The 57,671-nt window shown below is 39.7% G+C and carries 47 protein-coding genes (1 of these 47 running past the window's edge); 38 read left to right on the top strand and 9 right to left on the bottom strand.

From position 1 onward, the window contains the following. The 9 genes from R2S10_RS20595 to R2S10_RS20555 form a co-directional block, all read left to right on the top strand. Positions 1-1,413 carry the 3' portion of an alpha-L-fucosidase gene (locus tag R2S10_RS20595; protein WP_316842303.1) on the top strand. 27 nt of this gene lie to the left of the window's left edge, so the window shows 1,413 of its 1,440 coding nt (coding positions 28-1,440); its start codon lies off the left edge, out of view; its stop codon occupies positions 1,411-1,413. A 15-nt stretch (positions 1,414-1,428) separates the two neighbouring features. Next, on the top strand, positions 1,429-3,516 hold the full coding sequence (locus tag R2S10_RS20590; RefSeq protein WP_316842302.1) for a glycoside hydrolase family 2 protein: 2,088 nt from the start codon (positions 1,429-1,431) through the stop codon (positions 3,514-3,516). Between the two features lie 88 nt (positions 3,517-3,604). Then, positions 3,605-4,381 carry a DNA-formamidopyrimidine glycosylase family protein gene (locus R2S10_RS20585; RefSeq protein WP_316842301.1) on the top strand — a complete coding sequence of 259 codons (777 nt, stop codon included), beginning with the start codon at positions 3,605-3,607 and terminating at the stop codon, positions 4,379-4,381. 93 nt (positions 4,382-4,474) lie between these two features. Then, complete coding sequence (locus R2S10_RS20580) at positions 4,475-5,068, top strand: alpha-ketoglutarate-dependent dioxygenase AlkB family protein (protein ID WP_316842300.1); 594 nt, start codon at positions 4,475-4,477, stop codon at positions 5,066-5,068. 131 nt (positions 5,069-5,199) lie between these two features. After that, complete coding sequence (locus R2S10_RS20575) at positions 5,200-5,811, top strand: TetR/AcrR family transcriptional regulator (RefSeq protein ID WP_316842299.1); 612 nt, start codon at positions 5,200-5,202, stop codon at positions 5,809-5,811. A gap of 47 nt (positions 5,812-5,858) precedes the next feature. After that, positions 5,859-6,290 (top strand): DoxX family protein, encoded by a 432-nt coding sequence (locus tag R2S10_RS20570; RefSeq protein WP_316842298.1) that lies wholly within the window; start codon positions 5,859-5,861, stop codon positions 6,288-6,290. Positions 6,291-6,375: 85 nt separating this feature from the next. Beyond that, entirely contained in the window at positions 6,376-6,969 is a 594-nt protein-coding gene (locus R2S10_RS20565) for a hypothetical protein (RefSeq protein WP_316842297.1), read from the top strand. 95 nt (positions 6,970-7,064) lie between these two features. Beyond that, positions 7,065-9,497: a PIG-L family deacetylase gene (locus R2S10_RS20560; RefSeq protein ID WP_316842296.1), complete on the top strand. Its 2,433-nt coding sequence runs from the start codon at positions 7,065-7,067 to the stop codon at positions 9,495-9,497. A gap of 88 nt (positions 9,498-9,585) precedes the next feature. Then, a complete protein-coding gene (locus R2S10_RS20555) occupies positions 9,586-11,292 on the top strand; it encodes a sodium:solute symporter (protein ID WP_316842295.1) in 1,707 nt (568 codons plus the stop codon). A gap of 69 nt (positions 11,293-11,361) precedes the next feature. On the opposite strand, the gene R2S10_RS20550 is transcribed toward R2S10_RS20555, so the two are convergent. After that, positions 11,362-12,210: a DUF2911 domain-containing protein gene (locus tag R2S10_RS20550; protein ID WP_316842294.1), complete on the bottom strand. Its 849-nt coding sequence runs from the start codon at positions 12,208-12,210 to the stop codon at positions 11,362-11,364. Positions 12,211-12,395: 185 nt separating this feature from the next. Between R2S10_RS20550 and R2S10_RS20545 the strand changes: the two genes are divergently transcribed. Beyond that, positions 12,396-14,969 carry a M1 family aminopeptidase gene (locus R2S10_RS20545; protein WP_316842293.1) on the top strand — a complete coding sequence of 858 codons (2,574 nt, stop codon included), beginning with the start codon at positions 12,396-12,398 and terminating at the stop codon, positions 14,967-14,969. Here R2S10_RS20545 and R2S10_RS20540 read toward each other — a convergent pair whose 3' ends face one another. Beyond that, positions 14,970-15,797 (bottom strand): hypothetical protein, encoded by an 828-nt coding sequence (locus R2S10_RS20540; RefSeq protein ID WP_316842292.1) that lies wholly within the window; start codon positions 15,795-15,797, stop codon positions 14,970-14,972. 286 nt (positions 15,798-16,083) lie between these two features. Between R2S10_RS20540 and R2S10_RS20535 the strand changes: the two genes are divergently transcribed. Together R2S10_RS20535 and R2S10_RS20530 are read left to right on the top strand one after the other, a co-directional pair. Continuing rightward, positions 16,084-16,446 (top strand): BlaI/MecI/CopY family transcriptional regulator, encoded by a 363-nt coding sequence (locus R2S10_RS20535; protein ID WP_316842291.1) that lies wholly within the window; start codon positions 16,084-16,086, stop codon positions 16,444-16,446. Continuing rightward, positions 16,427-17,893: a M56 family metallopeptidase gene (locus R2S10_RS20530; protein ID WP_316842290.1), complete on the top strand. Its 1,467-nt coding sequence runs from the start codon at positions 16,427-16,429 to the stop codon at positions 17,891-17,893. Before R2S10_RS20535 ends, R2S10_RS20530 begins: the two co-directional genes overlap by 20 nt. Here R2S10_RS20530 and R2S10_RS20525 read toward each other — a convergent pair. Then, positions 17,890-20,565 (bottom strand): carboxypeptidase-like regulatory domain-containing protein, encoded by a 2,676-nt coding sequence (locus R2S10_RS20525; RefSeq protein ID WP_316842289.1) that lies wholly within the window; start codon positions 20,563-20,565, stop codon positions 17,890-17,892. The genes R2S10_RS20530 and R2S10_RS20525 overlap by 4 nt on opposite strands. Then, positions 20,562-21,497, bottom strand: a complete 936-nt coding sequence (locus R2S10_RS20520; RefSeq protein ID WP_316842288.1) for a GLPGLI family protein — start codon at positions 21,495-21,497, stop codon at positions 20,562-20,564. The genes R2S10_RS20525 and R2S10_RS20520 overlap by 4 nt, the downstream gene beginning before the upstream one ends. Positions 21,498-21,702: 205 nt before the next feature. On the opposite strand from R2S10_RS20520, the gene R2S10_RS20515 reads away from it, so the two are divergent. The 11 genes from R2S10_RS20515 to R2S10_RS20465 all read left to right on the top strand — a co-directional run bounded on the left by R2S10_RS20515 (position 21,703) and on the right by R2S10_RS20465 (position 39,063). Then, positions 21,703-23,031, top strand: a complete 1,329-nt coding sequence (locus R2S10_RS20515) for a cytochrome ubiquinol oxidase subunit I (protein ID WP_316842287.1) — start codon at positions 21,703-21,705, stop codon at positions 23,029-23,031. A gap of 4 nt (positions 23,032-23,035) precedes the next feature. Beyond that, positions 23,036-24,055: a cytochrome d ubiquinol oxidase subunit II gene (locus R2S10_RS20510; protein ID WP_316842286.1), complete on the top strand. Its 1,020-nt coding sequence runs from the start codon at positions 23,036-23,038 to the stop codon at positions 24,053-24,055. Positions 24,056-24,367: 312 nt separating this feature from the next. Beyond that, a complete protein-coding gene (locus tag R2S10_RS20505) occupies positions 24,368-24,772 on the top strand; it encodes a hypothetical protein (protein WP_316842285.1) in 405 nt (134 codons plus the stop codon). A 260-nt stretch (positions 24,773-25,032) separates the two neighbouring features. Further along, entirely contained in the window at positions 25,033-25,902 is an 870-nt protein-coding gene (locus R2S10_RS20500) for a hypothetical protein (RefSeq protein ID WP_316842284.1), read from the top strand. Positions 25,903-25,941: 39 nt separating this feature from the next. Then, positions 25,942-28,839 carry an outer membrane beta-barrel protein gene (locus R2S10_RS20495; RefSeq protein WP_316842283.1) on the top strand — a complete coding sequence of 966 codons (2,898 nt, stop codon included), beginning with the start codon at positions 25,942-25,944 and terminating at the stop codon, positions 28,837-28,839. A 373-nt stretch (positions 28,840-29,212) separates the two neighbouring features. Then, positions 29,213-29,788, top strand: a complete 576-nt coding sequence (locus tag R2S10_RS20490) for an RNA polymerase sigma-70 factor (RefSeq protein WP_316842282.1) — start codon at positions 29,213-29,215, stop codon at positions 29,786-29,788. Between the two features lie 118 nt (positions 29,789-29,906). Beyond that, the gene (locus R2S10_RS20485; protein ID WP_316842281.1) at positions 29,907-31,112 is read left to right on the top strand and encodes a FecR family protein; all 1,206 of its coding nucleotides are present in this window, start codon (positions 29,907-29,909) and stop codon (positions 31,110-31,112) included. A 245-nt stretch (positions 31,113-31,357) separates the two neighbouring features. Further along, positions 31,358-35,041 carry a SusC/RagA family TonB-linked outer membrane protein gene (locus R2S10_RS20480; RefSeq protein WP_316842280.1) on the top strand — a complete coding sequence of 1,228 codons (3,684 nt, stop codon included), beginning with the start codon at positions 31,358-31,360 and terminating at the stop codon, positions 35,039-35,041. An 18-nt stretch (positions 35,042-35,059) separates the two neighbouring features. Beyond that, positions 35,060-36,508, top strand: a complete 1,449-nt coding sequence (locus R2S10_RS20475) for a RagB/SusD family nutrient uptake outer membrane protein (RefSeq protein ID WP_316842279.1) — start codon at positions 35,060-35,062, stop codon at positions 36,506-36,508. A gap of 135 nt (positions 36,509-36,643) precedes the next feature. After that, on the top strand, positions 36,644-37,864 hold the full coding sequence (locus tag R2S10_RS20470; RefSeq protein WP_316842278.1) for a thioredoxin family protein: 1,221 nt from the start codon (positions 36,644-36,646) through the stop codon (positions 37,862-37,864). Between the two features lie 71 nt (positions 37,865-37,935). Beyond that, positions 37,936-39,063, top strand: coding sequence for a TlpA disulfide reductase family protein (locus tag R2S10_RS20465; RefSeq protein WP_316842277.1), 1,128 nt, complete (start codon positions 37,936-37,938; stop codon positions 39,061-39,063). Positions 39,064-39,469: 406 nt separating this feature from the next. Here the strand turns inward: R2S10_RS20465 and R2S10_RS20460 are convergent, their stop codons facing one another. Together R2S10_RS20460 and R2S10_RS20455 are read right to left on the bottom strand one after the other, a co-directional pair. Further along, the gene (locus R2S10_RS20460; protein WP_316823457.1) at positions 39,470-39,793 is read right to left on the bottom strand and encodes a DUF3276 family protein; all 324 of its coding nucleotides are present in this window, start codon (positions 39,791-39,793) and stop codon (positions 39,470-39,472) included. A 138-nt stretch (positions 39,794-39,931) separates the two neighbouring features. Continuing rightward, positions 39,932-41,731, bottom strand: coding sequence for an ABC transporter ATP-binding protein (locus R2S10_RS20455; RefSeq protein ID WP_316842276.1), 1,800 nt, complete (start codon positions 41,729-41,731; stop codon positions 39,932-39,934). A gap of 113 nt (positions 41,732-41,844) precedes the next feature. Here R2S10_RS20455 and R2S10_RS20450 point away from each other — a divergent pair, with 113 nt between their 5' ends. The 10 genes from R2S10_RS20450 to R2S10_RS20405 all read left to right on the top strand — a co-directional run bounded on the left by R2S10_RS20450 (position 41,845) and on the right by R2S10_RS20405 (position 49,374). Beyond that, positions 41,845-42,933, top strand: coding sequence for a Glu/Leu/Phe/Val dehydrogenase (locus tag R2S10_RS20450; RefSeq protein ID WP_316842275.1), 1,089 nt, complete (start codon positions 41,845-41,847; stop codon positions 42,931-42,933). 55 nt (positions 42,934-42,988) lie between these two features. Beyond that, on the top strand, positions 42,989-43,939 hold the full coding sequence (nusB, locus tag R2S10_RS20445; RefSeq protein ID WP_316842274.1) for a transcription antitermination factor NusB: 951 nt from the start codon (positions 42,989-42,991) through the stop codon (positions 43,937-43,939). Between the two features lie 5 nt (positions 43,940-43,944). Beyond that, entirely contained in the window at positions 43,945-44,397 is a 453-nt protein-coding gene (locus tag R2S10_RS20440) for a DUF1573 domain-containing protein (RefSeq protein WP_316842273.1), read from the top strand. Between the two features lie 28 nt (positions 44,398-44,425). Further along, positions 44,426-44,770 (top strand): preprotein translocase subunit YajC, encoded by a 345-nt coding sequence (gene yajC, locus R2S10_RS20435; RefSeq protein WP_316842272.1) that lies wholly within the window; start codon positions 44,426-44,428, stop codon positions 44,768-44,770. 81 nt (positions 44,771-44,851) lie between these two features. Further along, positions 44,852-45,799 (top strand): YbbR-like domain-containing protein, encoded by a 948-nt coding sequence (locus tag R2S10_RS20430; protein WP_316842271.1) that lies wholly within the window; start codon positions 44,852-44,854, stop codon positions 45,797-45,799. Continuing rightward, positions 45,799-46,395: a dephospho-CoA kinase gene (gene coaE / locus R2S10_RS20425; protein WP_316842270.1), complete on the top strand. Its 597-nt coding sequence runs from the start codon at positions 45,799-45,801 to the stop codon at positions 46,393-46,395. Before R2S10_RS20430 ends, coaE begins: the two co-directional genes overlap by 1 nt. Continuing rightward, a complete protein-coding gene (locus tag R2S10_RS20420) occupies positions 46,395-47,336 on the top strand; it encodes an MBL fold metallo-hydrolase RNA specificity domain-containing protein (RefSeq protein ID WP_316842269.1) in 942 nt (313 codons plus the stop codon). Before coaE ends, R2S10_RS20420 begins: the two co-directional genes overlap by 1 nt. 1 nt (position 47,337) lies before the next feature. Further along, positions 47,338-47,499, top strand: coding sequence for a DUF5522 domain-containing protein (locus R2S10_RS20415; RefSeq protein ID WP_316842268.1), 162 nt, complete (start codon positions 47,338-47,340; stop codon positions 47,497-47,499). Continuing rightward, positions 47,483-47,962 (top strand): MarR family winged helix-turn-helix transcriptional regulator, encoded by a 480-nt coding sequence (locus R2S10_RS20410; protein WP_316842267.1) that lies wholly within the window; start codon positions 47,483-47,485, stop codon positions 47,960-47,962. Before R2S10_RS20415 ends, R2S10_RS20410 begins: the two co-directional genes overlap by 17 nt. A 203-nt stretch (positions 47,963-48,165) precedes the next feature. Further along, entirely contained in the window at positions 48,166-49,374 is a 1,209-nt protein-coding gene (locus tag R2S10_RS20405) for an erythromycin esterase family protein (protein ID WP_316842266.1), read from the top strand. 121 nt (positions 49,375-49,495) lie between these two features. Here R2S10_RS20405 and R2S10_RS20400 read toward each other — a convergent pair whose 3' ends face one another. Genes R2S10_RS20400 through R2S10_RS20390 form a run of 3 tightly spaced genes read right to left on the bottom strand, consistent with a single transcriptional unit; the run spans position 49,496 to position 51,518 of the window. After that, complete coding sequence (locus tag R2S10_RS20400; RefSeq protein ID WP_316842265.1) at positions 49,496-50,227, bottom strand: ZIP family metal transporter; 732 nt, start codon at positions 50,225-50,227, stop codon at positions 49,496-49,498. After that, positions 50,227-50,790: a phosphatase PAP2 family protein gene (locus R2S10_RS20395; RefSeq protein ID WP_316842264.1), complete on the bottom strand. Its 564-nt coding sequence runs from the start codon at positions 50,788-50,790 to the stop codon at positions 50,227-50,229. The genes R2S10_RS20400 and R2S10_RS20395 overlap by 1 nt, the downstream gene beginning before the upstream one ends. Continuing rightward, complete coding sequence (locus R2S10_RS20390) at positions 50,784-51,518, bottom strand: class I SAM-dependent methyltransferase (protein ID WP_316842263.1); 735 nt, start codon at positions 51,516-51,518, stop codon at positions 50,784-50,786. Before R2S10_RS20390 ends, R2S10_RS20395 begins: the two co-directional genes overlap by 7 nt. A 176-nt stretch (positions 51,519-51,694) precedes the next feature. On the opposite strand from R2S10_RS20390, the gene glmM reads away from it, so the two are divergent. The 5 genes from glmM to R2S10_RS20365 all read left to right on the top strand — a co-directional run bounded on the left by glmM (position 51,695) and on the right by R2S10_RS20365 (position 57,620). Then, the gene (gene glmM / locus R2S10_RS20385; RefSeq protein ID WP_316842262.1) at positions 51,695-53,083 is read left to right on the top strand and encodes a phosphoglucosamine mutase; all 1,389 of its coding nucleotides are present in this window, start codon (positions 51,695-51,697) and stop codon (positions 53,081-53,083) included. After that, complete coding sequence (locus R2S10_RS20380; RefSeq protein WP_316842261.1) at positions 53,083-54,237, top strand: cysteine desulfurase family protein; 1,155 nt, start codon at positions 53,083-53,085, stop codon at positions 54,235-54,237. Before glmM ends, R2S10_RS20380 begins: the two co-directional genes overlap by 1 nt. An 11-nt stretch (positions 54,238-54,248) precedes the next feature. Next, positions 54,249-54,791: a GNAT family N-acetyltransferase gene (locus R2S10_RS20375; RefSeq protein WP_316842260.1), complete on the top strand. Its 543-nt coding sequence runs from the start codon at positions 54,249-54,251 to the stop codon at positions 54,789-54,791. Between the two features lie 87 nt (positions 54,792-54,878). Then, the gene (locus tag R2S10_RS20370; RefSeq protein WP_316842259.1) at positions 54,879-55,085 is read left to right on the top strand and encodes a hypothetical protein; all 207 of its coding nucleotides are present in this window, start codon (positions 54,879-54,881) and stop codon (positions 55,083-55,085) included. 240 nt (positions 55,086-55,325) lie between these two features. Further along, positions 55,326-57,620, top strand: a complete 2,295-nt coding sequence (locus tag R2S10_RS20365; protein WP_316842450.1) for a GH92 family glycosyl hydrolase — start codon at positions 55,326-55,328, stop codon at positions 57,618-57,620. Positions 57,621-57,671 lie beyond the last annotated feature (51 nt).

Raw genomic sequence — 57,671 nt, 5'->3', positions numbered from 1 at the left:
GGCCTTGCAGCACTGATGAGTTTACAGCCCCTAATGGCGCAACAAACGAGTCCGAAAGAGAAGATTAATTTAACCCATGGCGCTCATAGAGAAGGGAAACGTAGCGATGCAGCTATGGAGAAATGGCGTGGCTATGGCCTTGGGCAGTTTATCCATTGGGGTCTTTATGCCATACCTGGAGGAGAATGGAATGGGAAACAGTACAATGGTGCTGCGGAATGGATTCGTTCCTGGAATGGGATTCCAAATTCTACTTATGATTCCCTGATTTATAAGTTCAACCCTAAGTCTTTTGATGCAACCGCATGGGCGAAATCTGCAAAGCAAATGGGGGCGAAGTACGTCACTTTTACTACGAAACACCATGATGGTTTTTGTATGTGGCCGAGCAAGTTTAGTAAATATACTGTAGCGCAATCCCCTTATAAAAAGGATATCGTAAAAGCAGTGGTAGATGCTTATGATAAAGAGGGAATAGATGTGATTTTATATTTCTCAGTGATGGATTGGAGTAACCCAGATTGGCGATATGACCTGAAAACAAAGGGGGATAGCGTCGCTTTTGAACGTTTTAAAAAGTTTACCCGCAATCAGCTGATCGAATTGTTAACGAATTATCCAAAGGCCAAAGGCTTATGGTTTGATGGTACCTGGGATAAATCATGGGTAAAACAGGCTGCTTTTGCCGATGAACTGGAAACTGAAATGCGCAAACTCCGTCCGGGATTGATCATTGGAAGCCGATTCAGAGCGGATGAAAATGGGAGGCGTCATTTTGATTCTAATGGCGTATTAATGGGCGATTATGAGCAAGGTTGGGAGCGTAAAATCCCTAATAAAATTGAAGATGTACATGGCAACGATTGGGATTGCGTGATGACGGTTCCTGAAAACCAATGGGGATACAATAAAGCCTGGAACGGACACATCAAGACAACTAATGAACTCCTGGAGATGACAGCTAAATGCGTTTCTCTGGGTGGAAATTTTGTTCTCAATTTCGGTCCGCAGGGTGATGGTGCCATCCGCAAGGAAGAACTGGCATTGGCTACTCAAATCGGAGATTGGATGAAAGTGAATCAGGATGCGATTTACAATTGTGGTTATGCTGCTTACGACAAGCAGGATTGGGGTTATTTTACTAAAAAGACGGGTTCAGACCAGATTTATATGGTCGTTTTTAATCCACCGATTTCTGGGGCATTGAGGGTAAAAACACCAGCAAAAACAAGCATTAGCAAAGCTTATTTAATGGCAGATCCCGGGCAGACTTTCCTTCCTGAGGAGATCAGCAACAATGAATACTTTTTGCATCTGAAAAAGAAAGATCATCAACAACCTTTTGTAATTGTACTGGAGACGGTAAAAAAGCAAGATAACAACGGGACTAAATACGAGAAAGCTAAAATTTAATAACGAAATACGAATATGATGATAAAACCTGGGAGTGCGTTGTTGCTATTAACGGCATTGATGCTTTTGTTAAGCAGCGCAGTAAAGTCACAAAATAAGTCAGGAAGGCAGGTCATTTCCATCAATACGGATTGGCAGTTTAAGAAAGATGCAAACCGTAGAGATGCGGCATTAACGGAGCTGAAATGGAAAAAAGTAAGCGTTCCACATACCTGGAACGATCAGGACATACAGGCCGGGAAAGGTTTTTATGCTGGTGATGCGATCTATCAGAAGGAACTTACAGCGGCAGCCGACTGGAAAGGGAAACGTGTTTTTATACGCTTTGAAGGAGTAGGTTCGGTGGCTCGCCTCTATGTAAATGACCGCTATATTGGGGAGCATAAAGGCTCTTATTCGGCTTTTGCATTTGATATATCCTATGCATTAAAGTATGGAGAAAAGAATAAAATTGAAGTAAAAGTGAACAATGAAGAGCGGGAAGATGTGATTCCAATTAATAACCGCTTATTCCCAATTTATGGAGGGATCTATCGTCCGGTATCACTGATCATTACCAATAAACTGAATATTGCAGTCACAGATTTTGCTGCACCAGGGGTATACATCAGTCAGCAGGATGTATCGGCTAAATCAGCAGAAGTAAAAATAAAAGTCAAGCTGGAGAATAAGTCGGAAGCGGCGGCTCCAGTGACTCTTTCTACTTCTATCTATGATGCAACAGGAAAGCTGGTGAAACAGGCAGAAGAAAAGCTGCTGGTTTCCCGACAAGGGGAGCAGATTTTTCATCAACAGCTGAACCTGTTATCACCACATCTTTGGAATGGGATAAAAGATCCTTATTTGTATAAAACGGTGGTTCGTATCTCAAATGAAAATGGTTTGATAGATGAAGTTACCCAATCATTGGGCCTACGTAAATTTGAGATGAAGCCCGGTAAAGGTTTTTACCTGAACGACGAGCCTTATCGCTTGCTTGGTGTTTGCAGGCATCAGGATAAACAAGATGAAGGAAATGCCTTGTCTAATGCACAGCACCTTGCGGATTTGGAGGACATTAAGGAAATGGGCACTACTTCGATCCGCTTTGCGCATTACCAGCAGTCAGAATACCTTTATTCAAAATGCGACAGCATGGGCTTTGTGATTTGGGCAGAAATCCCTTTTGTAAATGCAGTATCTACAAAGGAAGCTGGAAACGCAAAATCTCAACTCAGAGAATTGATTCGTCAGAATTATAACCACCCTTCCATCTATGTATGGGGATTACACAACGAGGTTTATGGGAAAACACCGGATGATTATACCGCAGTGTTGACCAGAGATTTAGATGACATCTCAAAAACTGAGGATCCGGATCGTTATACGGTTAGTGTGAGCGGTTATGGAGAAATGGATCGTCCAACAAACTTAAATGCGGACATTCAAGGGATGAACCGTTATTACGGCTGGTATGAAGGTCGGATTGGCGATCTTGAACAATGGGTATCTGGATTGGAGCAAAAGTTTCCGGATTATAGAATGGTCTTGTCGGAATATGGGACGGAAGCAAATATCGCCCAGCAGGAAGAGCTGAGCAGGGATACCGGAAATCCATCAGGACAAGTTTGGCCAGAGGCTTATCAGCAGAAATTCCATGAGATCCAATGGGGAATTATAGAGAAACATCCTTATATCGCCGCTTCTTATGTGTGGAATATGTTTGATTTTGCGGTGCCTCCTGCAAATGGGGGGAGTGTTCCTGCCCGAAATATGAAAGGCCTGGTCACTTTTGATAGAAAGGTGAAAAAAGATGCTTTTTACTGGTACAAAGCAAACTGGAATCCAGAACCGATGGTGTATATCGCAGGCAGACGTTTCAATAAAAGAACAAATGGCAACACTACCGTAACCGTTTATTCTAATACCGGAACACCTACGCTTCTTGTCAATGGTAAGAAGATCAGCGGAGTGAAAACGGGGAATACTAAGGTTCATTACATTTTTGAAAATGTGAAACTTCAGAAAGGAAAAAACCAGGTAGAGGCCCTGGCTGGAAAAACAGCGTCTGAATTAAAAGACCATGTGGAATGGACGCTGACGACTACCGCAACCGGAAAATAATCCATGGGCGGTAACGAAAGCGAAAACTATAGCGATTTTCAATTGTTTTAATGCCGTAATTGTATTTTCATCATTTCAACCTTTAGTCATGCCAGAATTACCAGATTTAGAAGTATTCAGTGCAAACCTCAATGAGGCTTTTGCAGGGAAAAAGTTAAGTACTGTACAAGTGCCTAATGATAAAAAACTGAATGTTACTCCTGATGAGCTACGTGATGTGCTTAACGGACAGGTGTTGAAATCTGTGAGCCGTTCGGGTAAAGAACTTCGTTTTAATTTTGAAAAGGATGTGCTGGCATTGCACCTCATGTTACGCGGACAATTGCATTACTTTGAAGAGGATCATGACATTAAGTACCCGATTATAGAACTCTTTTTTGAAGGTGATGTTGGTCTGGTGATGTCGGATCCTCAAAAGATGGCCGCACCAACTTTGAATCCTGCCATGCCTGAAGCCCCGGATGCTTTAGATAAAAAGGTAACAGTTGACTTTCTACTAGACCATTTTAAAGGAAAAAAGGGAGCGATAAAGGGGATCCTTCTGGATCAAAACCAAATTCGGGGAATAGGGAATGCTTATGCGGATGAGATTTTATGGAAGGCCAGACTTTCTCCATTTTCTATTGCGGGGAAGATTCCTGAAGCAAAGGTTAAAGCGCTGCATGAGGCGATAAAAGAAGTGCTGACAGATGCGGTAAAAGAAATCAGAAAAGTTCATCCGGGAAGTATCACCGGAGAATTCAGGGACTTTCTAAAGGTACATACACAACAACATCCTACAAGCCCGACTGGTGCAGAGATCATCATTCAGAAAAGTGGCGCCAGAAAAACCTATTATACGGAAGAGCAAGAGCTTTTCAATTGATATAATATTCAAGTTGCCGGCTTAAACCCGGCAACTTTTCTCCATTGTTTTTATCTTTAACTATCTTTAGGTAAAATTATCTTATCAAAATCGATGTACGGAGATCATGTTAACCTTCTTCCCATTCCGGGAGAAGCACTATTCCTTCCTGATTTTTTTGGGGAAGAAGAAAGTAAAGTCTTTTTTGAAGAACTGACCGTTGGGGTGGCCTGGAAACAGGAACCTATTCAGATTTTTGGTAAAACGGTCTTACAGCCCAGGTTTACGGCTTTTCATGGAGATCCTGGTTTAAGTTACAGCTATTCAGGAATTACGATGAATGCTGTACCATGGACGCCTGCGCTACTCGAGATTAAAAATAGGATTGAGGAACGTTATAAGGTGAAATTTAATGTCTGCCTATTGAACCATTATCGGGATGGGAACGATAGTATGGGCTGGCATAGGGACAATGAAAAGAGCCTGGGCAGGTATCCTTTTATCGCTTCAGTAAGTTTTGGCGCCCATCGTATTTTTCAATTCAGAAGGTATAAAGAGAAGCTACCGATCATTTCCATAGACCTTAGTCCTGGTAGTGTGCTGATTATGAAAGGGGAGACGCAACACTATTGGGAGCATCAATTGCCCAAAACACTAAAGGTAACAGAGCCCCGGATCAATTTAACTTTCAGGCTGATCTTAACCTAAGCATTTTGCAGTATTGCTCCTTTATGCAAAATAAACTGATTGTTGTATTTAAGTCAGAATAGCGCAAAGAGTTTTAAAAGTATAATTTACCAGTTACTTTTGTTAACAGTGTTAATAAAAGTATATATGATATGGGAATTGCAGAGCGTAAAATAAGACAGAAGGAAGAATTCAGGACGAGTATTTTGGAAGCAGCATGGCAACAGGTCATTTCTGATGGTTGGCAATCTTTGTCGATCAGAAAAATTGCTGACGCGATAGAGTACAGTATTCCCGTCATTTACAATCACTTTGAAAATAAAGAAGCCATTCTCTTAGAATTTACAAAAGAAGGTTTTCAGAAATTAGCAGATACTTTACAATTGGTTAAAGATCAGTATGCTATTCCGGCAGAACAGCTGGAGGCAATGGCGCATGCTTACTGGGATTTTGCATTTGACCATAAAGAATATTATCAATTGATGTTTGGTCTGGGAATTCCTGCATGTGATCGAGTAAACGAAATCGAGGAATTAAAAAATGCAACCAGCATCATGATTTCTAGTATTAAAGCAGCAATAGAACAGAGCAATCAACCGGAAACAGATTACTTCCTGAAATACCATACCTATTTGTCCATTCTTCATGGTTTGGTCTCTATTCAAATGATTCAGAAAGAAGGAAAACCAGATTCGGCGAAGAAAATGATCCTTCAAGATGCAATTTCTGGTTTTATCATCTCCATAAACAGGATTAATGCTTAATTTTAAATACATCATTTTTTAATCTATAAAAAACCAGACCTACATCAATGAAAAAACTATTCAACACCAATTTTAATCAGGAAGGCCTACACTTTATGTTGTTGGTTCTTCGTGTGGCCATCGCAGCTTTCATGCTGGTTCATGGTTATCAGAAATTACAATACCTTACTTCAGGGGCTCCGATCGAATTCATGGACTTTTTAGGAATGGGTACAACCGCTTCATTGGCATTGGCCGTTTTTGCGGAATTTTTCTGTTCTATACTAATTTTGATTGGATTGGGAACCAGGCTTGCCGTTGTTCCTTTGATCGTAACGATGTTGATTGCCATATTTATGGTACATGCAGCAGATGCTTTTGAGAAAAAAGAATTGGCTTGTCATTACTTGGTGGTTTACCTGTTTTTATTCGTTACTGGAAGTGGAAAGTATAGCATTGACCACATCATTAGTCGTAACCTCAGCAAAAGAAGACACTAAGGGCATTATTATTGCTTTGTAGCAGCTTTATATCAATTGGCAGAATAATCCGTTATAGCTAGGTCACACACAAAAACAGAATACCATGAAAAAGATCATCATCCTTTGCCTAACGGCGATTATTATCCAAAGCTGTAGCGTCAGCAAACAACAAATAAAAGCGCTGGAGAAATGCACCTATAAAGTAGTTTCTGCGGATCAGATTTCACTTGGAGGGACGGATGTGAAGAGACTAGTGAGCGGTCAGGACCTTAACTTAGGAAGTTTACCTGGTCTAGCATTGGGTTTACTGAGAAAGGATGTTCCTTTAAAAGCACGCTTAAATCTTGAAATTACCAATCCAACTTCCAATACTGCTGCGATTAATGAGTTTGAATATAAAATCCTTATCAACAGAGCAGAAATAGCTTCAGGTTTTGTAAATCAGGAAGTAAAAGTTGAAGGAGGAAAGTCAACTGTGGTGCCTGTAGATATGGTAGCTAATATTTATCCTTTTGTAACCAATAGTAAAGTGATGAACGAAATCACCGAATTTATTAAAGGAAACAAGGGTGGTGGAGAGAAAAAAGGAATCCTTACTTTAAAAATCAGACCGAGCTTTAAGGTAGCTGGTGCATTAGTGAAGTACCCTGGATTTATCACAATTGATAAAGAAGTGAGTAGCAAAATTCTGCTATAAAGCGCTTTTTGTTTTACAACTATATTACAAATATTGACGAAATTAAGTTTCAGATTGAGGATGTTTTATTTACATTCGGATATTAAGATCTGTTTATGAACCTTCGTCAATATTTGTTTTTAATACCATTTGTTCTTCCATTTTCTTTAAAAGCGCAACTTGCTGTGCAGCCCAATGCTGCGGAGATAAAGCAAGGCTTGGAAGGATTAAATGTAACTGGTAGTGTTTTGTACATTGCGGCCCATCCGGATGATGAAAATACACGTTTATTGGCTTATTTAGCCAAAGAAAAGAAAGTAAGAGCAGGATATCTTTCCCTGACCAGAGGGGACGGCGGACAAAATCTGATTGGCAATGAGCAGGGCGAACTACTTGGTTTGATTCGTACGCAAGAGTTGCTGGCAGCCAGAAGAATGGATGGCGCTGAACAATTCTTTACCAGAGCCAATGATTTTGGCTTTTCTAAAACCCCGGAAGAGAGTTTCAAAATCTGGGATAAATCAAAGATTCTAGGAGATGTGGTATGGGTGATTCGGAAGTTTCAACCTGATGTGATCATTACGCGCTTTCCAGAAGATGGACGCGCTGGACATGGGCATCATTCCGGTTCCGCAATCCTCGCACGTGAAGCATTTGTTGCAGCGGCAGACCCTAAACAATTTCCAGAGCAACTGAAGGATGTGAAACCATGGCAAGCGAAAAGAATTGTGTGGAATACCTATAATTTTGGAGGAATGAATACCACTGCTGACGATCAATTGAAAATTGATGTCGGCGTTTATAATGCCTTGTTGGGCAAAAGTTATGGAGAGATTGCTGCGGATAGCAGATCTAATCATAGAAGTCAGGGTTTTGGCTCCGCAAAACAACGGGGATCAGCCCTGGAATATTTTAGCCCGATTGCGGGAGATCCTGCAAAATCTGATCTTTTCGAAGGCCTCGATTTTACCCTCAACAGGTACCCTGGGAGCAAAGATATTCAAACGCTGGTTTCAGCGCTAAATAATGGATATCAAGCCTCTAATCCTGCGGCCTCCCTACCGCAATTGCTGAAGTTAAGGCAAATGGTAAAGGGAAAAGACTTTAAGCATGAGTTGCTGGATAACCTGATTCTTGCTTGTTCTGGAATCTGGCTGGAAGTGGCTGCATTGAGTCCATCTTATGCACTGAATGACTCCATTCCGGTGAAAGTACAGGCCATTGCCAGAGTTGCTACTCCTTATTCTATTTCAGTGCTGGAGGAAAATACCGGTGCCAGTATGGAACTTAGTCCAAATAAAATGGTCGCTCTTGACCGTAAGGTGTTTGGGAGCGGATCCAGGATCACTCAACCTTATTGGCTGGAAAAGAAACATGATCAGGGGAGTTACCAGGTCGATGATTTGTCATTAATCGGACTTCCGGAAAATCAACCTTTTGTAAATGCGGTATTCCGTATTAAAATCGCTGATCAATTGATCGAGAAAAAGATGCCTGTTGTCTATAAATATACCGATCCTGTGAGAGGAGAGTTATATCAACCCTTGGTCATTGCGCCTCCGGTTACGGCTACCTTCCAGGAAAATGCGTTTCTTTTTAATGGGAATGAAAGTAAAATGATTACTGTGTCTTTGAAAAGTTTTAAGGATCAGGTTTCAGGAACATTGACGGCAACCTTGCCTTCAGGCTGGAATATGAATCCCCAGCAACTGGATTTTAAGCTCGGTAAGAAAGGAGATCAGGAGATGATCAGCTTTAAATTAAGTCCTACTGCCGATGCCAGGGCTGGCGAAATGGTTTTGAACCTCAATGTAAATGGTAAAACCTTTCATCAAGGCTTAAGGATATTGAATTATGATCATATTCCACCTCAAACCCTATTCCCGCTAGCTGCTGCAAAGATCGACAGAACAGACCTGAAGTTTGCGGGTAAGAAAATTGCTTACATTCCAGGGGCAGGCGACCTGATTCCGGAATCCTTGAAACAGATTGGTTTTGAAGTTACTCAGCTTTCGGAACAACAGGTGCTAAACATGGACCTCTCTGGATTTGATGCCATCGTAACAGGTGTTCGTTTGTATAATATCAACAATCAGATCAATGCGATGCAGCCCAGATTAATGAGATTTGTAGAAAATGGTGGCATTTTATTGCTGCAATACAATGTGAATTCGCCATTAAAGCTGACGAATATCGGACCTTATCCTTTTCGTTTAACCACAGATAGGGTAACTGAAGAAGATGCCGCTGTTCATCTGCTGGCACCAAATCACCCTGCATTAAACTATCCAAATAAGATCAGTCAGAAAGACTTTGAGGGTTGGGTACAGGAGAGAGGATTGTATTTCGCTCAGGATATTGACCCTAAGTATACGCCGATATTAGGTATGCACGATACCGGAGAGACCGAAAAAAATGGCTCTTTGTTGATTGCTAATTATGGTGAAGGAAAATTTGTGTATACTTCCTTGTCCTTTTTCAGGCAATTACCTGCAGGAGTTACTGGGGCATACAGACTGTTTATCAATTTGCTTTCAAACAAAAAATAATGGACAACTACCGGGTGTTTTATAGATTTTTAATCGGCTGGCTCATCTTCTTAATCCTAATATTTTATGCGTTTACTAAATATTTCCAATGAGTAATATAGATTGGGCTGTACTGATCATCACCTTGGTGGCGATTGTAGTTTATGGGATTTATAAAAGTCGTGGGGCTAAGAATATTCAGGGATTCCTGCTAGGTAACCAAACAGCACCATGGTATCAGGTTTGTCTTTCGGTGATGGCCACACAAGCCAGTGCCATTACATTTTTGTCTGCGCCAGGTTTAGCTTATTCCTCAGGAATGAGCTTCGTACAGTTTTACTTCGGTTTGCCATTGGCGATGATCGTATTGTGTATCACCTTTGTGCCGATTTATCATAGGTTAAAGGTATATACTGCCTATGAATTTCTGGAACAACGCTTTGACTTAAATACACGGGCATTAACGGCCTTTCTATTTCTGATTCAGCGGGGTTTATCTACGGGGATTACTATTTATGCGCCTTCCATTATCCTATCGACTATTTTGGACATCAATACCACTTATACGACCCTGTTTATTGGAAGTCTGGTGGTGTTTTATACCGTTTATGGGGGGACTAAAGCAGTGTCTTATACCCAGATGTTGCAAATGAGCATTATATTTTGCGGGTTATTTGCCGCTGGTATTATGGTGGTGCATTTGCTGCCTGGCGATATTGGTTTCGGGAAAGCATTGAGTATTGCTGGTAAAATGGGAAGAACCAACGCGATTGATTTTACCTTTGACCTCAACAATCCTTATACCGTTTGGTCTGGATTGATCGGAGGATTCTTTTTGCAACTTTCCTATTTTGGTACGGATCAAAGTCAGGTGGGACGATATTTGTCAGGAGCTTCTGTTAACCAAAGCCGACTGGGCTTGTTAATGAATGGCCTGGTTAAAATCCCAATGCAATTTCTAATCCTTTTAATTGGCGTACTTGTATTTACCTTTTACCAATACAACCGGCCACCTATCTTTTTCAACAGTTTTGAACTGAATAAACTGGAAAAAAGCCAGTATCAACCCGAGTTAAATAAATTGAAAACGGATTATGATCAGGCATTTGTAGAGAAGCAAAATGTTGTAGATCAGATGAATCAGGCTTTGGATCAAGGTAATAAAGAAAAAATTGACCTTTATAGGACTGCTTTACAGCTTGCTGACGAAAAAGGGAAATCAATCAGAAAAGAAGTGACGACATTGATGACTAAGAATGATGAGCGTGCTGACATCAATGATAACAACTATATTTTCCTGAGTTTCGTTACCCAATACCTGCCCAAGGGCTTAATTGGCTTGTTGATTGCCATTATCTTTTTAGCTTCTATGGGTTCTACAGCAAGTGCATTGAACTCTTTAGCTTCTACCACCGTAATCGATATTTATAAAAGATTAATTCGTAAAAATGGATCTGATCATGAGTACTTGCAGGCCTCCAGATGGGCAACTGTGTTTTGGGGTGTAATCTGTATCATTATGGCTTTGTATGCAAGTAAGATTGGGAACCTACTGGAAGCGGTTAATATTCTGGGTTCTTATATTTATGGAACCATTTTAGGCGTGTTTCTTGTCGCCTTTTATATCAAACAAGTCAATGGAAAAGCGGTGTTTCTGGCTGCTATCCTGGCTGAAATTGCAGTAGTATTAATTGGAAAACAAGACTGGGTGGCTTATTTGTGGCTCAATGTAATCGGTTGTATATTGGTGGTAGTGCTATCGATAATTATTCAGCAATTTACGAAAGAGAACAAGTTACAGGAAAAGACGGTTTAGTGGATAACAAAAAGGCTTCATCATGATCACATGATGAAGCCTTTTTGATTTGCCCTTATAAATTGAAGGTTATTTTTTTGCTTCAGCTAATAATTCGCTGTTTAATCTTACGTACTCATCAATCTTCGCTTCAGTAGCTAGTTTGATTCCTGCTTCTGCAGAAGCAATTGCTCCGGCTTTATCACCTTTTTTCAATTGAATACGGCCTTTCCATAACCTTACCCATGGTGCTTTAGGATCTGCAAGTTCAGCAGCGTTTACCCATTCTAATGCTTTGTTAAGGTCTTTTTCATTTTCGTAGTAGTATTGTGCAGCTGCGAAATATGGTTTTTTCTCTCCTTTCATGGCTTCTTCAATACTAGCCATTACCTGAGCATCAACTTCAGTAGTCAAATCAATGTTTAATCCTGTGTTTTCCCATGATAATTGCAGTTGAGCAGTAGTTGGATATACATTGGCAAACTGAATGGTGAAGGTTTCAACTTTATCTTTTAGTTTAATCGCTTTCACTTTGATACGCAACACATCATCGCTCTCTTTATATTCGTAAGCACCCCATTGTTTCGAATCTTTATTGAAAATTACAGTCCACTCTTCTTTACCTGGAATGGTAAATAAACCATAAGTACCTGCTGCTAGTTCTTTTCCAGCAACTTTTACAGGATCACTAAATGTAACTGAGGTCGCTGAATTTGCTCCTGTACGCCATACTTTATCGAATGGTTCCATTACTCCAAAAACTTTGCGGCCTTTCAGGTTTGGACGGGAATACGAAACGCTGACTTTACCTAATCCAAAAGTTTGAGTAATGGTTTGAGCAGAACTCGCTTGTGGTATTTTTATACCTTGCGCCTGAAGTTCTGTGTTTAATGATACTGCAAGTGCAAGAATCATCAAGGTCTTTAATGTTGTCTTCATTTTGTTAAGTTTTTTTGTTACTAATTTACACTAAAGAATCATATTTTTTATAAATCAAACTCAAGCTTGGAGATATGATGAAATATATGACGAACAAATTAGAGAATCATTCCTAAATTAGCCAAATGCTTAATGTACGTTATCTTTTTCCGCTAGTCCTATCCGTTTTTGTGTCCTGCACAACCATGAAGTCAGTTCCTGATCCAGGTGTTGAAACCGGGGTTTCCCGGAGTCTGGCTAATTATAGAAAGGCAAATATTTCAGGAATTCATTACCTGATGGAATTAGATATTCCTGCGGAAAGAGAAAAGAAAATTGGGGCAGTAGCAGATATTTCTTTCGAACTTAAATCTACGAAGTACCCTTTACAATTGGATTTTAAGGAAGACCAAGGTCGGATTCAGAAACTTTCCGTAAATGGTGTACCAGTTGAAATTAAACTGCAAAAGGAGCATTTATTGATCGCACAGCAGTATTTGAAGCCAGGAAAAAATGTTGTTCATTTGGAATTTTGGGCTGGTGATGGTGCCCTGAACCGCAATGCAGATTATTTATATACGCTGTTTGTACCTGATCGTGCGAGAACAGTGTTCCCTTGCTTCGATCAACCTGATCTGAAAGCTGTTTATACATTGACTCTTAAATTGCCACTGGATTGGAAAGCAATTGCAAATGCAGCGCTAAAGGATTCCAGTATCACGAATACTGCTAAGATCTATCGTTTTAAACCTTCTGATACAATTAGTACCTACCTTTTCTCTTTTTCAGCGGGAAAGTTTAATAAGATGAATGCCCCAATGGATCATTTAAGTGGTAGTTTTCTATACCGTGAAACAGATACAGCGAAGCTAAAACATAGTTTGAATGAAATATTTAAGATTCATGGCAACTCTTTAAAATTCATGGAAAATTGGACAGGTATTCCTTATCCATTCCAGAAGTTTGATTTTGTAGCGATCCCTGATTTTCAGTTCGGAGGAATGGAACATGTAGGGGCAATTCAATATAAAGAATCTTCTTTGTTTTTGGATGGTGGTGCTACGAAAGACCAGTTGAATTCCAGAAACAATTTAATTGCACATGAGACTGCGCATATGTGGTTTGGAGACCTGGTGACCATGAATTGGTTTACCGATGTATGGATGAAAGAAGTGTTTGCGAATTTTATGGCAGATAAAAGTACTGAGGAGATCACAGGCAAGGCAGATTTTGACCTGAAGTTTTTAGTAGATCATTTTCCAGCAGCTTATGGTGTAGATCGAAGTATTGGAGCCAATCCAATTCGTCAGGATCTTGACAATTTAAAAGATGCGGGCACACTTTATGGTAACATCATTTACCATAAAGCACCAATCATGATGCGCCAGCTGGAACGGATGATGGGAAAAGAGAAGTTTCAACAAGGGGTTCGTGAATACCTGAATAAGTTTGCTAATGACAATGCATCCTGGCCCGATTTAATTGCCATTCTGGATAAATATGCAGCGGCAGATTTACAAAAATGGAATAAAGTATGGGTAAATGATAGTGGCCGTCCTTTGGTAGATTATCAATTGGAAAAGAAAGATGGCAAAATTACCAGTTTCAGGATAACGCAAAAACCAGAGTACGGAGTTAACAACAGCGTTGGAATTGATAGCAGAACTGGAATTGAAAGTGGAAACAGGAAAGCAAATGAAAAGATCTGGCCTCAGCTTTTTGAGCTTACTTTATACTATCCGGGCAGTGTTAAAGAACTGACCGTAAATTTGAATGCAAAATCAGTGGAAGTGAAAGAGGCAATAGGAATGGAGGCTCCTTTATTTGTTCAATTTAATTCCTCCGGACAAGGTTATGGAGTATGGCCGGTAGATCCTGTGATGTTCTCCGCAATTGATCGGATGGAACAACCATTGAACCGTGCTGCAGCCTATATTGCACTTTATGAAAATATGCTGAACGGCAGATCTATTCAACCAACAGCTTTATTGGATTTGTTGATGAGTAGAGTAGGGTTGGAAAAAGAAGAACTGAACCTGAAATTGATCACTGGATATATCGGTGCTATTTTCTGGGAATTTACAAGTCCTCAGCAAAGGCTGGCCATCCACAGTAAACTGGAAAAAACCTTATGGAATGCGATGGTAAATCAAGCACTTCCAAATCATAAAAAAATGCTTTTCAAAGCCTATCAGGATATATTCCTTTCAAAGTCTGCAACTGATCAGTTGTTCCTCATCTGGAAAAATCAACAAGCACCGCAAGGGCTGATCCTTTCCGAAGACGATTATACAGCACTTACTTTTGCCTTGGCACTTAGAATGGACAATAACGCGAGTCTACTCCAGTCGCAGTTAGACAGGATCCGTAATGCAGACCGTAGAAAGCGTTTTGAATTTATTAAACCTGCGGTGTCTTCTGATCTTTCCGATCGGAATGCCTTTTTTAAACGTTTGGAATTGAAGGTGAACAGGGAAAAAGAAGCCAATGTTGGTGTTGCATTGTATTACCTGCATCACCCACTTAGACAGGCTACATCTATTGCATACCTGCCTAAGAGTCTGGAAATGCTTTCTGAAATTCAAACTACGGGTGATATCTTTTTTCCTCAAAATTGGTTGCAATCTACTTTTAGCTATTACCAGTCTGAGGAGGCTGCAAAAATGGTCACAGATTTCCTGAAAGCAAATCCGGATTACAGTCCTAAGCTTAAAGCGAAAATCCTACAGGCTACAGATTATTTGTACCGTGCCTCGGCTTTAAGGAACGCTAAGGATTAATTACTTCGGCTTAATAGCCTTATAAGTTAGTTTCGTCGTTTCTGTAATGGTTCCCTGCTTCCTTTTAAAGGAAGTAGGATAATTGTCGCTATTGTATTCGTAGGTATAAATACTTCCTGTGCTGCCAGGGGATGAATAATCAATGCCTAGCGGATTGCTTTTGGAAAAACTAATTCTGGCCTGGTCCTGGTTGAATAATAGTAATTGTACATAAGGGATGTTCCGGTAAATACTTAATTTATCATCATAAATACCGGTCATTTTAGTCGTTTTACTGGTATTGACTATACTGATACTTACCGCATTTCCTAAATGGTCATAACTAATGGTTTCTTCTTCTTGAAGTAGGTTATTGGGGCCATGTTTTTTTAGCGCTGAAATCCTTTTTTCATCATCATAACTAATCGCATAGTATCCTATTGGAGCAGATTTGCTATCAAATAGATAAATCTTGTAAATCTGTCCTGCTTTATCAATAAGATAATTGATTTCCTGCTGAAGTTTTTTGTCCTTGTAATGTTCCTGTTTTAAAGGAAGTCCATCTGGACGATAAAAGAATTTGGTCAGCTTTCCATCGGATTGGCTGATTTCCATTAGCCGGTTTGTCTCCCCTTCATAGTTGAATTCGATGCGGAGAAGCTCCGAATTAATACTGGAGGGAACCTGTACTGCTACAGTTCCTGGACCTGGTTTTTCCTTGTCTTTTGTTGGATCGACTGAATGCTGTTCGCTTTTTTTACAAGCATAAGTCAGCATAATAAAGCAAAACGCAATTAAGTAAACCGATTGCAAGCGTGTTCTAATGGATAACATGATCTTTCTGTTCATAAAAATTGGGATTGATGAGGTACGAACATATGTTTAATTATCTTATGGTGGTTGAAAATATAATTAATAATTAATTTAAGTGTGATTATTTTTGTTTTTAGCTTTTTTACGTACATTTTTATGAATGTGTTTTAACTATAAGGTTAATTTTGGTGTTGTTCACTAAATGAGGATTATGATGTGGAGGAATGTAGCAGAACAAGAGGATTAAAGGACTAACTGCTGCTTTAACAATTAGTTGTACTATAAACGTTTAATTCGTATATTTACGAAAAGATCGTAATACATGGAAAAGTTAACCGTACAAGAAGAAGACGCTATGCAGGCAGTTTGGCAATTTGGTGCTGGCTTTATTAAGGATTTTATGGAGTTATTGCCCGAACCTAAACCACCTTATACTACGTTAGCTTCCACCATTAAAAACCTGGAACGTAAGGGATTTTTAAAGAGTGAGAAGTTTGCAAATGCCAACCGATATAGTGCAAAGGTGAAAGAAGCGGAGTACAAGAAGCGCTTTATGAGTGGTTTTGTAAGCGATTATTTTCAGAATTCTTATAAAGAACTCGTGTCTTTCTTTGTAAAAGACAATAAGATTAGTGCAGCGGAGCTGAAAGAAATAATCAATCTCATTGAAAACCCTAAAAACTGATGCGATGCCTGAATTCTTTATTTTCCTGCTGAAAGTTAATGTGGCCCTGACCTTATTTTGTCTGGCCTATTACCTCATCCTGCGTAAACTGACTTTTTATACATTGAATCGTTTTTTCTTACTGTCAGGGATTGTATTTTCTTCTTTGTGCCCATTTATAGAACCGAAGACCATCTTTGGCTCAAATGAGGTATTGGTACAGCCAATTACCGCAGCATTGCCGGTCATTTATTTAAATATGGAAGCCTCTACCGGATTTGATTACTGGCTATTGGCCAAACTGGTCTTTTGGATGGGGGTCGCTTTTTTGATCTGCAGGATGATCCTGCGTTTTACAGCACTTTATAAGGTGCATCAGCAATCTACGCCAGGCACCTTAAAAGACTACCCTGTGCGGTTCCTAAAGGGAGATATGAATACCTTTTCTTTTTGGAAAAACATTTACTTGAATACAGAACTGCATCAGCCGAAAGAATTAGAGGCTATAGTGGAACATGAGCAGGTGCATGTGAAACAATGGCATACTATTGATATCCTCCTTGCCGAATTAACTACCATCTTTTATTGGTTCAATCCAGGTGTATGGTACATGAAGAAGGCAATTCAGGAAAACGTAGAATTTATCACTGATCAGAAGATTTTGCAAAACGGAATTGATCGGAAAGCATACCAATACAGTATGGTACATACCTTAACAACAGGGAGACCTACTGCATTAATGAACAATTTTAACATTACAGGAATTAAAAAACGAATTATCATGATGAACTCCAAAAGATCCTCTTCTTTTCAACTGATCCGATATGTATTTATATTACCGGTATTGTTGATTCTAACCAGTGCTTTTACCTTGTATAAGGGAGAGAAGTTGTTGGCTTCTACAGAAACTTTGCTAAAAAAGGTGACTATTCCTACAGAATGGATAAATAATGAGCCGAAGCAGGAGCAAATTATTGCAGAGCGCCAACCAGTTGAGCTGAATCAGGATTTGAAGCAGGAGAAACCGGTAAAAGCAAAGAAAAAGCAACAGCAGCCGACGAAACAAGCCCCAGCAAAAGAGAAGGCGACATTCCAAATTAAAGCATACCGCAATGATCAGGTACAGGATACTGCCAGGAAAGAAAAGTTTAAGGGACGTGTGTTAATGTTGTCTGACGGTGTTCTTACTGATGTCAGTAATACAAAGGAGGAAAAGGATCAAAGAACGATGACGGTGATCAGGAAAGATGGTAGTAATAGCTCGGTGGTTATCCGTCCAATTGATAGCAAAACCAAAACACCAATAAACTATTTCCTGAATGAAGAGTTTGCCGTCTCATCGGATATCAGTTTACTGGATCCAAACACCATTGAAAGTATAGAAATCTATAAAGACAATAAAGGTCCAAAATTAAATGGTGTTTGGATTTATACTAAAGGTTTTAAAAAGTCTTCAAAAAAGCTTTAAAAAGTCAAGGTTACATTAAGCATTGCTACTCTGCCGGGGATTTTATAAGTTCCGGCAGTAAAAGCATTGTCTGACACATAAATAGCTTTATAGCTTTTGATATTGGCGACATTGCTAAGAATAAACTCAAAGTCGGTATGGATACTGTTGACTTTGTATCTCGCAGTCACATCAGAAAACAGGTAGCTTAATTTCTTCTGACCGGATTGTTTAGTATAAAGGTGTTCGGCAGAAAAGGTTACAAATACATCATTAAGCGGCATAAAAGACAGCTCTGCCTGTTGATTCAATTGTCTGTAACTAATAGCAGATGCTGCAACAGCAACAGATTTGCTCTCATTCTGATTTAAATTTGCCGTGTAATTTAAGTTCATGCTATTGCTGATCTTACTCTGAAAACCAAGCTTTATTCCATTACTAGTATTGCGATAAGGCAGTAATATGCCATTTTGAAACTGATTACTTTTGTTTTGCGACCAGCTGAGTCCCATACTTAGGGTTGTTCTCCAATCAAATAGGTATTTGCTGGCATTTCCACTTAAGCGGAATGAATTGCGACTGTTTTCATAAGGTAGGGCGATGTGTTGCTGCAGGTTATCAGTGATGATACTGGAAGATATGGTATTCATATCTAGTCTGCTGTAAGAGGCCTGCAGGTTAAAAAACAACATCGTAATCGCTTTTTTAAAGTTGAAAGTCAATGCCGCTGTATTGCTTCTTTGTTCAGAAAGTGGTGCATTATTGGCAAAGAGACTTCGGTAGTTCTTTAGAATAGCTCCTCTGTAAATGTCATCCATCGTACCCAATTCGTTCCTTAATGCGTAATTAAATTGAAGGTCTTGCTCGATTCCGGTCTTATATTTAAGGCTCAATGCCGGGCTTAAATAAAGGCGGTTCATGTTGCTGTCTAAGGCAAGACCGCGATCCTGATAAGTAATATGCTGATAACTTAGGGGAAGGGTTAATCTCGCAGTAAAGCGGTCTTCTTTTAGCCCATATTCATATACACCTTCAGTATATGCCTTTGATCGGTTCCATTCCAGTTGGTTTCGGGAGTTTATAGTACTGGGCTGCAACTGTTGGTTATGCTGAATACTGAATAGGTCTGAATTTAATTCCTGTGCCTGGATACTGAAACCTACTTTATAAGTCTGGACGATTCCTGAGGACACCCGTTTAAAGGAAAGGTAATTGTTGTTGAACAAAGAAGGTGTTTTTGTTTTTTGCAATAAACCGGTATAGGGTTGTCCCTGATTGAAAATCTCGGGATCCAATCCGGCATTGACCTGCAATTCTTCCGGTTGATGGCTGTAATTTAAATAGGAGTAGAGGTTATAAATATTCCCGTTTTTTAGGGTATTTAAGTAATTGAATTCATTGGAAATATCGAGTGTTTGTTGCTGCAATACTTGTCCGAAGTGTAGCGTATTGCTATTCAAATCGACATGATATTTGTTCGTTTTATAATCAGTAATGAATGTATTCTGTAAAAAAGAATGCGCTCTATTCGCATTGATGCTTGCTTGTGCGCGAAATTGATGAGGTTTGGAAATGTTGTGTTGCTGTTCTGTAAAGCTGACGTTGCCTGTAGGCAATTCGTAAGAGGTGAATTTATCATAATCCAATCGTTGACGATCGGCCAGATAATATAAATTAGTCTTTACTTGTACTTCCTTTTTCAGGTTCAGTAAATTGTTGACATTGAGTAGTGCTGCACGGTTAAAAAGATACCTGTTTTGTGGCAGGTCAGGAACTCCGGCGGCACCTGTAGATAAAAGTGTGGGTAGTTTTTGGTTGTCCAGGGCTTTCTTATAATCGGCAATATTATGAGAAGTGAGTTCTTTGGCGGGGTCAATTCCGAGATTATTCCCTTTAAGGTAATTGATGCCTTTATATTTTTTATTGAACATCATGGCATTTATGTTTCCATTAAAACGTTCCGGAAAACCAGCTCCAAGTTCAGCCTGCCCCATGACTTTAAGTTTTGCTTCGTCTTTAATAGTGATGTTTAGCGCAACATCATCACTATTCACTTTGTTCCTCAGCATTTTTATGGGCTGATCATTTTGAATCACCTGTACTTTATCTACTGCATCTTTGGGGATGCTTTTTGTGGCGATATTGTATTTGTCGTCTAACAGGTTGTCTCCGTCTATGTAAAAATTGGAAATGGCCTGGCCATTGTAGGATATTTTGCCGTTTTTGTCGACTTCAATACCGGGCATTTTCTTAAGAACATCTCCTAACACCCGGTCTTGTTTATTGCTAAAATCAGCAAGTCTATAATTCAATGTGTCTCCATCAAGCTTTAAACGTGGTCTATGGTTTACTACTACCGTAGGTAAATCGATGCTGGCTTCTAAAAGGATAAAATCATAGCTTTTTTTGAGATCGCTAAGCAAGGCCAGTTCCCGTTTATAGCCCAGGCTGCTCACTTCTATGCTGGAAACTTTAGGGCTTCCTACAGCTATTTGAACCTGGTAACTGCCTTTTTCATTACTTCTGGAGAAAGCAACAATTTTCCCCTCTGCACTTTTTACGGTGACAGTTGCAGAGGGGATTGCTTTTCCTTTTGCATTTTTAATGGAACCATGGATTTCATTTTGTGCATTCGCTTGTTGCCGGCCTAATATCAAGACCAGCATACTGCTGAGGAACAGGGCTATTCTCATTTTACTGCGGTAATTTCTATAGGATTATTGATGACTGCTGGGTTTACTGTGCTTTTGTTGGCCGTGGTCCTTTTGAACGATGTTCCTGGTAGGCTGGAACTTATGAAACCCTCAGGATCTTTCCTCATTGCTTCAGCAAGTTTTTGGTATTCCTGCTCAGTGGTTTTGATCGCTCCTTTTGGTAGGTAAAGAACTGGAGAGTTGAGTAGGTCTGCACTGCTCATTTTACTGATATTTAGTTTTCCGCTTACGCTAACGTCGCCGATCTCGGAGGCTTCTTCTGATTTTACTGCAGATGCCTTGGTATGTTTGATGTTTTCAAAGCCCAGGAAATCAAAAACAACTTCTTTTTTAGCATCATGCGCAGCTACAATTAATCCTGGCAAACCATTTAGTTTCCATGGTCCGCTTTGGAAAGGTAAATCTGGACAGAACCATGCCGTATATGTTCTACCCATAAAACTGGTGTTTGCTTTCTGACACTTCAGACCGGATATGGTAGCGGTATCTGTGGTAATGGTCCAGTTCATTTCCGGTAGTTTTTCTTCGATCAGGTAATTATTGACCAGTCTCTTTTTGGTAATCAGTTTTTTCTGCTCGGTGTACATATAGAGTTCTTCCTGGCTCAGTTTTTTTGGGCTGGACTTCATGTTGAGACTAATTTTACCTGGAATAGAATTCTTGATTTGTTCTTCAATGTCTTTCTGACGCTGCAGGTCAAAATTGATTTTGTCCAGACTCAAGTAGGCACTTGATTGGCTACCAAGTAGCAAAACCATCTCTTGTGTAAATGGCTTATCCCGGTTCAGTGTGTCGGTAATATGGCTGAAACCATAAGTCGCTTTAGCACGAATTGTATCTGCTTTTTGTGCTTTAACGGAGCTGAAGAGGAGGGCAGTGATGCCGAATAAAAGTAGGCTTTGTTTTTTCATGTGTTTCCTGGTTGGTTGAATATTCATGTGAATTACGATATTTCGGTAAGTATACGAAATTATCGTAATGTTATGATGATTTCGTAGAATAGTTTTTTACTTAATTATGTTTAATTAATCTCTGAAAAGTATGTTCTGCAATCATTAAGCATTAACTTAGCAAGCAAAGATTTCTTTTATCCATTACCGTTTATTATCAAATTATATGGACGATTTTTTAGCTGCCCGCCTTCAGATGGCCTTCTCCTTAGGCTTTCATATTGTTTTCGCTTGTATTGGAATGGTAATGCCATTTTTCATGTCTTTAGCACATTTTTACTGGCTCAAAACCAAGAAAACGGTTTACCGGGATGTCACAAAAGCATGGAGTGCAGGAGTAGCGATTTTCTTTGCTACAGGCGCGGTTTCTGGAACCGTACTTTCATTTGAACTTGGCTTACTCTGGCCAAAATTTATGGAGCATGCAGGGCCAATATTTGGTATGCCTTTTTCTTTAGAGGGGACGGCATTTTTTATTGAGGCAATTGCCCTGGGTTTTTATCTGTACGGCTGGAATAAGCTCAATCCATGGTTCCATTGGGCCACAGGAGTGGTGGTTGGGATTAGCGGGTTGTTATCCGGAATCCTGGTGGTTGCCGCTAATGCCTGGATGAATAGTCCGGCCGGATTTGATTATATAGACGGTCAATACCTGAACATAGATCCAATCAAAGCGATGTTTAACGACGCCTGGTTCTCTCAGGCGCTGCACATGACCGTTGCTGCCTTTGTGTCGACTGGTTTTGCTGTGGCCGGAGTGCATGCACTCATGATCCTGAAAGGGAAAAATGTAGCTTTCCACAGCACCGCCTTTAAAATTGCCGCCATCTTTGGAACTGTTGCAGCTTGTCTGCAGCCTTTAAGTGGTGATATTTCAGCTAAAGATGTAGCCAAACGTCAGCCAGCAAAACTGGCAGCGATGGAGGCCCATTTTCATACCGAAAGAAATGCCCCATTGATTATTGGAGGAATCCCTGATACCGCCAGAAAAACAGTTGACTATGCCATCAGGATCCCAGGTTTACTCAGCTTTATGACCACTGGTGATTTTAATGGAGAAGTAAAAGGACTGGATAGCATTCCTAAGGAAGATCAACCTCCGGTAGCTGTAACACATTACGCTTTTCAGATTATGGTAGGATTGGGGATGGCCATGGTAGGTCTTGCCCTCTTGTATTTCCTTGCTTTGTGGAAGAAGAAAAACTGGCTTAAAAGTAATTGGCTACTAAAGCTATTCGTGCTGGCAACCCCAATGGGATTCATTGCCCTGGAAGCCGGATGGACAGTCACGGAGGTTGGCCGACAACCATGGATCATACATGGCGTAATGCGCACTGCTGATGCAGTTACACCAATGCCTGGAATTGCTTACTCTTTTTACTTGTTTACCGGAGTCTACATTTCGCTGGCAGTCATCGTTACCTTATTGTTATTCCGTCAGATTACGATGGTGGGTAAAATTTACGATTCTTCAACTAAAGTTCCTAAAAGCTAATATTATGATATACGTTGTGATCACTTTTCTCTGGACCGCTATTTTACTTTACATCTTATTAGGCGGGGCCGATTTTGGAGCTGGTATTATTGAGTTGTTTACCTCCGAAAAAAATAAAGACAGAACGCGGAAAACTATGTATGAAGCAATTGGCCCTATTTGGGAAGCCAACCACATGTGGTTGATCATTGCGGTGGTGATACTTTTCGTAGGTTTTCCTAAGATATATACCACGGTATCTATATACCTTCATATTCCATTGGTAGGCATGCTTCTGGGGATCATTGCCAGGGGAACTGCTTTTGTATTCCGAAACTATGATGCCGTTGAAGATGATATGCAAAAGGTGTATACACCAATATTTGTGTATTCGAGCTTAATTACGCCTTTCTTTCTTGGGATTATTGCAGCAAGCGCAGTGTCTGGAAGGATTGATCCACAGGCAAATGATTTCTTGTCCGCTTACGTATTTAGCTGGTTGAATTGGTTTTCTGTGGCCGTTGGTATTTTTACGGTCAGCATTTGCGGCTTTCTTGCCACCATCTTTATCATTGGACAAACCACTGTAGAAAGCGATCGCCTTCATTTCATTAGAAAAGCAAGAAGAATCATTTTTATCGTCATGTTTTGTGGGGCATTGGTATTCCTAGCGGCTTATTTTGAGCAGATTCCATTATTCAGCTGGATTTTTGGGGATACGCCAGGATTAATAGCGATCATCGCGGCCAGTATTTCTTTAGTGCTGATGTTCTTTGTATTGGGAAGAGATAAGCCGATTCTATTAAGGATACTGGCAGGATTTCAGGTGACCATGATCTTGTTTGCCGCCACTTATAGCCATTTTCCGGATATCATTTTATTAAAAGATGGTGCCAATCTTTCTTTGTTGACGCATCAGGGACAGGCTAAAACTATTGATTCATTAGGTTATGCCTTGTTGATCGGTAGCTTATTTATTTTGCCAGCTTTGGTATACCTGATTTATATCTTCCAGAAGAAAAAAGACCTGGATTCAGTTCATTAATCTGCTGTAGAATTGGGGAACTCAGCTCATTAATCCTAAAGGAAAGACCTTAGGATTAATGCTGTTGGAAAGAGAATTCTGCTTAGCCTTTTGGCTTAACGATAAATGCCCTGATAATTAAAAAGACGATGATAAGTCCCATCAGCATAATCATGATTTCCGACATTCCTACTCTTACTCCTTGTATATTCATGGTTTGATTTTTTTTTAAGGTATAAAATAAAACCAAAAAATCTGCTGTTTTTAGTTTTCATCAAACAATTCTGTCCTTTATTAGCTTTTAAATAGAGATGATTTTTTAATATAGAAATTATGGATAGATTGATTATGGAATCCGTTTTATCAGATGTAAGCGGATTTAACTTAACAAAAGATAGCACTGAAGGGTATGTTGGGGCATTGGTGATGGGCTTTTCTGAGGACCGTGTTGCACAGGTCAGCCATGTTTTTTCTGAGTTAAAAAATATGGTTCAGGGGGATGGGATTCAGTTATTGATTTGTAAGACCATGCTGGATGGTATCTATGATCTGGAAATCTGTACAGCTGTATTGGATGAACCGGTTCGGATTAGTAATAAAGCTATCCCAAAAGAAATGATTCATGTGATAGAAAGTCATGCGGCCAATGATCCTAAAATATTGCTTGGCGCAGCTGGCTTGTCTCAGGAACACTGGTTGGGCGTATCCAGTCTTGAAATTAAAAGCTGCGATCGATAGCTTTGAGAAAGAGTTTTGAATGTAACAAATTAGGGTAGGTATTCTATCCAGGGTATATTTTATGTTTAATTCGCGTTGAGTTTTGTGCCAGGGAATCTGGCGTTGCCAAAAAACTGGGTAGTAAACCTGGGGTATAAAACAACAGAACCTAATACACAGAAAAATGTTACACAGGGAAATTTTATTAAAGATTAAACCTATATCATTTTCTAAAGTCCTAAACACACAACTGAATATACTTTCCTTTAATTTGAACCATTATGAAAATGAAACTCTCTAAACTCAGCCTTTCTTCCTTATTGCTCCTTGCCTTCAGTTCTGTTGGTTATGCTCAGAAACTACCGGATGTACAATCTACTGGCATATATGCACCTACTGGAATAAGAGCTGATGGAAAAAGTACAGAATGGAATGATAGTTTTCAGGCCCTGAATAAAAGAACGAATATTTATTATACAATTGCCAACGACGACAACAATCTGTATGTCGCAATTAAATCTACAGACCCTGCCAATAACACGAAAATAATGGCTGGGGGAATTACACTTTCCATCAACCCTGATGGTAAAAAGAAAGAAAAAGAAAGCATCACACTTACCTATCCGTTGGTCAACAGAGCTGCGATGAGACCAGGTGGAGGTCAGGGTGGAGGCCGTAGAGTGATGATGGGTACCATGATGAGTTCATCTACCGGTGGGTCGCAAATGAACAAACTGCAAAGGGATTCTATGATGGCCGAAATGCAGAAAAAGCAATTGGCACAAGTGAAAGAAATTAAGATCAGTGGTTTTAAAAACACTACCGATACCTTGATATCTATATATAATGAATACGGAGTTAAGGCAGTAGCAAGTATTGCTAAAGACAATGCCTTTTTCTATGAAATTTCCATTCCATTAGCTGCACTGGGACTGACCAAAGACAGCAGTACAGAGTTCGCCTATAACATTAAGCTGAATGGTTTACAAATGCAAGGATTTGATGGCGGCGGTGGCGGCATGGGTCAAAGAGGCGGCGGCGGTGGCGGCGGTAACTTCGGTCCTCGCAGTGGAGGAGGTGGTAACTTCGACTTTCAGGCATTGATCAGTCCGACTGATTTTTGGGGTAAATATACCTTGGTAAAAAAATAAAAAGGAACACACACACACAAACCAACCACATACAAACTCATGACTTATTTCTACACGGTTACAGCCCTTCGGTTGCAGCAAACTCATCGCGTCCGATATTCTGGAGCGTTGAAAAGAACATTACTATTATTCGGTTTCCTTTTTTGTTCGGTATATGGCTTTGCTCAAAACCAGGGTAAAGACCAGAATATTCCAGCGCCACTGCCTACAAGAGAGATCAGTGGGATTGTAAAAGATTCTACGGATCTGGGGGTAATTGGCGCTACAGTGACGCTGACTTCAGCTAAAGATACTTTGAAAACCAGTACAAATTCGGACGGTATTTTTGTCTTCAAAAATGTAAAGTCTGCAACCTACACCTTGATGGTTCAAAGTATAGGGTATATGGCTACAAAACCTGTTCGTTATAAACAGAACGACGCGATTCCTAGAATTGTGATGGATCCAATTACACTAAAGGAAGAGAAAAACCAACTGAATGAGGTCGTGATCAATGGGACTCCATCAATTACTTATAAAACCGATACCGTAGAGTATAAAGCCAGTGATTATATAGTCAGGAAAAACGCAACAGTAGATGAGTTGTTGAAGAAAATGGAGGGCATGGAAGTGGGGACTGATGGAACATTAATCCACCAGGGACAAGCGGTAACCAAGGCGAAACTGAACGGTAAAGAATACCTTGGAGGTGATTTGGCCAATGCAATTAAGAACTTACCTGCAGAGATCGTTGATAAAATACAGGTAGTAGATGATTATGGGGATCAGGCGGCAAGAACCGGCGTAAAAGACGGCGATGCGGAAAAGATATTGAACATCACCACCCGTACGGATAAGTCGGTGGGGAATATGGTGAATGCCAACGTAGCTGCCGGAAGTAACAAAAGGTTTGAAAGCGGAGTTTTCGGTACGAGAATCAACGGAAATCAAATTATTGGTTTAAACGGAAGTTTTAACAATACCATCAATGGTGTTGCTTCCAGCGGAGATAACGGTGGAACAAGCGGTGGTGGCGGCCGTGGGGGTAATAACAATACTGGTAATGCAGGCAGCTCTGGCGGAAGCGGCGGAACAACTCAGGTGGGTAATGGCTCTTTAAGCTACCGGGATAAGCTGAGTAAAAAAGTTGCTGTGAATCTTAACTATGGTTTCAATTCCAATGATGTGAATTCCCTTACGGAAAGCTCAGCGGATATGTATTTGGCAAACAAATTAACCCATCAGGAGTCGAAAAGAATGTCGGATAACCTGACGCAAGGTCATAATCTTAGATTGGAACTGGAAGCCGAGCTTGATAGTAGCAATTTCTTAAGAATCATACCAACGATTCGTACCAACTCCAGCACAAGCAATCGCTTAGATTCTGTGACGCAAAGAGGAGATATCAATAGAGATGAATTTGTTCGGAATTTGAGTAAAAATACCAGACCTCAGTTAGGTGCATCAGTATTTTATCAGCACATTTTCAAAAAGCCGAGAAGAAATATTTCTATGCAGGTAGACCTGAACAGCAATAATCAGGAGACAGAGCAGGTTCAAGATGGCAAGTATCTTTTTTACGATTCTTTAGGTCGACGTTCAGGTCCAGATTCATTAGTGAACAGAATCATTGCCCGTAAGAATTTACAAAGTAATTATAGAGGGAGCATGACCTATGTGGAACCTTTAACTTTAAATACACAACTGGAATTTAATGCCCAGCTGAATTATAATGGCTATGACAATGTTGCTACGACAAGGAATATAGGTGATAATGGAGCCCTTTCAGTGATCGATTCCCTAAGCAATATTTACGATTATTCCTTTACTCAAGGACGTATTGCAATGAACTATCGCTATGGCCTGGATAGAATGTCTAAAGTGAGGTTCTCGGTCGGCTTAACAGCAGTTCCAGCCGTTTTATCGGGTACGAAACAGAGTCTTGGGACCAGTACCCATAGGAATAGCTTTAACCTGATTCCAATTGCACGTTTTGAATATATGTGGTCTAGACAACATAAAATTCAGGTCAACTATGCAGGAAGTGCAGTAGAGCCATCATTTGATCAGATTCAGCCGGTTAGAGATGTGACTAATCCGCAAAATCCAGTGATTGGTAATCCAGATCTTCTGGCTTCTTTTACCCATTCAATAAATGCCAGTTACAACAATTATATCGCCAACTCCAGGCTGAATTACTCTTTGAATATGAACGCCTCTACAACGGAGAATGCCGTAATTAGAGACATACAAAGGGTTACCGTTTTACTTCCTTCTGGCGTGGAAAATAAGATTAATGAAACCAGGTTTTTAAATACAAATGGCGTATATCGTTTAAACGCGAATTATTCTATCAATAAACAATTGAATGACCGGAAATATAACCTCGCTTTGAGTGGTTCTGTGAGTTATGATCACCGGATCTCTATGACTAATGGAGTGAAAAATAATACAAATGTGTTGGTAATGATGGAACGCTTTGGTCCGAGGATAAACCCTACAGAATGGTTCGAGATCAATCCTAATGTTTCTTATACCAATACACGTTCTACAAATAGTACGATGACAGCTGCCAACAGCGAGTATAATACGCTGGCACTAAACGTAGATGGAAGGGTATATTTATGGGAAACTTATTTGTTTGGTTACAATGCAAGTAAGAACTTCGTAAGAGGACTTAGTACGAATGTAACTGCAAACCCTTTTGTAGTGAACATGTATGTAGAGAAGGAATTGTTTGACCGTAGAGGGAAGGTTACGATCCAGGCTTTTGATGTGCTAAACCAGAATAATTTTGTCAATAGAGAGGTGACAGATACTGGGATCATTGATACGAAAAGTAATGCTTTGAGCAGGTATTTTATGGTGAGGTTGACGATGAGATTGCAGAAATGGACTGGTGCGCAAGGAAAAGGTGGAAGAGGAATAATGAGAAGAGGGGATGGTAGTTTCATGTAAGACAAAATCATTGATCTGTTTGAAGGCTGGAAAATTTGCCTGAAGGGGCAAACCTTCCTAGGCCTTTACACAGATCAATGATTTTGCTGGGAGTTCAAGTTAACGACCGGGAGAATAGTATAAAGACTGGACGTATAATTTAACAACTGGGTATTTAGGTTAGCAGCTGGCTGAATAGGTTAACAGTTAGGTAGATAGATTAGCAGCTGGTAGTAGATCTAGTAATACGCATAATAAAGGGCCCTGTAGCAGGTTGGAGTTAAATCCGGTTTGTAACAGGGCCTTTTCTTTTTAGCAGCTTGAAGCGCTGATTAGGACTAAGGGGGAAGTATTTAAGTGATAATTCTTATATTCGCCCGGGGGATACAATGAAATGCTGAATTATGAAACAATACCGGACAACGAACTTGCCGGGTTGTTGAGGTCTGGGGATAGGGGAGCATTCACAGAAATTTACAACAGGTATAAATGGTTATTGCATAGCCATGCGTACAAATGGATACAGGATCGGGAGGAAGCCAAGGATATCATTCATGAGCTTTTTGTTGCTTTATGGACGAAAAGAGAAAGCCTTTCTTTTCCGGATAACTTGTCTGCCTATCTTTATACTGCGGTTCGTAACCGCATCTTCAATGTCATTTCCCAACAAAAAACCGCTTCCAAATATTTAAATTCTCTGCAAGCTTTCATCGATGAGGAACAGCGTGCTACAGATCACCTGGTTCGTGAAAAGCAGTTGACCTTATTGATAGAAAAAGAAATTGCTGCTTTACCGGCTAAAATGAGAGCGGTTTTCGAACTCAGCAGAAAAGAACAATTGAGTCATAAGGAAATTGCGGAGCAGCTTAGCCTTTCCGAACAGACAGTTAGAAAACATGTACAGCATGCACTAAAGATCCTAAGGGTTAAATTGGGAATTATGGCATTTTTGTTCCTGATCTCTCATTGATTTTAGGGAGGTTCCCTGTCATTAAAAAATAATTCAATATTTCTTCATTTTTATTTACCCCCTATGGACAAGCTCTCTGTCTGTTCTTTTGATAGGGATAAACATATTCCTTCATACTATGACTAAACTAGACGCAAAACAGTTATTGATCAAACATCTTTCCGGCGAATGTACGGAAGAAGAGCAGGCGCTATTGGCGCAATGGCACTTGAACAGTACCGCAGATAGGGATGCTGAAATCGCTGGTTTTGATTTAAGTGAACAGGAACGTCAGGATGATCTTGATGAGATCTGGGCTAGACTGGAACCGGAAGAGGAGAAAGTACAGCTGGTAGAAGAGCAAATACAACAGGTAGAGGAGAAAAGAGCTCCACGTATTTTATGGCCTGTTATTGGCGTTGCCGCCGGTATCGCAATTGCATTAACCGCAGGATTGTTATTCTATAATTCTAAATCTGATAAGGATCCAAATCTGTTGGCAAATGCCGCTGGTCAGGAGCAAATACCTGCAGGAGGAAACAATGCTGTCCTTACGCTTGATGATGGAAGACAGATCTCTTTGTCGGACGCCAAAAAAGGAACGCTGGCAACCGAGTCAGGAATCAGCATCTCCAAAACTAAAGAAGGGCAACTGGTTTACCACCTTGCTAATGTAAACAAGCCCAATACCTACAATACGATTAGTACCCCTAATGGTGGACAATATCAGGTAGTGCTGCCAGATGGCACCAAAGTATGGCTGAACGCAGCTTCGTCTTTGAGGTTTCCCTTAACTTTTAATCAGCTGAGCCAACGCAAGGTGGAACTGAAAGGGGAAGCTTATTTTGAAGTAGCCAAACAATTGAATAAAGGCGAGAGAGTACCTTTTGTGGTGCAGACAGATCAGCAACAGGTAGAAGTATTAGGTACTCATTTTAATATCAATGCTTACAAAGATGAGCCGAGCTTGAAAACGACACTGATGGAGGGAAGCGTAAAAGTAACCAACCAGAAAAATGCAGTTGTCCTTAAACCAGGAGAGCAGGCTACTGGCACAAATCATCAATTGTTATTGGCAAAAGTAGACGCAGAAGAGGTGATCAGCTGGAAAAACGGCTTTTTCCGTTTCAACAATACCGATTTAAAAACAATCATGCGTCAGGCTTCGCGCTGGTACAATGTCGATGTCGTCTATGAAGGCAATATTCCTCCGCTATTAATTACGGGAGAAGTGAGCCGACAAGTCGATGCATCTGCATTTCTCGAGATGCTGAGGTACCTGAATGTTAAATTTAAAATAGAAAAGCAAACCAATGCCAGGAGTAAAATCCTCGTATCGCTTTAATCAACGAATCATAAACCATAAACTAAAAAAAGATGAAGAAACATTTACTAGCCCAAGAATAGGAACAGAAGATATTAACCCACAAATAACCGGGAAAGTGTTGAAGCACTTCCCCGGTAGAAGATCCTGATTGGTACTCGGGATCAATGTCCGGTTAATCATTTTTCTCTGTTGTCCTGATGGTAATCAGGACGAAAAAAACGGAACAATAGACCCAACTATTTTTAACCTAACCTTACAAATGTATGTATTTATTTAATACTTCAAAAGGTATGGACAAGGCTTGCCTTGCCCCATATTTTAAACCATTTCAGGCTATTTATGCAAGGCTTCTCAGCATAAATACCTTAACCAGAAGACAAATTATGATGCGGATTAATTTGATCACCATAATGATCACTATGACATTGGTACAAGCTGCTGCGAGTACCTTTGCTCAGAGAGTTACACTGCGAGAAAAAAATGCCAGTTTGCAGCAAGTACTCTTGTCTATTAAAAAACAAACGAATTACACCTTCCTTTACAACAGCGATCTTGTTAAATCGGCAAAGAAAGTAAGCGTAAACCTGGAGAATGTGAAATTGGAACAGGCACTGGATGCTTGTTTTCAAGATCAGGACCTGAGCTTCAAGATCATTGAAAATACCGTGGTGATTAAGAAAAAGGATTTCACGGTATTGGATCAGATCAAAAGCACTTTCAAGTTTGTGGAAGTAAAAGGTAAGGTGCTGGATGAATCAGGACTGCCTTTACCAGGAGCTACTGTTCAGGTGAAAGATACCAAGAAAACTGTAGTTACTGATGGCAATGGTGCATTCCAGATCCCTGCAGTAGACGAAAAAGCAATTCTGGTAGTCTCTTTTATTGGCTATAAAGTAAAAGAAGTGCCGGTAAGTCAGGGCAACCCTATAACGATTAAATTAGAAGTTAATCCTGGGCAGCTATCGGAGATATCGATTGTCTCTACTGGCTACCAGGACATCCCTAAAGAACGTGCGGCAGGATCCATTGTCTCTATCAATGCAGATAAAGACCTGAAAGGGAAGATGCAAACCAACATCCTGGATAGAATTGAAGGGATGGCTGCTGGTTTTACAAGTTATAGTAAAGAGGGAAAGACGCAATTTCAGATCCGTGGTGTTTCTTCTCTGAATGCAGAGGTGAAGCCACTTATCGTAGTAGATGGAGCTCCTTTTGAAGGTGATATTCAGGCAATCAATCCATCCGATGTAGAATCAGTGAACATATTGAAGGATGCGACTGCAGCTTCTATCTATGGCGCGCGTTCTGCGAATGGCGTAATTGTCATTACACTGAGAAAAGGAAAAAAAGGACCGGCAAAAATCGCATACAATGCAACCGCCAAATTTACTCCGCTTCCTAATCCGGATTATGCAAATAAAATGAGCAGCGCTGAGCTGGTTGATTTCCAGAGAGAAATGTTCGGCTACAGATCGAATTCTTATGAATCAATCGATCCGCGTAAGTCGATGAATGATGTTTACAGATTGTTGTACGATGCCAGACAAAAAGAAAAGGTGACTGGTAAATGGGATGCGACAGATGAAGCACAATTACAGACTGCTTTAGATTTCTACAGAAATAACGATAGATATGACCAGGTGGTAGACGAGTTTATGCGTAAAACTGCCATGGTACAACAACATAATTTGTCGCTTTCCGGAGGTTCAGATTTCTATACTTATAACCTGAGTGGAAATTACATGAACAACAATCCTTACGAGCGCGAACAAAGCAACAGCCGTGTAGGTTTTAACCTGAACAATACTTTCAATTTCACAAAATGGCTGAAAGTAAACGTAGGGGTATTGAGCAGTTCCCTGAAGGAAGATTACGACAATGGTACCATCGGTTTTAACATCCTGAACAATGGTAAAGCCTCTTACTACATGTTAAGAGACAACAACGGAAATCCGGTAAACTGGTACAACACCAAGTCTCAATTTGAAATTGACCGTTTAAATGCCCTGGGTTTACAGGATGAAAACTTTGCGCCTGTGAATGAGATGGGCAGTAAGCATTATAATAACAACAGCAATTACCTGAATCTGAATTTTAATGCAAATATTCAATTGGCAAAGGGACTGTCTTTGAATTTGCTTTATCAGAAGGAAAGAACAGACAACTATACCAAGCAATACCTGAACAAAAATGCTTATGAGGTGAAGACAATGATTAATGATGCTACGAGAATAAATTCGAATGGTAGCAGAGAATTTCTGATCCCTATGGGTGGACAGGTGGATGAAACCAGAGGAGATATCAATTCACATACTTTACGTGCGCAACTAAATTATAATAAAGAGTTTGGAGAGAAACATCGCATTGATTTTATTGCAGGTGCTGAACAACGTAGTACGCTTGCCACCAGCACAAGAGCATACCGTTATGGATACAACGACAACAGTCTTTCTTATGGTGTACTGGATGAAGTTTCCATAGGTAAGCCTCAGGTGGGTACAGAATCATTAGGCAATAGCTTCTATTATGCAAGAAACAAATATGAGGGAATCTTCAATAAAGAAGACCGATTTGTTTCTTTTTACGGTAACGGTTCTTATACTTTTGATCGTAAACTTACGGCCACTGCCAGTATCCGCATGGACCAATCAAATTTATTTGGTACTGATCCTAAGTATCAATATAAGCCATTATGGTCTACCGGATTATTGTATGTCCTTTCAGAAAATGACAATGATTGGTTAGATCGTCTGGCCATACGTGCTACTTATGGTATCAATGGGAATATCTCAAAAAAAGGAGGCCCATACCTGATCATGAAAGATTATGCGAGTCCAAATCCGATGAGCAATGAAGCACACGCTTATGTTGATAGTCCGCCGAATTCCGGATTACGCTGGGAAAAAACCAAAGTGACCAATCTAGGCCTGGACTTTAGCTTATTAAAAGCTAAGTTTTCTGGAAGTATAGATCTTTATAATAAGAATACGAGTGATTTATTAGGCGAGAGGAACCTGGATCCAACGCTTGGATGGGATAAGATGTTTATGAATTATGGTAGTATGCGCAACCGTGGGATAGATGTTTCCTTAACCAGCAAGAACATGTCTACACCTGATTTCAACTGGAGTACAACCATGAACTTCAATTACAATCAAAATGTGGTTACCAACATTGAAAATTCCGGCAATGCGATTTATGATTATGTAGAAGAGCCAAATACGAATATGAGGGTGGGTAAACCAATGGGCGCGATCTATAGCATCCGTTACAAAGGACTGGATGCTTCAGGAAGACCAATTGCCCTGACTAAAGATGGTAGAGAAGTGAGTAAAACAAACGACCTGACCGTAGATGATCTGATTTATCAAGGGACAGTTACACCACCTTTCTCGGCTTCATTAATGAACACTTTAAGCTATAAGAATTTTGACTTGTTTTTCATGTTCATTTACTATGGTGGAAATAAAATGCGTGATGTGATCAGCCCATATCTGACCAAATTGCCGGAACTGAACTATACCTCTAATATGGATAGATTAGCATTAAATTATTGGAAAAAACCTGGCGATGAAAATATCCCTGGAATAGCTCCTGGTTTTTACTCAAATGCTACGGCTGCTGTTACACAACTCTGGACGGCAGCAGATCAGAATGTTCAAAAGGCAGACTACATCAAATTAAGAGATGTCACGATCAGCTATTCCCTGGCTAATGCATTTTTGAAAAAGAATTTTATCCAAAAATTACGTTTGAGTTTCCAGGTACAAAACGCCTGGAGATGGTCGGCAAATAAGCAAAACTTGGATCCTGAGGTTTGGGGTGGTATGAGTACCATTCCCGTAAATAGTACTAGTGAAGTCGCAAAACCTGCGATTAAGCCACCTCCATCAAGAGGAGCTTTTATTCCGGCAACCTATACATTCGGATTGTCAGTTAATTTTTAATCCATAACCTATATACAAATGAAAAAGATATTTATTGCTTTATTACTTGCTGCAGCAGTCTTTACCGGATGTAAAGATTATCTGGATATTAAGCCTAAAGGATACACCATTCCTGAGGTTTTTGAGGACTATAAAAAGTTACTAAATAATAGGGACTTAAATTATAGCGCTTCTGCTTATCCAAATTTCCTGACGGATGATGCACAAACAGGAACATTAAAAGATGTAAATAGTAATACCGATTTTACCTTACGCTCATTATTAAAACGCAACTTGTATAGTTTTGAACACGGCGCGACTTTAGAATCGGGCAGTATGGATACCTTTTATGAGTCCGCTTATTCCAGGATTTTTACCTATAATGTGGTGATTAACAACATAGAAAATGTTCCAGATGGTGTACCTGCTCAAAAAAAACAGTTAAAAGCAGAGGCGCTTGTTGGAAGGGCTTTTGAATACTTTAATTTGGTAAATGGCTATTCCGTTCAATATGATGCGGCAACGGCAGCTACAGACCTGGGGGTTCCATTGGTGTTGTCGGAAGATGTGACCCTTAAATACATAAGAAATACAGTTGCAGAAGTGTATGCTCAGATTTTGAAGGATCTGTTGGAGGCACAACCCAACCTTGGTACCGTTGCAGATCATAAATTCCGTCCTACCAAAGCTGCTTGTTATGCACTTTTAAGTAAGACTTACCTGGTAATGGGCAAGTACACCGAGGCATTGCAAAATGCCAATGAAGCTTTGAAGGTGAATAAGAATTTAATCAGCTACCAGGATTATACCACTAAATTGGGAGTTACGTTTGGTAGAGTCATTACTATTGCGAAGCCAGAACTGTTCTTTCCTCCTGTAGAAAATAGCGTAGAGACTGTATGGGCTCGTAGAACAGCCCAAAGTGATGGCCATGTAATGGGTGAGTTATATGCAAGTAAAGATTTGCTGGATATTTATGCTAAAGATTTGCCTGGCGGTGGAATTGATAAACGTTTGAATCTTTTCTTTTGCACAGACTCTGCACAATTTGGTAGTAACCTGACCAGGTTTCCGGGAAGATCGATCTGGGCGCCTTATGTTGAATTCAACATGGCTTTCAGTACCGGAGAACTGATGTTAATTGCTGCCGAAGCAGAAGCCAGGATCGGTGATAAAGATATCGCTTTGCAACATTTATACACCCTGAGAAACAAACGTATTGTTGGCAATAAACCATTGATAGCAGCTACGAACGATGATGCCTTAGTTCTTGTGCTGGAAGAAAGAAGAAGAGAAATGCCTTTTCAGGGAATTACGCGTTTGATTGATTTGAAGCGTTTGAATAAAGACCCTCGTTTCGCCAAAACAGTAACCCATACTTTCGGAACACAGACCTTTACCTTACCGGCAAATGATCTGCGATATGTATTGCCTATCCCTCCAAAAGTATTGGCGCTAAATCCTTCCATTCCAGTGTTGGATCGCTAAGATAAATGACCTGGTTTTGTAGAGGCTTTGCTCATTTTGTTTGCAAAGCGCCTGCAAAACCGGTTTAATTTTCCAGGGCCAGTTTTTAGGTACCCTATAGTTTATAATATTAAATCACCCCAATTCCTTTTCAATATGAAATACCTTAACCTATTCCTGTTCCTGCTGATCGCTACTGGCATCAAAGCACAGGAAGGCATCAAATTTAACCAGACGACCACATGGGCTGCCACTACTGCCAAATCTGCTGAAGAAGGCAAGCTGATCTTTATCGATTGTTATACTTCCTGGTGTGCACCCTGCAAATGGATGGACAAAAATGTATTTACTGATCCGGCAGTTGCTGATTTCTTCAATACCCATTTCATCAATGCTAAAATTGACATGGAAAAAGGAGAAGGAGTTGAGCTTCGTAAAAAATATAATGTGCAGTCCTTCCCAACCTTCCTTTTTGTAAACGACAAAGGAGAGGTGATCCATAGAACTGCTTCAAAAATGTCTGTTGCCGAATTCCTGGAAGAAGGAAAGATGGCTACGGATCCAAAAAGAAACCTTTCTTTCTTGAGCCAGAAGTATGAATCCGGACAAAGGGATATTCCTTTTGTACTGGATTACTTCCTGGCATTACAGAAAACTAACCGTAATGCCGGTGAGCCTATCGGAAAAGACATTGTGGAACGCATCACTTTAACAGAATTGAATTCTGAATTGGGATGGAAAGCAATTAAAGCTTTAGCCAGAACAGAGGCTGACCGTTTAGGCGCGCACTTTATGGCCAATCAGCAAAACTATTCTAAATTTTCTACTGAAGAAGAAAGAGCTCAGCTACAAGATCGTTTGATCACCAGCACCATGTATGGATACCTGTACAGTAAGAACGAAAAAGCTTTCATGGACCGTCTTTCTTATTATAAAAACTCAGATAAAATTGAGCGTAGAAAACAAGGAATCATGTTGGAATCAGATTTCTATCTGGAGCGTAACCTGACTAAAGAGTATATCAAAATAACAGACGCAGCATTAAAAGGAGATCTGAAAGCTGATGCAGAAAAATTGAGTTTTCTGGCCAGAAGAGCTGATGGTAAAATAGGCCTAAGTGAGAGAGGTGCTCCAAATGCTAAAGCAGGTTCAAATCCTAAAATTTTAAAGCAGGCTTATAAAATGGCTAAACAGGCAGCATTACTGGAACCTGAGGAATATTCTATCCAAAGCACCTTTGCTAAAGTATGTTTAAGCCTTAAAAAGAAGGATGAAGCATTGGTAGCGGCAAAAAAATCAAGATTGCTTGCAGATGCAGAAACCTCTAAAATTCAAAAATTAGCACAGGATCTGCTGGATAAAATTGAGCTGTTGTAAGCTGGATACTCCTCAGACCAATTAGATAGTCGATTCAGCGCATAACAGGGAATCATACATAAACACACAAAATGAACAAAATATTAAAGACTTCAACTTTCTCACTAGGTTTAGCGATTTTGTTGAATGTAGCAGGAGCGAATGCTCAACAAGCAAAAAGTTTCAGCTTAAAGGGTGAACTTACCGGAGTAAAAGACGGAGATAAGATTTTATTAATCCGTAACATAGATCAGAATACCTCAGATACACTTTCTCAAACCATAAAAGGAGGGAAATTTGTATTGAAAGGAGTAGTCAACAATGGTGCTGAGTTTTTCAGTATCAGAGTGGAAAACAAACGCATCAGGTACAATGCATTTTTAGACAATTCCAATATGTCCATAAAAGCGAATGCGGATGATCTTTCTCAATCGGTTATCACTGGCTCTGCTGCACATACGGAATACCTGAAATTTTCGGATGCGATGGCTCCCTTGACGAATACCATGAGGGCCTTGAATAAAGAATATGGCGAAGCTAAGAATGCCAGTAATTCTGAAAAAATGGCTGCAATCAGTCAGCAGTTCGATGAAATTGAAGGAGAACAGACTAAGGTAACGGCTAATTTCATCAGGAACAATCCTGACTCTTATTATACCCCATATCTGATCTTAAAGGGTGATGTTGAACCAACCGCTACTTTACCAATTTACAATGCATTATCAGTAGTTGTAAAAAAGAGCACTTATGGCATACAGTTAAAAGCTCGTTTAGATGCCTTAGCTAGTGTTGCTATCGGTGTTAAAGCACCGAACTTCAGTGCGCAAACTCCGGAAGGAACTACATTGTCTTTAAATGAAGTGGTAGCCAAAGGGAAATATACATTGATTGATTTCTGGGCTTCCTGGTGTGCACCATGCAGACAAGAAAATCCAAACCTTGTAGCTGCTTACGAGAAGTTCCATGATAAAGGATTAAATGTATTGGGCGTTTCTTTAGATAAGCCAACTGCCGCTGCCGCGTGGAAGAAAGCAATTGCTGATGATAAATTAACCTGGTACCAGATTTCTGATCTTCAGTACTGGCAAAGTCCAATGGTGAAACTTTATGCCGTAAGGGGGATTCCTCACTCTGTGTTAGTGGACGCCAATGGAATTATCGTTGCAAAGGACCTAAGAGGTAAAGCGCTCCATGATAAGCTTGCAGAACTCCTGAAATAAGCGTATATTGATATAACGCTGAATGGGCTTGTTGAACTGTTTCGTTTCAGTTCAACAAGCCTGTTTTTTTTTCCGGAAATTCCTGCCAATTTTTTCTTGCTGAGTCTTTACTGAGTTTGAGAAGAGACTGAGATGAGTCCATGTTTTTTTAATCTTCTATAGATCATTGATAGGTGGTTGATAGGTCCTTGATAGGTCAAAGAGACCTTTGAACTACCTGGAGAGGCCCTGTTTAGACCTAAGTATTTCCAGATGAAATTCGAACTCAGTCCGAATTCACCTGCTATTCAATAAGTGATCAGTGTTTTGAATTTGTTGATGGGGAGGCTATTGAATTTATCCTAAACGATTAGGTATAAAAAAAGCCCCTGGTTGATAAGGGGCTTTAAATTTCTTTTGTATGATATTAGTAAGGAAAATCGTCGTTACTTTTCGCTACGCCTTCGTGGTTCTCAGAGTATTCGTAACGTTTTTCAACCACATCCTGGTGGTTTTTAATGTAATCAACAGTTTCATTCAATCCTTCTGCAAACTTCTCAAAATCCTCTTTATATAGGAAGATTTTATGCTTTACAAACACACCGTCTTCTAGTCTTTTTTTACTCTCAGTTAAAGTAAGGTAATAGTCCCCTGATCTTGTCGCTTTTACGTCGAAAAAGTACGTTCTTTTACCGGCCCTTACTTTCTTCGAAAAAACCTCTTCTCTCTCTTTGTTGTCAAATTCTCCCATGGTTGGTATTAATCTTGGTTTTGGTTCGGGTAAATATAAAGCAATAATTATTAAACTTCAAAATAGAAAATTACACAAAAGAACTTTCATTTACCTAAATCAGATGAAAAAACAAGGATTATCTGTTTTTAATCCCTCTTATATCGCAGAACTGCTGTTGCTTTCCTCTTCCAATAATTGATTTTGATACATTTCTGCATAAGCACCTTTAATTTGAAGTAATTCTGTATGCGTACCCTGTTCAATGATCTTCCCATCATCTAAGACCAGGATTTTATTGGCATTTTTTATGGTGGATATGCGGTGTGCGATCAGAATACTGGTCTTGCCTTTCATTAAACGTCCGAGGTTGTTCAGAATTTCTTCTTCCGTACGTGTGTCCACTGCGGACAAACAATCGTCGAAAATCAAGACTTTAGGTTCCTTAATCAAAGCACGTGCAATAGATACCCGCTGTTTTTGTCCGCCGGAAAGGGTAATGCCTCTTTCTCCAAGCATTGTCTCAAATTTATGCTCGAAATGGATGATGTTCTGGTATACCGCCGCATTTTTGGCTGCCTGTATTACCTCATCCTCATTAACTTCATCCAGACCAAAGGCAATGTTATTTTTGATCGTATCCGAAAACAAAAAGACCTCCTGTGGTACGAAGCCAAACTGACTTCTATAATGTTGCAGGTTGAGTGTATTGATTGGCGCCCCGTCCATCGTCACTTTGCCCTCATCCACATCATACATGCGCATCATCAGATTGGCAAGTGTAGATTTTCCAGAACCTGTACGGCCGATGATGGCTACAAACTGACCTTGCTCAATTTCAAAGCTGATATTTTTTAAAGCTTGTATGCCGGTATCCGGATAGGTGAAGCTTACATTTTCAAACCTGATATTTCCATTCACAGCTTGCACTTCCGCCTTCCCGGATACAATTTCCGGTTTCAAATGAAGGAATTCATTGATCCTTTTTTGAGAAGCTGAAGCACGTTGAATTAGGGTGGTTACCCAACCCAGCATCGATACCGGGAAAGTAAGCTGGTTGACGTATACAATAAACTCTGCAATATTTCCTGGAGTAATGGCTCCTTCGATTACCTGCTTCCCTCCAATATATACGGTTAAGATGGTACTCAAGCCAACAAGTAGAAGCATCGTGGGGTAGAATAAAGCCTGCACTTTTACCAATCCCATGGCATTGTTTTTATAACCTTGACTTTCTGCGGCAAAAACTGCTTTCGTATGGTCTTCGCGCACATAAGACTTGATCACGCGTATACCAGAAAACCTTTCCTGAACAAAACTGCTCAAGCGGGAAAGTTGCTCCTGGATCTGCTCACTTCTTTTATTGATAATGGTATTGACAAAATAAATGATCACCACCAGTACGGGTAGGGGCAATAAGGAGAAAATGGCAAGGGTACTATTGACCTGGAACATCGCATAAATGATCAGTACGAATAATACCGCGGTATTGATGGTGTACATAATTGCTGGACCAACATACATCCTAACCCGGTTCACATCTTCAGTGGCACGATTCATTAAATCTCCGGTATTGTTGCGGCGATAAAAACCTAGACTCAGCTCCTGGTAATGTGCGTAAATCTCATTCTTCATGTCGTACTCAATATGTCTGGACATCAGAATAATGGTTTGACGCATAAAAAACAGGAATACTCCCCTTAACAGGTATAGCACCAGCACCAGCATTCCAAAATAGAAGAGACTCTGACTAAAGATATCATAAATGATGTTGCGGCGTTCAAAACCTTCGAACAAGCCATATATCTGTATGTTTTCCGTAATTAAATTGAAGGCATGGCCAATGACTTGTGCCGGAATCACCGCGAAGATATTCGAGATGACCACGAAAAACACCCCTGGAATTATCCACCATTTATATTTATAGAAATATTTATTTAAAAATTTGAGGTGCTTCATGAATGAGCAAAGTTAGCCAAATGAAGGTAATTTTTTTAAAGTCTTTGGTTAAAACTGTGTAAATAATGTTTTTTTTATGCTAGTTTTGCGACATATCTGATAAACAAAATTATATGCCTGATAATAGTTCTCTTGTGAATTCAGTTTTAGATCAGTTAAGCGCCGCAGGGCATAAAAAGGTCGTTTTTTGCAATGATCCCGATACCGGTTTAAAAGCCATCATCGCTGTTCATGATACCACATTAGGTCCAGCTTTAGGCGGAACAAGGATGTGGAGCTATGTTACAGAAGCGGAAGCATTGGAAGATGTACTCAGATTATCCAGAGGGATGACCTATAAAGCAGCCATCACCGGCTTAAATATTGGCGGTGGTAAAGCAGTAATTATCGGGGATTCCAGAAAAGGGAAATCTGAAGCCATGATGCGTAGCTACGGCAGATTTATCAGAAACATGAATGGAGAATTCATCACGGCAGAAGATTTGGGTACCACCACTAAAGATATGGAGTATATCCGTATGGAAACCGAGCATGTTACCGGCGTTCCAGAATCTTTAGGCGGAGCAGGAAACCCGGCACCACATACCGCAAAAGGTGTGTTTTTGGGCATTAAAGCTTGCGTAAAAGAGGTGTTTGGAACAGATATGCTGGCAGGGCGTTCAGTAGTAGTGCAAGGGATTGGTAATGTAGGAGAACACCTGGTAGAGCTGTTAAGAGCAGAAAATGTAGAAGTATACATCAGTGATATCAACGAAGAACGTTTGCAGCATGTTGCACGTACTTATAAAGCCAAACCTATTGCTGCGGATAAAATATTTGGTATTGATGCCGATATTTATGCGCCATGTGCCTTAGGAGCTACGGTGAATGATAGAACCATTCCTAAAATGAAGTTTGCGATTATCGCAGGTTCTGCAAACAATCAGTTGGCAGATGAGCAGGTACATGGTAAGCTGTTATTAGAAAAGGGCATACTATTTGCGCCGGATTACCTGATCAATGCCGGTGGTTTGATCAGTTGCTATTCTGAATTGACGGGTTACGGAAAGAAACGTACCATTCAGCTGACAGAAAATATATACAATGCCACGCGCGACGTGATTAGAATGTCTAAGAAAGACAATATCCCAACGATTTGGGCCGCTAATCGCATTGCTGAACAAAGAATAATTGATATCAAGAAAATAAAATCATCATTTTAGTACACAAATCACAAATTAAATAACCCGGTAATTTACCACTCGTTCTTACACATTCATGTTAAATAGAAGGCACTTAAGAATTAAAGCTTTGCAAAATATTTTTGCATCGCAAATGACAGACAAGAAAGATTTAGCTTCCTCAAAAAAAGCTTTAATGGAAAGTATTGACAGCGTGTACGAGATGTACATCTGGATGCTATCACTTCTTGTTGAGGTCACAGAATACACTAGCATTGATGCTATTGAAAGGTCAAATAAACATTTGCCTACCCCAGAGGATCTCAATCCTAACATGAAACTGCTTCATAATAAGTTTGCGGTAACTCTAAAAGAAAACCCAGACTTTAAAGACAACGTCAACAAATACCAGATCAACTGGATGTCTGACCCTGAATTTGTAAAAGGTATCTTCAATGCCTTAAAAGTTACCCCTGAATATATCGCTTACCTTGCAGATGAGGACAATAGTTTAGAGGAATCAAAAGTGATCATCAAATTTATCTTTAGAAAGATTATTTTGAAAAGTCACAACATCATTCAAGCTTTTGAGGATAAATTTATCAACTGGTCTGTAGATAAAGAAGTGATGCAAGGAATGGTTGCTAAAACTTTAAAGAACTTTACTTCCGAAGATCCACGTAAAAACAAACTGACGCCAATTTCTCAGGATTGGGAAGAGGATAAGAAATTCGTAGAAGATCTATTCGTTTACACCCTGAAAAACAACAAAGAATACCAGGAACTTATCGCTGAGCGTACTAAAAACTGGGAGTCGGAAAGGATTGCATTAATGGATACTATTTTGATGAAAATGGCGATCTGTGAGTTGTTAAACTTCCCATCAATTCCTGTTAAAGTAACGATTAACGAGTATCTTGATCTATCAAAAGATTACAGTACTCCGAAAAGTAATTCGTTTATTAACGGTATCTTGGACAAAATTTTAGGTGACCTGAAAAGAACGGATAGCATCCATAAATTAGGTCGCGGATTAATCGAAGAATAAAAAATATGAAACGAATCTTGTTAATTGCAATTGCAGCAATGACATTTGCTTCCTGTCAAAATGCAACGAAAACAGCTGGTGGAAATACTGAAGCAGGGACAACCTCTCTGGCTGAAGGTACTGACCCGGTTGCCGCAGCTGATGCCGCAGTAATGTCATTTGATAATGAAAACTATAATTTCGGTAAAATTGCTCCGGGAGAAAAAGTTCATTACAGCTATACCTTTAAAAACACTGGAAAAAGCCCTTTAATCATTACCAATGCTACCGCAACTTGTGGTTGTACGGTTCCTGAGATTCCTAAAGAGCCAATTCTTCCAGGTGCAACAGGTAGCATTAAAGTAGTATTCGACAGTCAAGGCAAGTTTGGAATGCAGGATAAAGTGGTTACGGTTACTTCCAATGCAAATCCAACAGTAGCAGAACTGCACTTAACAGGAGAAATTAAAGAAAAGTAAATACTAATAAAATCTTATATATAATCATATGATGTCAACAGTAATCTTACAAGCAACAGGTGGTAGCAGCATGCTAGGTACCCTGGTACCAATGGTTTTAATCATGGTGGTATTTTATTTTTTCATGATCAGACCGCAGGTTAAAAAAGCTAAAGATCATAAGAAATTGGTTGAAGAGTTGAAAAAAGGAGATAAAATTGTGACTACTGCCGGTATCCACGGTAAAATTGTAGACATGAACGACACTACTTTCGTAATTGAAGTAGAGAGTGGTACTAAAATCCGTTTTGATAAAACTTCGGTCTCTTTAGATGCAACGAAAGCTGCAAGCCCTAAAGTTGATCTTGCTAAAACTGACGCTCCAAAAGCATAGGTTTAACAGCTATACTGCTAAAAGCCGCATCCTTGTTTGGTGCGGCTTTTGCATTTGAGTATATTTGTTTACTTTGTCTATATGCCCATCATCAAACTCACAAAAGTAGAGCAAAAGCGTTTTCTGGCGCTGGTCACCTGTCTGTTCCTGGCTGTTGCGGCATGGTTATTCATGGCATTAAACAATAAATATGTTTATACTGCCAAGACGGTTCTCGACTATAAGAACTTTCCTCAGAAAAAAGCCTTTCATCCGCTGCAATCAGATACGGTAGATTTACAGGTGGAAGGAACGGGCTGGCAGTTGTTATTTGCACGTTTGAGAATCAAACCACAGTCGATCTCTATCAACCTGGAAAAACTAAACAACAGGAATTATGTGCTGTTTTCAGAACAACTGTTCAATGTTAACCGTCAGCTGGAATCTTCTCAAAAGATTATTTCTGTAAAACCGGATACGCTGTATTTTGATTTTTCTGAAAGGAGAGTGAAAAGAGTACCTGTGAAACTGGTTTCCAATCTACGTTTTGCACCACAATATGGGGTTTCCAATGCCATAAAGATCAATCCTGATTATGTCACCATTTCCGGACCGGAAGAAGATATCATGAAGATCAAGGAATGGAATACGGATAGCCTGAAATTAGAAGACATTCAAAGCAGCACGGTAGCCAGAGTAGCAATGGTGCAAAATAAGATGAAGAATGTCAACATTTTTCCAACGAGTGTAGATGTGAAATTATCTGTGGATGAGTTTACGGAAAAAGTAATAGAAGTGCCTTTAAAGGTGATCAATAATAAAGAGTATTACAATGTAAAACTCTACCCCAAGAAAGTGAAAGTTACTTTAATGGTGGCTTTGTCTAAATACGCACAGGTAAATGAAGAATTCATCGAGGCGGTAGTGGACATGAATGAATGGAAAGTTTTTCAGCACAATGAATTGACAGTGCGACTGATCCGCTTTCCGGAATATTGCAAACTGGTGCAGATTAAGCCTGCTAAAGTAGATTTTATCATAGAGAAATAATGCTGAAAATAGGAATAACAGGCGGGATAGGGAGTGGAAAAACTACGGTATGCCGGGTTTTTGAAACCTTGGGTATTCCGGTTTTTTACGCGGATACGGTAGCCAAGCAAATCATGGTGATGGATCCTATTTTGGTTCAGGGCGTAAAAGATACTTTCGGAAAAGAAAGTTATACGGCTGAAGGGCTTTTGAATAATAAACACATCGCCGGAATTGTCTTTAATCAACTGGCAGAACTGGAAAAGTTAAATCAACTGGTTCATCCGGCTGTATTCCGTGCTTTCGACAAATGGCTGGCTCAGGTTTCTCCAAATGTTCCTTATATTCTCAAAGAAGCAGCTTTGCTTTTTGAAAGCGGTTCGTACCAGATGTGCGATCGTAACGTGCTGGTCATTGCCCCTATAGAAACTAGATTGCAGCGCGTCATGGAACGCGATGGTGTAACAGAGGAGCAAGTGAGGGCACGCATGGATAAACAGCTCTCCGACGAGGAAAAGGCTAAAATGGCCGATATGCTGATTCACAACAATGAAACAGATTCTTTAATTACACAAGTGATGGATTTACACCGTCAATTCTTAAATATAACCCCTTAATGATATTAGATGATTTTATAGTTGCTACAAAAACTGGTTTATTTTGTAGATATGGTGATTTTTATCTGGATCCAAAGGAAATAGTAAAAGACGCAGTGATCTCCCATGCCCATGGAGACCATGCCATCGGTGGTAACCTGAAGGTATATTGCACGGAAACGACTTCATTGTTTATGAAGCACCGTTATAAGAAATTTGCTGCTGGTGAATTTCATTTGAAAGGATATCATGAACATTTTACACTGAACGGTGTTAAAATCAGCTTTATTCCTGCAGGCCATATTTTAGGTTCTGCCATGATTTTAATGGAATATCAGGGCGTAAGATACCTGTACACAGGAGATTATAAGTTACAGCCTGATAAAACCTGTGAGCCGATTGAATTTGTTTCTGCAGATGTTCTGATTACGGAGACTACTTTTGCAGATCCGAACACGCGTCACCCTGTAGCAGAAGAAGAGATTTTGAAGCTGAATGGCACGCAAAGTAACATTATGCTAGGCGCTTATGCCCTGGGTAAATGTCAGCGCCTGATCAGTCTGATGAACTACCATTGTCCGGAAAAAAGGATACTGGTACACCATAGCATGATGCCTTTTGTGAAAATTTATGAGCAGAATGGCATAAATATGGGGAAATATGAAATGTACGATCGTAAGGTGATGAAGAATACACCAAACAATATGGTATACATGGTTCCTCCAATGGTCTTTAGAAGCTATTTTAGGGCAATAAACGTGATTAGAGTATTCGCTACGGGTTGGAAACACTTACAAAGTAACAGTGAGATTCAATTGTATGTATCGGATCATGCCGATTGGAATGACATCATCTATACCATTGATCAAGTGAAACCTACGCAGGTTTGGACCAATCATGGTGATGGAAAGCAGTTAAAAGAACATTTTTCGAATAGTTTGGTCGTTAAATTGCTTACTTAATATGATAGAAGGGGTAGACTATTATTTGAACGAGGATGGACTGATGGTTTTCACGGAAGCCTATCATCTCAAAAGAGGCTATTGCTGTAAGAATAAATGTAAACATTGCCCATGGGGCTACGGTAAAAAAAAGACCAGAACCAAGGATGGGGACCAGAATTAATGGAATGACTGAGATGCAGTTGGAGAAAGAAATAAAAGCGACAAAATTTAAAAATATATACCAACAGGTAATTGCCAATCTGGTATTTAGCAATAGCTGGTGCAACGACTATTTTAAACAGGTGATTGCTCCTTATGAAATTACTCCTCAGCAGTTCAATATTCTAAGGATCTTAAGAGGGCAATATCCGGCGCCTTCCACAATTAACCTGTTAAAATCAAGGATGTTGGATAAGATGTGTGATGCTTCCCGCATCACGGAGCGTCTGGTGCAAAAGAAATTGGTAGCCAAAAGTGTCAATGTTCATGATAAAAGGGCGGTAGACATCCTGATTACAGAAAAGGGATTGAATCTGCTCCTGAAAATGGATGAGGGGGTAGACCTCTCCGCACTTGCTGCAAAAAACTTATCAAAAGAAGAGGCGCAGTTATTAAACGATCTATTGGATAAAATGAGAGGTTAATCCTTCATAAGGTATCATAATAAAAAAGCCTTCAAAAAGTATTTAGCTTTTTGAAGGCTTTTTTATGAATAAGGAAATCTTTTTGATGAAGGAAATCTTTTTGATGAAGGATGTCTGTTTTATGGAATTCTGTTAAATAAAGTTAAAGTAATTCTATTTGTAAGAATGAATGTCGATTTTTAAATGAATCAATCTCATTATAAATGAAATCATTTAAAGCTTACTTAGCAGTCATCTTTGCTTTTTCGATATTTATTCCGGCGCAATTATTTGCTCAGGAAAACGAGGCTCTGATAATTAATCGATTAAACACAGTCATTAAGCCTATTGAAACTCTTAACCCGACGGCTGATTTCAAAGATATTGGCTTTTTAAAGGAAAGGCTAAAAGATAAAGAATTGATTGCTTTGGGGGAAGTGACTCATGGGACGGCAGAGGTTTACGAATATAGGGATCGTTTAGTAAGGTTCCTTGTGACTACACTTGGTTATAAAGCGATTGCTTTTGAGAGTGATTTTACAGCACTAGAAAACGTTGATAATTACATTACCGGAAAAACAGATAGTTTGGTGTTCCTATTTGGCAGTCCTGTAATCTCTACTAACAGATCAATGATCGAATGGTTGAAGAAATACAATCAGGATAAATCGGATTCCGATAAAGTTCATGTTTATGGGATCGAAGCAAGAGGCTTCACTAATGTGATTAATAAGGTAATCGAGTTAAATCCATCCATAGAAAGCGTTGATAAAGTGTTCCTGGAGAAAATTAGCCTCAAACCCTATCAGAAAATAGAGAAACAGGAAATTAAAGATATTAAAGGAATTTTAACTAAGCTTCGAAACCTGGAAGGCTCAGACCTTAGCAAGCATTATATTGAAATGTTAAATCAGGTAACAGATGGTTATTATGAAACTAAAATAGGCTATAGAGATCGTGTTATGGCTAGCAATATCATTTGGATCAAAGAGCGGGCTAAAGATAATAAGTTGATTTTATGGGCGCATAATGGCCATGTGGCAAAAACCGAACTATATAATAATCCCGCAGCAGGAATGCTGCTCCATAGAAAATATGCTTCCAAATATTTTATGATAGCTACGGATTTCAACTCAGGTAAAGCTTATGTAAACGTTGTTAAAAATAAATCTCTGTTGGGATTTCAGCCTTACTACTTTCCAGAGGTGGATACGAAAGATGCCTATGAGTTTTATTTTAAACAATGTAAGTTCAAAAACTTTATCATCGATATTGACGAAGTATCGAAAGATCCGATTCTGAATGATTTTTTAACCAGACCACTTAATATGAGGATGATTGGAGCTACGAGTACTCCGGTAAATAAGAAGTTGTCGATTTCAAAGAACTTCGACATGGTTGTTTTTTTCGATAAAACAAATAGTAGTCAGTAAGGACTAAATTAAGGAAAACTGATTGGATTGATGAACTGGATTTGGTTAGATCCCATAATAAATAGGCTCGTATCATAAATAATTGATACGAGCCTATTTGTTATAAATATTTTTGTGGTTGTTAATGCTGATGCGTTTGTCCGGTCATGAAATAACCGATTAAAGCGATGCCTACACCGCATAATACGGCGATCATTTTTCTTTTACTCACTTTATGGTCTACGCTGGATTCAAATAGAATCGTGGTAGAGATATGTAAAAAGATACCAATCACAATACCCATAATCTTATTGAAATAGTCTTCTACGCCACCGATAGTGCCGTTGCTCAGCCCATAACTTACATAGAAACCTAATGGTGCCATAATTGCGAAAATGCTGATGTAAAATAGCACGCTGTTTCTGTTGAATTTGCTTTGCAGCAGGATGCTGGCCAGGGCAAAAGCTGCTGGAATATGGTGTAGAGAGATCCCGAAAATCAAGGCGTTATGTTGGTCTTTAGCCAAAGGCATTCCTTCCAGAAAGGCATGTAGACAAAGACTGATCATGATTCCATAAGGGAATGCTTTAGAATCTCCGTGTTTATGGATGTGGCCATGTTCTACGCCTTCAGAAAACTGTTCTAACAGAATCTGGAATAGAAATCCAATCAGGATAAAAATACCGATTGAGGCATGATCAGGGCCGCTATAAGCTTCCGGAATCAGGTGTAATACCGTAATGGCGAATAAATAAGCTCCACTAAAGGAAAGGATTAACTTTAGCAGCTGAGATTTATCGCTCTTCACCATAAAGATGGCAGAGCCTCCTAAAAAGGCGCTAAAGAATAAAATGAGCAACTTCCAGATTTCCATTATACTTGTGGTTGTATTTTTTTGTAGATGATTGAAGTCGTGAAACCAATTAGACTGCCTAGTAAAGCGCCCACCATGGTGTCAATAGGGTAGTGAACCCCGACATAAACTTGTGAGAAAGAAATGATAAATGCCCAGGCGATTCCGATTGGTAAAATAGGCTTCCATTTATCATAGAATACGAAAATCAGGAATACTGCCATGGCAAAATGATTGGTCGCATGCGCAGAAGGAAAACTGAAGCCACTACCACATGGTACACGGCGAACCAACTCTCCAACTAAATCCAGGTCGTTACAAGGTCTAAGGCGTCCTGCCAATGGTTTGATGACTCTGGAAGCGATTAAATCGCCCATTGCTACAGTAAAAGAAAGCATTCCAATAATATACCATCCTCTTTTTTTGTATTCTTTAACGCAAAAGATGATGATAAATAGGTATAATGGCATCCAGAAATAACGGTTACGCATCAATGGAAGGAGCCAGTCGAAAAATGGATTGGCCATATCCCGGTTCACTTTCAGGAACAATTCTACGTCAAATTGGTGCAGACTTTCTAGCATATTTTTTTGCAGATTAAAATCAAACGGTCAGATTTTGTCTCGTCGAATGCATCTAAAGCATAATTACCAAAGGTTTCTATGATTTGTAGGCCACTTTTTAGTAACATTCTTTCGAAATCTTCTTTTTGGAAGGCCTGAACACGTTCTTCAAAAGCGAAGGCTTTATTGCGGTGTTCAAAATTGATATGTTTGATGATTTTCCCATCCGCAACAAATTTATGAAGGTCGAATTCAATACCATCCATCGTTTTTGTTTCCCGTTGCGTCAGGTTTTTGATAATCTTTTGGGTATTGAAATAGTCGATAACCAGGGTTCCATCAGGTTTTAAACTTTTTCTGAAGGAGGTTAAAGCACTCACATGTTCTTTTTCTGTTTCAAAATAGCCGAAACTGGTGAACAGGTTTAAGGCGATGTCAAAGTAATTGATGAATGACAACTTGCGCATGTCATGCACGAAAAAGTGCAGGTTCTTTTGTTCAAACTGCTGCGCGTACTTGATACTTTGTTCGGAAAGGTCAACCCCAGTAACGTCGTAACCTTTTTTATTCAGGTAAATTGAATGTCTGCCGCGACCACAGGCGATGTCCATAATTTTGGAATCTGCAGCAGGCTTCAGGTATGCCGACAGATTATCGATTAAGAATTCTGCCTCAGCATCATTACGTTGACTATATAAAATATGATAATAGGGAGAGTTGAACCAATATTGAAACCACTTGCGCTGCATAAAGCCCGTTTTTGTTGATGTTTAGGAAAAACACAAATATAGTATTTTCAAATGCAACATTGAGGATTATTTGAGCTCCCCAGTCGATTTTAATGATGTTAATTTTACGATTTGGGCTGGTATAAATCAGTCTTTATGTTGTTTTTTTGCTATTTTTGAAAAAAAAACCGAATAACTTGACACTAATAAAATCTATCTCTGGAATAAGAGGAACCATCGGAGGAATTGCCGGTAATGGTTTAACTCCTATTGATATCGTTAAATTTACAGCAGCTTACGGCTCTTGGATTATCAATAAAACGAATATTAAGAAAATTGTTGTTGGACGTGATGCCAGAATTTCTGGTGAAATGGTGAACAACCTGGTGATTGGAACACTGCAAGGCTTAGGCATTGAGGTGATTGATCTTGGTTTATCGACTACCCCAACAGTAGAAATCGCAGTGCCACTTGAAAAAGCTGGTGGTGGGATCATCTTAACTGCAAGTCACAATCCAAAACAATGGAATGCCTTGAAATTATTGAATAATAAGGGAGAATTCATCAGCGATGCGGATGGAAAGGAACTTTTAGAGATGGCAGAGAAAGCAGAATTTAGCTTTGCTGAGGTAGATGACCTGGGAACGGTAACAAAAGATGATAGCTATTTGCAAAAACACATTGATGCTGTTCTAGCTTTACCATTGGTAGATGTTGCCGCAATTAAAGCAGCAAACTTCAAAATTGCGATCGACTGTGTGAACTCTACCGGAGGGATTTTTGTTCCAGCTTTATTGAAAGCTTTAGGCGTAGAGACGGTTTATGAATTGTACTGTACACCTGATGGCCATTTCCCACACAACCCAGAGCCTTTACCAGAAAACTTAACGGAAATCGCTAAGGTGGTAAAAGCTAAAAACGCTGATTTAGGTATCGTAGTAGATCCTGATGTAGACCGTTTATGCTTTGTATGTGAAGATGGTGCCATGTTCGGTGAAGAATATACTTTAGTTGCTGTTGCAGATTACGTGCTTCAAAATACTCCTGGAAATACGGTTTCTAACCTTTCTTCGACCAGAGCATTGAGAGATGTGACGGAAAAAGCAGGTATGGAATACCATGCCTCAGCAGTTGGTGAAGTAAACGTTGTGAATCAAATGAAAGCAAACAATGCGATCATCGGTGGTGAAGGTAATGGTGGTATCATCTATCCTGAATCTCATTATGGCCGTGATGCTTTAGTAGGTATTGGTTTATTCCTGACGCATTTGGCGAAGTTTGGTAAGTCGATTTCTCTTTTGAGAAGCAGCTACCCAGCTTATTATATCTCAAAAAATAAAATTACGCTTACCCCTGAAATGGACATCGATGCTTTATTGGTTAAAGTTCAGGAGAAATATAAAAATCAACCAACCAGCACTATTGATGGTTTGAAGATAGAATTTGATAAGGAATGGGTGCATTTGCGCAGGTCTAATACAGAGCCAATCATTCGTATCTATAGTGAAGCTGGCAGCGAAACTGTTGCTGAAAACCTGGCTTCGAAGATCATATCAGATATTAAAGAAATTTTAAAATTGAACTAATGAAGGCAAACAGGATCTATTTAGACAATGCGGCAACAACACCTTTGGATCCAGAGGTGATTTCGGAGATGGTGAATGTAATGACTAATTATTACGGGAATCCATCTGCTATTCATGCTCAGGGTAGAGAGGTAAGAACGCTGGTTGAAAAAGCAAGAAAATCGGTTGCCGGGCTCTTAAATGCGACTCCTGCAGAGATCTTTTTTACTTCTGGAGGTACAGAAGCCGACAATACCGCTATTCGTTGTGGAATTGCCGCTTTTAATATCAAACATGCAATTACCTCAAAAATAGAACACCATGCAGTAGAACATACTTTAGGGATGCTACTGAAACAAGGCATAATTGAAAAGTTAAGCTTTGTGAATATCGATACGAAAGGCAATATTGATTACGACCACCTGGAGCAATTGTTAAAGGAAAACGGACGTACTTTTGTTTCTTTAATGCATGCCAATAATGAGTTGGGTACCCTAACTGATATTGAGCGAGTAGGGGAGATCTGTGAGCAATATGATGCCATTTATCACTGTGATACCGTTCAAACGATGGGTCATTATGTGCATGATGTTAGAAAACTGAAAGCGCATTTCATCGTGTGTTCTGCACATAAATTGCATGGTCCTAAAGGCGTTGGTTTCTTATTTGTGAACCACAATGTGAAAATCCCCCCAATGATTTATGGTGGTGCCCAGGAACGTAATATGCGTGGTGGTACAGAAAATGTATATGGTATTATTGGGCTATCTAAAGCTCTTGAAATGGCCTATGCAGATATGGAAAGTCACCAGAACCACATTCAGGGATTAAAAAATTACCTGAAAAACAGGTTGAGTACAGAGATTGCTGACATTAGCTTCAACGGGGAGACAGATGCAGATAAGAGTTTATATACGGTACTGAATGTTTCTTTCCCGGCAATGGACATGTCTGATATGTTGTTGTTTAACCTGGATATTAACGGTGTTTCTGCCTCTGGTGGAAGTGCTTGTTCGTCTGGATCTAGCATCGGCTCTCACGTGTTAAACGGTATTCAGGCAGATCCGAACAGACCATCTGTGAGGTTCTCTTTTAGTAAGTACAACACTAAAGAGGAGCTGGATATTGTAGTAGATAAAGTAAAACAAATCGTAAGTCAGAACGTTACAGCATAAAGATTTTCTTTATGAAGTTTCACAGAATTACAACGGCCAGCGATCCCTCGCTGACCTTCATAAAAAAACTATATGAGGATGCCTTCCCTCCGCATGAGCGGAGGGATTGGGATTCCTTATTGAAACTCATCCCCGAAAGCCAGGAAATGCACCTGGATTTGATACATACTGACGATGGGCATATTGGTTTTATCATCTGGTGGGAGATTTCAGGTAGTTATTTCGTAGAACATTTTGCAATTGATGCGGAATTAAGAGGCAAGAATTACGGTGCCTCTGTACTCAATTATTATAAATCACTGCTTCCTGGCAGGATTCTGTTAGAAGTAGAACCTCCTGAAGATGAATATTCTATTAGACGGATAGGTTTTTACGAGCGTTTGGGCTTTCAGATTCAGGATTTTAGTTACAGACAACCTTCTTATACCAATCCTCTGGAATCTTATCCTATGCTACTCATGGGAACTCAGATTTTTGAGGAAAGCGAGCTGACCGTTTTAACAAAGCTGATCAAAGAAAAAATCTACGGTCAGAATGCTGTGAAAACCAGGTAATTTTTTTCTTTTTTTTTATACAAAACATATTTGATTTTACGTTGTTACCGTAATGAGTCTACGGTAAAATCAATAAATCATAATGTTATGGAAAAGCCGGTAAATAAGAACGAAAAACACAGTCACCGGAAAACGGTGTACAAAGAGGAAGAAGACTTTGGGAACAACAAGCCAGATACTGGCGACACCTCTTCTGCAGGAGATTTTAGTCGGACAGTTTTTTTAAAGAAGCACCACAGGACTAATAAACCTATGGGATCCAGCCATGAGCCGGGAACCTTCCCTGGAAGATAAAATCAGCAGTACTCAAAGATCTAAGGTAACATTTACAGCTACATTGCAAAAGAAGGCACTATATTTAAACATAGTGCCTTCTTTTATTTAATTTTTTCACAAAAATCTATTACTTTAGGACTGTGCTAAAACGTTTTTTAGCGTGTAAATGTGTCCATTAGCTGCAGAAATGTGCAAATGCTGCATTTGGGACCAGATTTTAAACCAAATATTATAATTTATTTATCCAATATCATGATGATGAAGCGATACTTAACTGCATTACTGATTGCAGGTTCTTCCGCAGCTTTTGCGCAGACCGTTGGTAAACTGAGCGATCCAGTAGAATGGATCAACCCTCTGATGGGAACGGCAAGCAAGCCCTCAATGTCTAACGGAAATACTTATCCAACAATTGCCCTGCCATGGGGTATGAACTTCTGGACACCACAAACCGGTAAAATGGGCGATGGATGGGCATATACCTACGATGCCGATAAAATCCGTGGCTTTAAACAAACCCATCAGCCATCCCCTTGGATGAATGATTACGGACAGTTTTCGATCATGCCGGTAACCGGTAAGAAACGCATTGACCAGGACGATCGCGCCAGCTGGTACTCTCATAAAGCGGAAGTCGTGAAACCTTATTATTATAGTGTTTACCTGGCGGATGCAGATGTGACCACAGAGATCACACCTACAGAGCGTGCTGCTCAGTTCAGGTTTACCTTTCCTAAGTCCGACAGCTCTTTCGTGGTAATTGATGCTTTCGATAAAGGATCTTATATCAAGATCTTCCCTAAAGAAAGAAAAGTGATCGGGTATACCACCAGGCACAGTCACAAGATGACCCCTGAAAACTTTAAAAACTACTTTGTAGCTTATTTCGATAAGGACTTCGTGTCTGCAAATGCCTGGAAAGGTAAAGAGCTGTTGAAAGATGAACTGGAAATTAAAGCAGATCATTCTGGTGCAATTGTAGGTTTTAAAACGAAAAAAGGGGAGCAGATAGGCATGAAAGTGGCTTCTTCTTTCATCAGCTTCGAACAGGCAGAACTGAACTTGAAAAGAGAACTGGCCAGCGATGCTTTCGATGTTACCAAAACAAAAGCGAAAGATGTTTGGAATAAAACACTCAGCAGGGTGTCAGTAGAAGGTGGTACTGTAGACCAGACCCGTACTTTTTACTCTAGTTTTTACCGTACTTTATTCTTCCCGAATAAATTATATGAATTGGATGCCAACAATAAAATTGTGCACTGGAGTCCATACAATGGTAAAATATTACCGGGTTACATGTTTGCCGGAACAGGTTTCTGGGATACTTTCAGAGCATTATATCCTTTCTTAAACCTGGTTTATCCATCGATCAATAAAGAAATGCAGGAAGGATTGATCAACGATTACAAAGAAGGCGGATGGTTGCCGGAATGGTCTAGTCCTGGTTATGCCAACGTAATGGTGGGTAACAACTCTGCTTCGGTTGTAGCAGATGCTTACATCAAAGGGCTTCGTGGTTATGACATCAATACACTATATGATGCATTGGTGCATGGCGCAAACAACGAAGGACCATTAGATGCAGTAGGAAGAGCAGGAGTGAAGTACTATAACGAATTGGGTTATGTGCCTTATGATGTGAAAATCAATGAAAATGCAGCACGTACTTTAGAATATGCTTATGATGATTTCACGATTTACCAATTGGGTAAAGCATTGAAAAAACCTAAAGCAGAAACTGATATCTACGCAAAACGTAGTATGAATTATAAAAACCTGTTTGATCCTTCTAGTGGATTGATGAGAGGTAAAAATAAAGATGGTAATTTCCAATCACCGTTTAATCCTTTCAAATGGGGTGATGCTTTTACAGAAGGTAACAGCTGGCATTATTCCTGGTCAGTATTCCAGGATATCGATGGTTTAGCCAAATTAATGGGTGGTAAAGAAAAGTTTGTGACTAAACTGGATTCAGTATTTACCTTGCCTCCAATCTTTGACGACAGCTATTATGGTAGTGTGATTCATGAGATCCGTGAGATGCAAATTGCCAATATGGGCCAATATGCACATGGTAATCAACCGATCCAACACATGATTTACCTTTACAACTATGCTGGTGCGCCATGGAAAACACAATATTGGGTTCGTGAAACCATGAACCGCATGTATAAACCAACTCCTGATGGGTATTGTGGAGATGAAGATAATGGCCAGACTTCTGCCTGGTATGTGTTCTCGGCAATGGGCTTCTATCCGGTAACGCCAGCCACAGACCAATATGTTTTAGGCGCACCTTTATTTAAAAAGGTAACCTTAAACCTGGAAAATGGTAAAAAAGTAGTGATTAATGCAGCGAACAACAGCGATAACAATAGGTATGTACAAGGTTTGAAATATAACGGTGCTGCTTATCCTAAGAACTGGTTGAGCCATTCTGAGCTGACAAAAGGTGCTACACTAGATTTTAATATGTCTGCGACGCCAAATAAGCAGCGTGGAACGAAAGAAACTGATTTCCCTTACTCATTCTCTACTGATCCTAATAAATAGGCTTAGAATGGAGTAAATCACAAAATAGCGCATAAAAAAAGTGGGAGTTTT

The sequence above is a fragment of the Pedobacter gandavensis genome (genome assembly GCF_032678745.1).
Classification (GTDB): domain Bacteria; phylum Bacteroidota; class Bacteroidia; order Sphingobacteriales; family Sphingobacteriaceae; genus Pedobacter; species Pedobacter gandavensis_C.
The sequence above is the reverse complement of the archived record's forward strand: the minus strand, read 5'-3'. Positions and strand labels throughout refer to the sequence as shown.

Excerpts from the sequence above, each read along its gene's own strand:
- R2S10_RS20395 (WP_316842264.1), bottom strand. The coding sequence starts at position 50,790 with ATGCTAGAAAGTCTGCACCAATTTGACGTAGAATTGTTCCTGAAAGTG.
- R2S10_RS20405 (WP_316842266.1), top strand. The coding sequence starts at position 48,166 with ATGAAATCATTTAAAGCTTACTTAGCAGTCATCTTTGCTTTTTCGATA.
- R2S10_RS20500 (WP_316842284.1), top strand. The coding sequence starts at position 25,033 with ATGAAAATGAAACTCTCTAAACTCAGCCTTTCTTCCTTATTGCTCCTT.
- R2S10_RS20380 (WP_316842261.1), top strand. The coding sequence starts at position 53,083 with ATGAAGGCAAACAGGATCTATTTAGACAATGCGGCAACAACACCTTTG.
- R2S10_RS20475 (WP_316842279.1), top strand. The coding sequence starts at position 35,060 with ATGAAAAAGATATTTATTGCTTTATTACTTGCTGCAGCAGTCTTTACC.
- R2S10_RS20570 (WP_316842298.1), top strand. The coding sequence starts at position 5,859 with ATGAAAAAACTATTCAACACCAATTTTAATCAGGAAGGCCTACACTTT.
- coaE (WP_316842270.1), top strand. The coding sequence starts at position 45,799 with ATGCTGAAAATAGGAATAACAGGCGGGATAGGGAGTGGAAAAACTACG.
- R2S10_RS20465 (WP_316842277.1), top strand. The coding sequence starts at position 37,936 with ATGAACAAAATATTAAAGACTTCAACTTTCTCACTAGGTTTAGCGATT.
- R2S10_RS20510 (WP_316842286.1), top strand. The coding sequence starts at position 23,036 with ATGATATACGTTGTGATCACTTTTCTCTGGACCGCTATTTTACTTTAC.
- R2S10_RS20420 (WP_316842269.1), top strand. The coding sequence starts at position 46,395 with ATGATATTAGATGATTTTATAGTTGCTACAAAAACTGGTTTATTTTGT.
- R2S10_RS20555 (WP_316842295.1), top strand. The coding sequence starts at position 9,586 with ATGAGTAATATAGATTGGGCTGTACTGATCATCACCTTGGTGGCGATT.
- R2S10_RS20545 (WP_316842293.1), top strand. The coding sequence starts at position 12,396 with ATGAAGTCAGTTCCTGATCCAGGTGTTGAAACCGGGGTTTCCCGGAGT.
- R2S10_RS20490 (WP_316842282.1), top strand. The coding sequence starts at position 29,213 with ATGCTGAATTATGAAACAATACCGGACAACGAACTTGCCGGGTTGTTG.
- R2S10_RS20450 (WP_316842275.1), top strand. The coding sequence starts at position 41,845 with ATGCCTGATAATAGTTCTCTTGTGAATTCAGTTTTAGATCAGTTAAGC.
- R2S10_RS20525 (WP_316842289.1), bottom strand. The coding sequence starts at position 20,565 with ATGAGAATAGCCCTGTTCCTCAGCAGTATGCTGGTCTTGATATTAGGC.
- R2S10_RS20540 (WP_316842292.1), bottom strand. The coding sequence starts at position 15,797 with ATGAACAGAAAGATCATGTTATCCATTAGAACACGCTTGCAATCGGTT.
- R2S10_RS20590 (WP_316842302.1), top strand. The coding sequence starts at position 1,429 with ATGATGATAAAACCTGGGAGTGCGTTGTTGCTATTAACGGCATTGATG.
- R2S10_RS20505 (WP_316842285.1), top strand. The coding sequence starts at position 24,368 with ATGGATAGATTGATTATGGAATCCGTTTTATCAGATGTAAGCGGATTT.
- R2S10_RS20480 (WP_316842280.1), top strand. The coding sequence starts at position 31,358 with ATGTATTTATTTAATACTTCAAAAGGTATGGACAAGGCTTGCCTTGCC.
- R2S10_RS20535 (WP_316842291.1), top strand. The coding sequence starts at position 16,084 with ATGGAAAAGTTAACCGTACAAGAAGAAGACGCTATGCAGGCAGTTTGG.
- R2S10_RS20455 (WP_316842276.1), bottom strand. The coding sequence starts at position 41,731 with ATGAAGCACCTCAAATTTTTAAATAAATATTTCTATAAATATAAATGG.
- R2S10_RS20365 (WP_316842450.1), top strand. The coding sequence starts at position 55,326 with ATGAAGCGATACTTAACTGCATTACTGATTGCAGGTTCTTCCGCAGCT.
- R2S10_RS20495 (WP_316842283.1), top strand. The coding sequence starts at position 25,942 with ATGACTTATTTCTACACGGTTACAGCCCTTCGGTTGCAGCAAACTCAT.
- R2S10_RS20585 (WP_316842301.1), top strand. The coding sequence starts at position 3,605 with ATGCCAGAATTACCAGATTTAGAAGTATTCAGTGCAAACCTCAATGAG.
- R2S10_RS20440 (WP_316842273.1), top strand. The coding sequence starts at position 43,945 with ATGAAACGAATCTTGTTAATTGCAATTGCAGCAATGACATTTGCTTCC.
- R2S10_RS20370 (WP_316842259.1), top strand. The coding sequence starts at position 54,879 with ATGGAAAAGCCGGTAAATAAGAACGAAAAACACAGTCACCGGAAAACG.
- R2S10_RS20580 (WP_316842300.1), top strand. The coding sequence starts at position 4,475 with ATGTACGGAGATCATGTTAACCTTCTTCCCATTCCGGGAGAAGCACTA.
- R2S10_RS20470 (WP_316842278.1), top strand. The coding sequence starts at position 36,644 with ATGAAATACCTTAACCTATTCCTGTTCCTGCTGATCGCTACTGGCATC.
- R2S10_RS20390 (WP_316842263.1), bottom strand. The coding sequence starts at position 51,518 with ATGCAGCGCAAGTGGTTTCAATATTGGTTCAACTCTCCCTATTATCAT.
- R2S10_RS20400 (WP_316842265.1), bottom strand. The coding sequence starts at position 50,227 with ATGGAAATCTGGAAGTTGCTCATTTTATTCTTTAGCGCCTTTTTAGGA.
- R2S10_RS20560 (WP_316842296.1), top strand. The coding sequence starts at position 7,065 with ATGAACCTTCGTCAATATTTGTTTTTAATACCATTTGTTCTTCCATTT.
- R2S10_RS20565 (WP_316842297.1), top strand. The coding sequence starts at position 6,376 with ATGAAAAAGATCATCATCCTTTGCCTAACGGCGATTATTATCCAAAGC.
- R2S10_RS20375 (WP_316842260.1), top strand. The coding sequence starts at position 54,249 with ATGAAGTTTCACAGAATTACAACGGCCAGCGATCCCTCGCTGACCTTC.
- R2S10_RS20550 (WP_316842294.1), bottom strand. The coding sequence starts at position 12,210 with ATGAAGACAACATTAAAGACCTTGATGATTCTTGCACTTGCAGTATCA.
- yajC (WP_316842272.1), top strand. The coding sequence starts at position 44,426 with ATGATGTCAACAGTAATCTTACAAGCAACAGGTGGTAGCAGCATGCTA.
- R2S10_RS20410 (WP_316842267.1), top strand. The coding sequence starts at position 47,483 with ATGGGGACCAGAATTAATGGAATGACTGAGATGCAGTTGGAGAAAGAA.
- R2S10_RS20520 (WP_316842288.1), bottom strand. The coding sequence starts at position 21,497 with ATGAAAAAACAAAGCCTACTTTTATTCGGCATCACTGCCCTCCTCTTC.
- R2S10_RS20485 (WP_316842281.1), top strand. The coding sequence starts at position 29,907 with ATGACTAAACTAGACGCAAAACAGTTATTGATCAAACATCTTTCCGGC.
- nusB (WP_316842274.1), top strand. The coding sequence starts at position 42,989 with ATGTTAAATAGAAGGCACTTAAGAATTAAAGCTTTGCAAAATATTTTT.
- R2S10_RS20415 (WP_316842268.1), top strand. The coding sequence starts at position 47,338 with ATGATAGAAGGGGTAGACTATTATTTGAACGAGGATGGACTGATGGTT.
- R2S10_RS20430 (WP_316842271.1), top strand. The coding sequence starts at position 44,852 with ATGCCCATCATCAAACTCACAAAAGTAGAGCAAAAGCGTTTTCTGGCG.
- R2S10_RS20460 (WP_316823457.1), bottom strand. The coding sequence starts at position 39,793 with ATGGGAGAATTTGACAACAAAGAGAGAGAAGAGGTTTTTTCGAAGAAA.
- R2S10_RS20515 (WP_316842287.1), top strand. The coding sequence starts at position 21,703 with ATGGACGATTTTTTAGCTGCCCGCCTTCAGATGGCCTTCTCCTTAGGC.
- R2S10_RS20575 (WP_316842299.1), top strand. The coding sequence starts at position 5,200 with ATGGGAATTGCAGAGCGTAAAATAAGACAGAAGGAAGAATTCAGGACG.